At 69.3% G+C, this 56912-nt stretch carries 52 protein-coding genes (2 of these 52 running past the window's edge); 22 read left to right on the forward strand and 30 right to left on the reverse strand.

Annotated features, from left to right (window positions below):
• Window positions 1-3154, reverse strand: the 5' portion of a protein-coding gene (locus tag ACIHAX_RS32680; RefSeq protein WP_397281452.1) for a UvrD-helicase domain-containing protein. 236 nt of this gene lie to the left of the window's left edge; only the first 3154 of its 3390 coding nucleotides appear in the window; its start codon is at window positions 3152-3154; its stop codon lies off the left edge, out of view.
• A 196-nt stretch (window positions 3155-3350) separates the two neighbouring features.
• Complete coding sequence (recC, locus tag ACIHAX_RS32685) at window positions 3351-6719, reverse strand: exodeoxyribonuclease V subunit gamma (RefSeq protein WP_397281454.1); 3369 nt, start codon at window positions 6717-6719, stop codon at window positions 3351-3353.
• Window positions 6720-6976: 257 nt separating this feature from the next.
• Between recC and ACIHAX_RS32690 the strand changes: the two genes are divergently transcribed.
• Window positions 6977-7174, forward strand: a complete 198-nt coding sequence (locus tag ACIHAX_RS32690; protein ID WP_355070929.1) for a hypothetical protein — start codon at window positions 6977-6979, stop codon at window positions 7172-7174.
• A gap of 164 nt (window positions 7175-7338) precedes the next feature.
• Window positions 7339-8184 (forward strand): tat pathway signal sequence, encoded by an 846-nt coding sequence (locus tag ACIHAX_RS32695; RefSeq protein WP_355070927.1) that lies wholly within the window; start codon window positions 7339-7341, stop codon window positions 8182-8184.
• 12 nt (window positions 8185-8196) lie between these two features.
• On the opposite strand, the gene ACIHAX_RS32700 is transcribed toward ACIHAX_RS32695, so the two are convergent.
• Window positions 8197-9693: a cytochrome P450 gene (locus ACIHAX_RS32700; RefSeq protein ID WP_397281456.1), complete on the reverse strand. Its 1497-nt coding sequence runs from the start codon at window positions 9691-9693 to the stop codon at window positions 8197-8199.
• Between the two features lie 228 nt (window positions 9694-9921).
• Between ACIHAX_RS32700 and ACIHAX_RS32705 the strand changes: the two genes are divergently transcribed.
• A complete protein-coding gene (locus ACIHAX_RS32705; RefSeq protein ID WP_355070924.1) occupies window positions 9922-11355 on the forward strand; it encodes an NAD(P)/FAD-dependent oxidoreductase in 1434 nt (477 codons plus the stop codon).
• A 152-nt stretch (window positions 11356-11507) separates the two neighbouring features.
• Window positions 11508-12326 (forward strand): hypothetical protein, encoded by an 819-nt coding sequence (locus ACIHAX_RS32710; protein WP_364431131.1) that lies wholly within the window; start codon window positions 11508-11510, stop codon window positions 12324-12326.
• Window positions 12327-12446: 120 nt separating this feature from the next.
• On the opposite strand, the gene ACIHAX_RS32715 is transcribed toward ACIHAX_RS32710, so the two are convergent.
• The 4 genes from ACIHAX_RS32715 to ACIHAX_RS32730 are packed head-to-tail and all read right to left on the reverse strand — an operon-like array spanning window position 12447 to window position 14874.
• Window positions 12447-13127 carry an urease accessory protein UreD gene (locus ACIHAX_RS32715; RefSeq protein ID WP_397281459.1) on the reverse strand — a complete coding sequence of 227 codons (681 nt, stop codon included), beginning with the start codon at window positions 13125-13127 and terminating at the stop codon, window positions 12447-12449.
• A gap of 9 nt (window positions 13128-13136) precedes the next feature.
• Window positions 13137-13856 carry an urease accessory protein UreG gene (gene ureG, locus ACIHAX_RS32720; RefSeq protein WP_364431137.1) on the reverse strand — a complete coding sequence of 240 codons (720 nt, stop codon included), beginning with the start codon at window positions 13854-13856 and terminating at the stop codon, window positions 13137-13139.
• Between the two features lie 25 nt (window positions 13857-13881).
• Entirely contained in the window at window positions 13882-14547 is a 666-nt protein-coding gene (locus ACIHAX_RS32725; RefSeq protein ID WP_364431140.1) for an urease accessory UreF family protein, read from the reverse strand.
• A gap of 9 nt (window positions 14548-14556) precedes the next feature.
• Window positions 14557-14874 (reverse strand): hypothetical protein, encoded by a 318-nt coding sequence (locus ACIHAX_RS32730; protein ID WP_355070914.1) that lies wholly within the window; start codon window positions 14872-14874, stop codon window positions 14557-14559.
• A gap of 181 nt (window positions 14875-15055) precedes the next feature.
• Here ACIHAX_RS32730 and ACIHAX_RS32735 point away from each other — a divergent pair, with 181 nt between their 5' ends.
• Entirely contained in the window at window positions 15056-15784 is a 729-nt protein-coding gene (locus tag ACIHAX_RS32735; RefSeq protein WP_397281463.1) for a hypothetical protein, read from the forward strand.
• A gap of 15 nt (window positions 15785-15799) precedes the next feature.
• Here the strand turns inward: ACIHAX_RS32735 and ACIHAX_RS32740 are convergent, their stop codons facing one another.
• A complete protein-coding gene (locus ACIHAX_RS32740; RefSeq protein ID WP_355070910.1) occupies window positions 15800-17272 on the reverse strand; it encodes an MFS transporter in 1473 nt (490 codons plus the stop codon).
• A gap of 60 nt (window positions 17273-17332) precedes the next feature.
• Here ACIHAX_RS32740 and ACIHAX_RS32745 point away from each other — a divergent pair, with 60 nt between their 5' ends.
• Together ACIHAX_RS32745 and ACIHAX_RS32750 are read left to right on the forward strand one after the other, a co-directional pair.
• Complete coding sequence (locus ACIHAX_RS32745; RefSeq protein WP_364431151.1) at window positions 17333-18007, forward strand: helix-turn-helix domain-containing protein; 675 nt, start codon at window positions 17333-17335, stop codon at window positions 18005-18007.
• Between the two features lie 46 nt (window positions 18008-18053).
• Window positions 18054-19046 carry a zinc-binding dehydrogenase gene (locus ACIHAX_RS32750; protein WP_397281466.1) on the forward strand — a complete coding sequence of 331 codons (993 nt, stop codon included), beginning with the start codon at window positions 18054-18056 and terminating at the stop codon, window positions 19044-19046.
• Window position 19047: 1 nt separating this feature from the next.
• Here ACIHAX_RS32750 and ACIHAX_RS32755 read toward each other — a convergent pair whose 3' ends face one another.
• Complete coding sequence (locus ACIHAX_RS32755; RefSeq protein ID WP_397281468.1) at window positions 19048-19725, reverse strand: O-methyltransferase; 678 nt, start codon at window positions 19723-19725, stop codon at window positions 19048-19050.
• A gap of 116 nt (window positions 19726-19841) precedes the next feature.
• Here ACIHAX_RS32755 and ACIHAX_RS32760 point away from each other — a divergent pair, with 116 nt between their 5' ends.
• Window positions 19842-20684, forward strand: coding sequence for an SGNH/GDSL hydrolase family protein (locus ACIHAX_RS32760; protein ID WP_397281470.1), 843 nt, complete (start codon window positions 19842-19844; stop codon window positions 20682-20684).
• Window positions 20685-20751: 67 nt separating this feature from the next.
• Here ACIHAX_RS32760 and ACIHAX_RS32765 read toward each other — a convergent pair whose 3' ends face one another.
• Window positions 20752-22017 carry an SPFH domain-containing protein gene (locus tag ACIHAX_RS32765; protein ID WP_364431162.1) on the reverse strand — a complete coding sequence of 422 codons (1266 nt, stop codon included), beginning with the start codon at window positions 22015-22017 and terminating at the stop codon, window positions 20752-20754.
• The gene (locus tag ACIHAX_RS32770; protein WP_355070898.1) at window positions 22017-22448 is read right to left on the reverse strand and encodes an NfeD family protein; all 432 of its coding nucleotides are present in this window, start codon (window positions 22446-22448) and stop codon (window positions 22017-22019) included. Before ACIHAX_RS32770 ends, ACIHAX_RS32765 begins: the two co-directional genes overlap by 1 nt.
• Window positions 22449-22578: 130 nt before the next feature.
• Here ACIHAX_RS32770 and ACIHAX_RS32775 point away from each other — a divergent pair, with 130 nt between their 5' ends.
• From ACIHAX_RS32775 to ACIHAX_RS32785, 3 genes are all read left to right on the forward strand, one after another.
• Complete coding sequence (locus ACIHAX_RS32775; RefSeq protein ID WP_397281472.1) at window positions 22579-23403, forward strand: DUF3097 domain-containing protein; 825 nt, start codon at window positions 22579-22581, stop codon at window positions 23401-23403.
• A 157-nt stretch (window positions 23404-23560) separates the two neighbouring features.
• Entirely contained in the window at window positions 23561-24376 is an 816-nt protein-coding gene (locus ACIHAX_RS32780) for a hypothetical protein (RefSeq protein ID WP_355070895.1), read from the forward strand.
• A gap of 46 nt (window positions 24377-24422) precedes the next feature.
• A complete protein-coding gene (locus ACIHAX_RS32785) occupies window positions 24423-25154 on the forward strand; it encodes a serine protease (RefSeq protein WP_356961870.1) in 732 nt (243 codons plus the stop codon).
• A 19-nt stretch (window positions 25155-25173) separates the two neighbouring features.
• Here the strand turns inward: ACIHAX_RS32785 and ACIHAX_RS32790 are convergent, their stop codons facing one another.
• From ACIHAX_RS32790 to ACIHAX_RS32835, 10 genes are all read right to left on the reverse strand, one after another.
• Window positions 25174-25596 (reverse strand): hypothetical protein, encoded by a 423-nt coding sequence (locus ACIHAX_RS32790; RefSeq protein ID WP_355070891.1) that lies wholly within the window; start codon window positions 25594-25596, stop codon window positions 25174-25176.
• A 70-nt stretch (window positions 25597-25666) separates the two neighbouring features.
• Window positions 25667-26728 (reverse strand): ferrochelatase, encoded by a 1062-nt coding sequence (locus ACIHAX_RS32795; protein WP_364431172.1) that lies wholly within the window; start codon window positions 26726-26728, stop codon window positions 25667-25669.
• A 21-nt stretch (window positions 26729-26749) separates the two neighbouring features.
• Window positions 26750-27586: an NADH-dependent enoyl-ACP reductase InhA gene (gene inhA, locus ACIHAX_RS32800; protein ID WP_355070887.1), complete on the reverse strand. Its 837-nt coding sequence runs from the start codon at window positions 27584-27586 to the stop codon at window positions 26750-26752.
• Between the two features lie 80 nt (window positions 27587-27666).
• On the reverse strand, window positions 27667-28383 hold the full coding sequence (gene fabG1 / locus ACIHAX_RS32805; protein WP_356961866.1) for a 3-oxoacyl-ACP reductase FabG1: 717 nt from the start codon (window positions 28381-28383) through the stop codon (window positions 27667-27669).
• 225 nt (window positions 28384-28608) lie between these two features.
• Window positions 28609-28968: a peptidase inhibitor family I36 protein gene (locus tag ACIHAX_RS32810; protein ID WP_397281475.1), complete on the reverse strand. Its 360-nt coding sequence runs from the start codon at window positions 28966-28968 to the stop codon at window positions 28609-28611.
• A gap of 112 nt (window positions 28969-29080) precedes the next feature.
• Window positions 29081-30082, reverse strand: coding sequence for a VWA domain-containing protein (locus ACIHAX_RS32815; protein WP_355070881.1), 1002 nt, complete (start codon window positions 30080-30082; stop codon window positions 29081-29083).
• Window positions 30079-31038, reverse strand: a complete 960-nt coding sequence (locus ACIHAX_RS32820) for a DUF58 domain-containing protein (protein WP_355070879.1) — start codon at window positions 31036-31038, stop codon at window positions 30079-30081. The genes ACIHAX_RS32815 and ACIHAX_RS32820 overlap by 4 nt, the downstream gene beginning before the upstream one ends.
• 26 nt (window positions 31039-31064) lie before the next feature.
• Complete coding sequence (locus tag ACIHAX_RS32825; protein WP_355070877.1) at window positions 31065-32246, reverse strand: MoxR family ATPase; 1182 nt, start codon at window positions 32244-32246, stop codon at window positions 31065-31067.
• A gap of 134 nt (window positions 32247-32380) precedes the next feature.
• Window positions 32381-33799 carry an NlpC/P60 family protein gene (locus ACIHAX_RS32830; protein ID WP_356961863.1) on the reverse strand — a complete coding sequence of 473 codons (1419 nt, stop codon included), beginning with the start codon at window positions 33797-33799 and terminating at the stop codon, window positions 32381-32383.
• A gap of 462 nt (window positions 33800-34261) precedes the next feature.
• Window positions 34262-34852, reverse strand: a complete 591-nt coding sequence (locus tag ACIHAX_RS32835) for a DUF6676 family protein (protein ID WP_356961861.1) — start codon at window positions 34850-34852, stop codon at window positions 34262-34264.
• 286 nt (window positions 34853-35138) lie between these two features.
• Here ACIHAX_RS32835 and ACIHAX_RS32840 point away from each other — a divergent pair, with 286 nt between their 5' ends.
• Both ACIHAX_RS32840 and ACIHAX_RS32845 read left to right on the forward strand, forming a co-directional pair.
• On the forward strand, window positions 35139-37958 hold the full coding sequence (locus tag ACIHAX_RS32840) for an aconitate hydratase (protein WP_355070871.1): 2820 nt from the start codon (window positions 35139-35141) through the stop codon (window positions 37956-37958).
• A gap of 111 nt (window positions 37959-38069) precedes the next feature.
• A complete protein-coding gene (locus ACIHAX_RS32845) occupies window positions 38070-38636 on the forward strand; it encodes a TetR/AcrR family transcriptional regulator (RefSeq protein ID WP_039798681.1) in 567 nt (188 codons plus the stop codon).
• Window positions 38637-38642: 6 nt separating this feature from the next.
• Here the strand turns inward: ACIHAX_RS32845 and ACIHAX_RS32850 are convergent, their stop codons facing one another.
• Both ACIHAX_RS32850 and ACIHAX_RS32855 read right to left on the reverse strand, forming a co-directional pair.
• Window positions 38643-39437, reverse strand: coding sequence for a hypothetical protein (locus ACIHAX_RS32850; RefSeq protein WP_397281478.1), 795 nt, complete (start codon window positions 39435-39437; stop codon window positions 38643-38645).
• Between the two features lie 159 nt (window positions 39438-39596).
• Window positions 39597-40103, reverse strand: a complete 507-nt coding sequence (locus tag ACIHAX_RS32855; protein WP_356961859.1) for a MarR family transcriptional regulator — start codon at window positions 40101-40103, stop codon at window positions 39597-39599.
• Window positions 40104-40175: 72 nt separating this feature from the next.
• On the opposite strand from ACIHAX_RS32855, the gene ACIHAX_RS32860 reads away from it, so the two are divergent.
• The 3 genes from ACIHAX_RS32860 to ACIHAX_RS32870 all read left to right on the forward strand — a co-directional run bounded on the left by ACIHAX_RS32860 (window position 40176) and on the right by ACIHAX_RS32870 (window position 42491).
• Window positions 40176-40679: a cupin domain-containing protein gene (locus ACIHAX_RS32860; protein WP_397281480.1), complete on the forward strand. Its 504-nt coding sequence runs from the start codon at window positions 40176-40178 to the stop codon at window positions 40677-40679.
• Window positions 40680-41061: 382 nt separating this feature from the next.
• The gene (locus ACIHAX_RS32865) at window positions 41062-41517 is read left to right on the forward strand and encodes a hypothetical protein (protein ID WP_355070863.1); all 456 of its coding nucleotides are present in this window, start codon (window positions 41062-41064) and stop codon (window positions 41515-41517) included.
• A 44-nt stretch (window positions 41518-41561) separates the two neighbouring features.
• The gene (locus ACIHAX_RS32870) at window positions 41562-42491 is read left to right on the forward strand and encodes a hypothetical protein (protein WP_355070861.1); all 930 of its coding nucleotides are present in this window, start codon (window positions 41562-41564) and stop codon (window positions 42489-42491) included.
• Between the two features lie 338 nt (window positions 42492-42829).
• On the opposite strand, the gene ACIHAX_RS32875 is transcribed toward ACIHAX_RS32870, so the two are convergent.
• Both ACIHAX_RS32875 and ACIHAX_RS32880 read right to left on the reverse strand, forming a co-directional pair.
• Window positions 42830-43060 carry a helix-turn-helix domain-containing protein gene (locus ACIHAX_RS32875; RefSeq protein ID WP_355070859.1) on the reverse strand — a complete coding sequence of 77 codons (231 nt, stop codon included), beginning with the start codon at window positions 43058-43060 and terminating at the stop codon, window positions 42830-42832.
• An 81-nt stretch (window positions 43061-43141) separates the two neighbouring features.
• On the reverse strand, window positions 43142-44773 hold the full coding sequence (locus ACIHAX_RS32880; protein ID WP_356961853.1) for an ABC-F family ATP-binding cassette domain-containing protein: 1632 nt from the start codon (window positions 44771-44773) through the stop codon (window positions 43142-43144).
• 167 nt (window positions 44774-44940) lie between these two features.
• Here ACIHAX_RS32880 and ACIHAX_RS32885 point away from each other — a divergent pair, with 167 nt between their 5' ends.
• On the forward strand, window positions 44941-45705 hold the full coding sequence (locus ACIHAX_RS32885) for an SDR family oxidoreductase (protein WP_355070855.1): 765 nt from the start codon (window positions 44941-44943) through the stop codon (window positions 45703-45705).
• Window positions 45706-45727: 22 nt separating this feature from the next.
• Here the strand turns inward: ACIHAX_RS32885 and ACIHAX_RS32890 are convergent, their stop codons facing one another.
• Both ACIHAX_RS32890 and ACIHAX_RS32895 read right to left on the reverse strand, forming a co-directional pair.
• Window positions 45728-46501 (reverse strand): hypothetical protein, encoded by a 774-nt coding sequence (locus tag ACIHAX_RS32890; RefSeq protein ID WP_397281483.1) that lies wholly within the window; start codon window positions 46499-46501, stop codon window positions 45728-45730.
• Between the two features lie 106 nt (window positions 46502-46607).
• Window positions 46608-48818, reverse strand: coding sequence for an MMPL family transporter (locus ACIHAX_RS32895; RefSeq protein ID WP_397281485.1), 2211 nt, complete (start codon window positions 48816-48818; stop codon window positions 46608-46610).
• Between the two features lie 457 nt (window positions 48819-49275).
• On the opposite strand from ACIHAX_RS32895, the gene ACIHAX_RS32900 reads away from it, so the two are divergent.
• Window positions 49276-50388: a lycopene cyclase family protein gene (locus ACIHAX_RS32900; protein ID WP_364431199.1), complete on the forward strand. Its 1113-nt coding sequence runs from the start codon at window positions 49276-49278 to the stop codon at window positions 50386-50388.
• The gene (locus ACIHAX_RS32905) at window positions 50385-51350 is read left to right on the forward strand and encodes a Ku protein (RefSeq protein WP_364431202.1); all 966 of its coding nucleotides are present in this window, start codon (window positions 50385-50387) and stop codon (window positions 51348-51350) included. The genes ACIHAX_RS32900 and ACIHAX_RS32905 overlap by 4 nt, the downstream gene beginning before the upstream one ends.
• Before the next feature lie 33 nt (window positions 51351-51383).
• Here the strand turns inward: ACIHAX_RS32905 and ACIHAX_RS32910 are convergent, their stop codons facing one another.
• From ACIHAX_RS32910 to ACIHAX_RS32920, 3 genes are all read right to left on the reverse strand, one after another.
• A complete protein-coding gene (locus ACIHAX_RS32910) occupies window positions 51384-52067 on the reverse strand; it encodes a hypothetical protein (protein ID WP_355070846.1) in 684 nt (227 codons plus the stop codon).
• A gap of 19 nt (window positions 52068-52086) precedes the next feature.
• Window positions 52087-53418 carry an NAD(P)/FAD-dependent oxidoreductase gene (locus tag ACIHAX_RS32915; RefSeq protein WP_397281488.1) on the reverse strand — a complete coding sequence of 444 codons (1332 nt, stop codon included), beginning with the start codon at window positions 53416-53418 and terminating at the stop codon, window positions 52087-52089.
• A gap of 148 nt (window positions 53419-53566) precedes the next feature.
• Entirely contained in the window at window positions 53567-54433 is an 867-nt protein-coding gene (locus tag ACIHAX_RS32920) for a MetQ/NlpA family ABC transporter substrate-binding protein (RefSeq protein WP_397078284.1), read from the reverse strand.
• 130 nt (window positions 54434-54563) lie between these two features.
• Here ACIHAX_RS32920 and ACIHAX_RS32925 point away from each other — a divergent pair, with 130 nt between their 5' ends.
• The 3 genes in view from ACIHAX_RS32925 to ACIHAX_RS32935 are tightly spaced (at most 11 nt apart) and all read left to right on the forward strand, a layout consistent with a single transcriptional unit that may run on beyond the window.
• Window positions 54564-55436 carry a MetQ/NlpA family ABC transporter substrate-binding protein gene (locus ACIHAX_RS32925; protein ID WP_397281490.1) on the forward strand — a complete coding sequence of 291 codons (873 nt, stop codon included), beginning with the start codon at window positions 54564-54566 and terminating at the stop codon, window positions 55434-55436.
• Window positions 55433-56449, forward strand: coding sequence for a methionine ABC transporter ATP-binding protein (locus ACIHAX_RS32930; RefSeq protein WP_364431212.1), 1017 nt, complete (start codon window positions 55433-55435; stop codon window positions 56447-56449). Before ACIHAX_RS32925 ends, ACIHAX_RS32930 begins: the two co-directional genes overlap by 4 nt.
• An 11-nt stretch (window positions 56450-56460) precedes the next feature.
• Window positions 56461-56912, forward strand: partial view of a methionine ABC transporter permease gene (locus ACIHAX_RS32935; RefSeq protein WP_195042705.1) — the 5' portion only. 211 nt of this gene lie beyond the right edge of the window; only the first 452 of its 663 coding nucleotides appear in the window; it begins with the start codon at window positions 56461-56463; its stop codon lies off the right edge, out of view.

Raw genomic sequence — 56912 nt, forward strand, 5'->3', positions numbered from 1 at the left:
GCATCTCCGCGGCCATGCGGTCGCGGGTGTAGTGCGCGACGGTGAGATCACCCGTGCCGAGCCGGTTGGTCTTGTAGTCGACGACGACGAATCGAGGGTGCGCGTCGCCCGCGACGCGGAGCACGGCGTCGATGCTGCCGGTCAGGTAACCGCGCAGCGGTATGTCTTCGAGCGCCGCCAGCTGTTCGGCGTAGGGGAACAAGTCGTCGTCGACCGAAAGGTGCTCACGCAGCAACTCGGCGACGCGCCGCAGGGTCGCCGCGGTGGCGCCGACGCGGTCCCCGCCCGCCAATGGCAATTCGAACTCGAGTTCGCTGAGACGGTCGCCAGGGGCGATGCCGGCCAGGCAGCCACCCTCGAGCGGAGTACGCAGCACGGCCAGCAGCGCCGTCGCGAGCACTTCGGTATCCACTTCGGCCATCAGTTCGCCCACCGCCTCGCGGCACCGATCGCGCACCTCGGCCGCCAGATCCGGACCACCGGTGTCGATCCGCTCCAGGACGCCGTGCACCAAGGTGCCGAACTCCGCGCCGTAGGGCAGCGCGTTCATCAGCGACGCCGCGCCCGACGGTTCCGGCTCCGCCGCGCCGATGAGGGAGGCGCCCGCGGGCTCGTCGCCCGGCCCCGGCGCGCCCTCCGGTTCGCTGTCGGGTTCGGGCGCCGCCGGGCCGTGCGCGGAGGCGGTCAGCGCCGAGTACGAGGTGCGCCGCCACTGCTGGTCCAGCGCCCGGTCGAAGCGGGCCGCGGCCAGTGCGCCGGGCGCGGGCCCGGTGCGCGCTCGCCGGATCGCGACGCCGTCGGTCCCGGCCACCGCCGTCACCGAGATCGCCGCGCCCGCGTCCTGCGCCCACGTCGTAAGCATTTGCGCGGCAACGGTGTCCGCGGGTACCGCGGCTCGGGCGGCGACGGCCGCGCCACGATCGGCGCGGCCGAAGACCATGCGGTGCAACGGCGACGCCGCGGTGGTGATCGCGGGCGCCCACCACGCGACGATCTGGCACATGGCGCGGGTGAGCGCGACGTACAGCAGCCGGAGTTCCTCGCCCGCCTCCTCGGCTTCGCTGCGCGCCTTGCGTTCGGCGTATCCGGGAGCGTCCGCGCCGCCGACATCCAGCACGCGCGCACCGTCGTCGGCGTGGAACAGCAACGTCGCCGGATAGGGATTCTTCGCGCTGTCCCAGGCGAACGGCAGGTACACCACCGGGAATTCGAGTCCCTTGCTCGCGTGCACGGTGGCGATCTGGACGGCGGCGGCGTCCCGGTCGAGCCTGCGGCTGCGGTCGGCGACGGCGCCGGAGGCGGGGTCGCGCACGCGGTCGGCCAGCCACCGGGTCAGCGCGGTCAGCCCGAGTCCCTCGGTGAGCGCGACTTGGTCGAGCAATTGCGCGAGGTGCCGCAGGTCGGTGAGCTGCCGCTCCCCGTTCTCCACCGCGAGCAGCCGCGGCGCCAGGCGGGTTTCGGCGGCGATCTTCTCGAACACGGCCGCGAATCCCGCGCGGGTGAACAGCCGCGCCGCCTCACGCAGCTGAGCGCTCACCCGGCCGACCAGATCGGCTCCCTCGCTGTCGATCTCGGCCGCGGTCACACCGAACAGCGGTGTGCACGCGGCCAGCCGCACCCGGTCGCCGCGATGCGGCTGTTCCAGCGCCCGCAGCACCCACAGCCAGTCGGTGGCGCTGTCGGTCGCGAAGACGCTGATACCGCCCGCGAGCACGGAGGCGACGCCGACGCGGTCCAGCGCCGCACGCACCACATCGATCTGCGAGCGGGTCCGCACCAGTACCGCGATGTCGCCCGGCCCGATCGGCCTGCGCGCCGTGTCGACCGCCGCGATCGAATCGGCTTCGGACAGTACCGTCTCCGCTTTCCCATCCAGCTGCACACCGGATTCGAGCAGGCGCACGATATCGGCGGCGAGATCGTCGGCGACCTTGGCCCGCATGCGCCCGACGGCCGGGAAGCCGGATTTGTTCAGCGGTCCCGCGCCGGTGCGCGGTAGGCACCGGACCCGCAGCGGCGTGGTGAGTTCGGAAGGTCCGGACAACCGGGACCATGGTCTGGTCGGGGCGACCGGATAGACGCGGATCTCCTCGTGCCCCAGGGCCGCCGCGCCGTGCAGGTGATCCAGCGCGGCGAGCAGTCCGGCGTCGCTGCGCCAGTTCGTGGTGAGTTCTTTGCGGACGTCGGCGTGCGCCACCGCGTCCAGGTAGCTGAGCACCTCCGCGCCGCGGAAGGCGTAGATCGCCTGTTTGGGATCACCGACCAGCACCAACGTGGCATGCCCGTGGAACGATCTGCGCAAGATGTCCCATTGCAGCGGGTCGGTGTCCTGGAATTCGTCGACCAGGGCGACGCGGTAGCGCGCCCGGATGCGACGGCACGCGCGCGGGCCGTGCTCCGGGTCGGCGAGCACGTCGTACAGCAGTACCAGCAGGTCGTCGAAGTCGCGCAGCCCGGCCAGCCGCTTGCGGCGCTCGGTCTCCGCGCGTACGGCGCGGGCGAACGCCACCCGCTCGCCGGTCTCGCCGTCGGGCTGGAGCGCCGCATGCCGGTCCCGCACGGCGGCCAGCGCGAGCGTGCGGGCCTCCTTCACCGAGAACGGCGGTTGCCCGCGCGCGTAGCGGTTGAGATACAGATCCTCGACGACGGTGCCGACGAGATCGTCGACGGTCTCCACCAGCCTGGTGCCCGGGTCGTGTTCACCCGCGAGGCCGAGTTCGTCGAGCATGCGCTGGCAGAAGCTGTGCGTGGTGGCGATGGTGCCCGCGTCGAAATCCGACAGGGCGGTCAGCAACCGTCGCCGCCGCGACCGCACCTCGTCTTCGCCGGCCTGCGCGAGGTGCCGGACCAGTTCGTCGGCGTGCGCCCTGGCCGCGACCGGGTCGGTCAATCCCGCGGCGACGGCGACGAATCGGTCGCGGGTGCGTTCCCGCAGCTCCTGGGTCGCCGCGCGGCTGAAGGTCACCAGCAGCAGCTGGGACACCTCGACACCCGCCTCGGCGACATAGCGCACGGCGAGACCGACGATGGCGTGGGTCTTGCCGGTGCCCGCGCTGGCCTCCAGCACGGTCGTGCCGGTTGGCAGCGGTCCGTACGGTTCGAACGCGGCCGCATCGAAAGCGTTTGCCGGGAAGGAGGTTTCCTGCACGGTCATGCGCGCCTCCCTCTTGCGCGGCCGGTGGTCACACACTCGGCGGACGTCGCGCTCGTCCTGGTGACCGGCCACGTCACACGGACCCGAAACGACTGTCCGGGCTGACATTCTGCCGCGCCCCCGGCCGCCCACCGGTGACCGACACGCGCCGCGGCGGCGTATTCCGGTGTCACGTGCCGCGTCGGTTCGCGATCGGTCACGGCTGGCCCTGGCTTTCCGCGGCCAGCAACGGGGCCCACATCCGCCGGGCCAGCGCGCCGAAGCGGGTGCTCTCGCCGGGTTCGCCCGCCGCGGCGGGCGCGGCCATGAGGTCCTCGAGCCGGGGCGCCGGGCCCCAGACGTAGCGAAGGTGGCGGTCGGTGTGATCGCCGAAGGGCCCCGGACCGTTGGGGCCGCCGTTGAATTCGCGCTCCGCCGCCGCGATCGCGTCGTCGGTGCTCGCGCCGCGGAAACGCCGTTCGGCGTAGACCGCGGTGGCGGCGGGCGCGACGGGCAGCGGTTCGGTCAGGCCCTCGTCGCGCAGCGCGACGAGCCTGCGCAGGATCTCCCCGGCCGCGGGCGCGTCGGGTGCGGTGAGCTCGCAGCGCCAGGTCGGACGGCCGAATTGGCCGCGGCCGGTGCTCACCGCCCGCCAGGAACGGTCCTCGGTGACGGTCAGCGCCAGCAGCGAAACCCACGCTCCGATCCGGTGTTTGGGGGCCAGCCGGGAGAAGGTGGTGCGGACCAGGGTGTCGCCGCGCACCTCGGGCACGGTGCCGGTGAGCCGCCGCCCGTTGCCCAGGTCGACCGCGATGTCCACCGCGCGCGGCGGGCCCGCGTAGTCCGCTTGCGCGGCGCGCACCAACCGGTCCACGGTGTGCTCCACCTCGTCGAGCACGGCGGCGCCGAATCCGAACGGCGGCAGCGTGCCGCGCCGCCACTCCGCCGCCCGCAGCCCGGCCGGATCCGCGCCGGTCAGGCGGGCCGCGAGCAGGCGTTCGCCCAGCTCCCACTTGGCCAGGCCGTCCAGCTCGATGGGCAGCCGGTCGGCGATGTCCTCGTCGTGCTCGGGAACCCGCAGACCGAGCCGCTGCCACAGGAAAGCGCGCACCGGGTGCTCCACGAAGGAGATCAGATCGGCCAGCGCGACATCCGCCGTTTGCGCGGCGGGCAGCGGCGCGGCCAAGAACCCCGGACGCGGCAGCGCGGGTCCATCAGCCGCGTGCGCGCCGGCCAGGGCCACCGTGTCGAAACTGAACGGCTGCTCGGCCCGGAAATTCCGGCGATCGAAGGATTGCAGCGGATGCCGCGTCACCACCGAGCGCATCGCCGCGGCGCCGACGTGGGCCCGCAGCGCGTCCAGCAGTTCGGCGACCGGAACGGCGGGCGGCCGGTGCGCCCCGCTGACCGGGTCGGCGCCGGTGTGGAACACCAGCAGCGTGTCCCGCGCCGCGAGCACGGCGTCCAGCAGCAGCTGCCGGTCCTCGCTGCGCGGATCGCGTTCGCCCAACAAGGGTTCGCGGGCCAGCACGTCGTCTCCGTCCGCGGCGCTCGCGCGCGGGAACATCTCGTCGTCCAGGCCGAGCAGCGCCACCACCCGGTGCGGCACCGACCGCATGGGCACCATCGTGCAGACGGTCAGTTCGCCGGTGCGGAAGTTGGCCCGCGTGGGGCGCGCCGCCAGCCGCGAACGCAGCAGCACACCGACGTCGGCCAGCCGCAACGACACCTCGCCCGCGTGGTCGGTGGCGGCGGCGAGTTCCTGCCTGGCCTCGGTACGCACCCAGGCCTGCGCGTCCGGCACGTCGGTCAGCAGATCCAGCGCGCGGCCGAGCGCGGCCGCCCATTCGTGCGCGGGACGGGGGCCGCGCAGGTCGCGCAGGCACACCGCGAGCCGGTCGACGAACTCCGCGAAGCGTCCGGCCAGATCGACGTCGTTGCTGTCCACGTCGTCCAAGGGCAGCGCGAGATCGAGCCAATCGTCGGAGGTCTCGCCAGCGGTGACCCCGAGCAGGATCCGGTCCACCGCGCTGTTCAGCGTGTTCTGCGCGAAATCGGCGAGCCCGAACGCTTGGCGCTGACGCTGCCCGATGCCCCACCTCGCCCCGGACTCGGCCGCCCACTCGCGCAATCGCTCGATGTCGTCGTCATCGAACCCGCAACGGCGCCTGACCGTCTCGGCGGCGGCGAGATCGAGCACCTGGGTCACCGTCACGCGGCCGTCGGCCAGCTCGAGCAGCACTGCGATGACCGCGAGCAGCGGATTGGTCACCCCGCGTCCCCGGTCGGCCAGGCGCACCCGCAAGCGGTGCGCCGGATGCTCCGAATCGCTCTGCGTCTCCGGCGATCCCGGCGCGCGCTGCCCGAATGCCGCGCGCACCAGCGGCGCGTACGCCTCCACCTCCGGGCACATGATCAGCACGTCACGCGGCTCCAGCGTCTCGTCGGCCGCGAACAGCCCGAGCAGGCTTTCCCGCAGGACCTCCACCTGCCGTGCGGGGCCGTGACAAGCGTGCACCTGTACGGTGCCGTCGGCGCCGACCTGCCCCGCCGCCGGTGGCCACTGGTCGTCCCGGATACCCCGTTGTAGTGCACGCAGCAATGTCATGGACGAATCATGCTGTGCCGCAACGTCATCGAGTTCGCTGATCGGATGATAGGTGTCGGTTCCGGTGACGGCGGACGCGGCCAACCGCTGCTGCAACTCCCGGACGTCGCGCCCCAGTCCCGCCAGCAGCGGATGGGTGACCGCCGTGGCGCTGCGGTCCTCGGCGCGCGTGCGGGCAGGGGGCAGCTCGCTCAGGGTCGACCAGAGGACCGGACTCGGATGCACGAGCCACAGGTGCACGTCGCGGCCGGCGGCCAGCGCCGACAGCACGGCCAACTGGTCGCCGGCCAACCGGGTCACGCCGAACAGCGACAATCGCGGCGGCAGCGCGACCAGATCCGGACGCGCACGCAACCGGGCACAGGCGGCGTCGAGCCGCTCGGCCGGGCTCGGCGCCCCGATCTCGGCGCGCAGCCCGCGCCAGAGCATCGGCTGCCAGAGCAGGTCGTCGGGTACCGGAGCGCCCGCGCCATCGGTGTCGAGGCCCGCCGCCCACTCGGTGATCAGCGCTGGACGCTGAGCGGCGTAACTGTCGAACAGCGCGGCGACCTGGGCCGCGGTCGCGTAACGCCGTCCGGCGCGGTGCTCGCCGCCCGTGGCGTCTCCTGCGCCGAGATGCCTGGCGGGCACCGCGCACCAGGGCTCGGACAGCGAGGCGTCGATCACCCGCAGCAGCGTCCACACCGCCCGCTCCTGCGCCCACGGATCCTCCGCCTGCGCCACCCCGCTCGCCGCGGCCAGCGCCTCCACGACCAGCGCGGAAGGCGAGGGGAAGGCGATGTTGGCGCACACACCGTCGGCCGCTCCGCCCGCGCCGAGCACTCCCGAGAGCGTCTGCGTCAGCCAGCGCTCCACGCCTTTCGCCGGCACCGCAACCACCTCGGCCGCGAACGGGTCTTCCTGCGGCGACGCCAGCACCCCGGCGAGCGCACGGGCGAGGACGTCGGCGCGCTCGGCACGGTGGATGTGCAGCGGCATCTGCGCCCTCTCGATCGGTGGTGTCCGGCTGCCCGGCCTCGGACTTCGTGCACGTTTATACGCCCAGCGACCGACGCGCAATCGCACCGCCCCATCCGGAGTCCAGTGAAATAGACCACACCAGAACGGATTACTCCGACGTGTCACGCGGGCGCCGCCGCGGCGATGTGCGACAGTGCTGCACCGGGGAGGAGAGCTTGCACCGGGGCGGAACGAGAGAGCTGCACCGAAAGGCTGGTTCGCGTTCTATGGATGCGATGGTGATTCCCCTGCTTCCGAAAGGCGGATTCACGGTCCGCCGGATCGGTGACCGCTGGGACCTGATCAACTCGCGCCACTACGGTCGCACCGTAGTCCTGCATTCCTGGCCGAGGGACCGGCACACCGAGGCCTTCGAGCACTGCTACCGGCTCAACGGACGCACCGTCGAGGAACTGCGCGCCGCCTTCCGCTGACGTGTCCGGCCGGCGGTGACGATCGAATTCCACTGCGGCGCAAGCAGCCGGAACGGGCGCTAGCACACCCTGGATCCGAGCTCAAGACGTGCGTCCGGACCCGCGATGTGCGATCGTCATCCCTCGTGCGTTATCCGTCCCCCGCCACCCGAACCGTTCCCCGCGTGGCCGCTTCCGCCTGTGTCCTCGCCGCAGCGGCGATCATCGCTCCGAGCCTGCCCGCCGCGCTCCCGACCGCGGGCGCGGTGCCACTCGCGCACACGCAGGGCTGCCTGCCCGGCTTCGACTGCGATCTGAGCAGCCGCATCGCGAAGGCCGACGCCTACCTCAACAACCGTCCCGGTGTCACCGGCTACGTCCTGCGCGACCGGGTGTCCGGCGGGGTCTACGCCAACGCCAACGCCGAGAACGCGGTCTGGACCGCTTCCACGATCAAGCTCGCGATCGCCGCGGACCTGCTCAACCGGGCGCGGGTCGGCGCCATCAACCTGACTCCCGAGGACCGCGGTCTGATGGAGGGCATGCTCGCGACCTCGAACGACGGCGCCGCCGACCTGCTCTGGACCAAGTACTCGGGCATCGACCGGATGGCGTTCAACAACGCCTTCCGCGCCAACGGGATGACTTCGCTGGTTCCCCAGCCGACCAATACCGCGCTGTTCCCGGACTGGTCGTTCCAGAAGTGCACCGCCGCCGACCTCGACCGCCTGATGGACAACGTCCTCAACCGCATGCACCCCGACGACCGCAACTACCTCGTCGACCGGATGCGCGCGGTGGACTCCAACCAGCACTGGGGCGTGTGGGGCGCGGGCGCGAGCATGCGTCCCGGACTGAAGAACGGCTGGTCGGCCGAACAGGGCGGCTGGGTGGTCAACTCGGTCGGCTTCGCGGGACCGGGCGAGCGCTACACCCTGGCCATCATGAGTTCGCTGGGTGACGCGGGCGGCTACACCGAAGGCGCCGAGACCGACACCAAGCTCGCGGAGATCCTGCTCGCGGGCCGCTGACCGGCCGGCCGCTCAGGCGGCCGCGCGCCTGCGCAACGTCATCGGCGCACCGTCCCTGGGGAAGGGAATCGTGGTGAATCCCCAGGGCATGCGGTATTTCTCGGGGATCCGCCACTCGTATGCACGCACCAGGGCGGCGGTCACCGTCTTCACCTCGAACGTGCCGAAGTGCATCCCGATGCACTTGTGCGCGCCTGCTCCGAACGGCATCCACGCGAGGCGGTGCGACTTGTCCTCGCGCCGCTGTTCGCCGAATCGCTCCGGATCGAAGCGTTCGGGGTGGGTCCACAGTTCGGGCAGCAAGTGATTCACCTGGTAGGCGAGGTCCACCGGGGCGCCGGCCGGAATGTAGTGGCCTGCGATCTCGGTGTCACGCACGGCGCGGCGCGACAGTCCAGGAACCGGCGGCATCAGCCGTAGGCTTTCCCGGACCACCAGATCCAGATCGTGCAGCGCCTCCAGGTCCGCGATGGCGGGCGGCCCGTCGCCGAGGCGCGCGTCCATGTCGAGCACCTCGGCGCGCACCCGCTGCTGCCACTCCGGGTGCTTGCCCAGGTAGTACGCGACGGCGGTGGCGGTCGTCGTCGTGGTGTCGTGCGCCGCCATGATCAGGAAGATCATGTGGTTCACCACGTCGGCGTCACCGAAGACGCCGCCGTCCTCGCTGCGCGCGTGGCACAACCCGGAGAAGAAGTCCGCCGTCTCGACGCGGCGCTTCTCCGGCAGCATCGCGGTGAAGTAGTCCTCGAGCACTCTCCTGCCGCGCAGCCCGGCCCGCCAGTTGCCGCCCGGCACCGAATGCCGGATGATCGCCAGCCCCGCGTGCGTGCAGTCGACGAACGCGTTGATGAGCTGGCCGCGCCGCGGGCCGACATCGACTGCCATGAACGTCTCGCCGGCGATCTCGAGGGTCAGCTCCTTGATCGCCGGATACAGCCGCACCGTGCGTTCGGCGTCGCGCCCTACCGGCACCCAGCGTGCGATGTACTCCCGCGCCACCGGCGTCAGCGCCGCCAGGTGTGCTTCCAGCCGGTCCCTGGTGAACGCCTGCTGCATGATCTTGCGGTGGAATTTGTGCTCGTCGAATTCCAGCAGCAGCAAGCCGCGCCGGAAGAACGGGCCGATGAAGTAGTCCCAGCCCTGGCCGAAGTCACGGCGCCGGTGCCCGAGTACTTCGTCGAGTGCGTCCGGTCCCGCGACCAGCACCCGGTCGACACCGAGCGATGTGTTCAGCGAGACGGGTCCGTACCTGCGGTAACGCTCCATCATCTCGGCCGGGCCCCAGCGCATGTAGTGCAACGCCCGGCCCAGGTAGGGCAGCCCGGCATCGCCGCGCACCGCGACGGTGTCGCTGCCCCGCGGCGGGGTGGCCAGCACTTGGCGCCGTTCCGGCAACAATCCCAGCGCCCGATCGATCAGATGGCCGTGCGGTACCTCGATCAGCGCGATGTTCTCCGAATCGGCCCGCACGCTGGGCTTCCGGCCGATCGCACGGTCACCGGCGACCATGGCAATCCTCCCTGAGCGACAGTTACCATCGTAGGCTCTCGACCTCGCCCACTCGGCCGGTTCGGTCGCGACGATCCTCCCCGCCCCGGCCCGGCGGCAGTGAGATATCGCACCGCAACACGCCAGGAACGGACATCTCGTCGTGACGGTGCCCGACTCGACGGCTACGGTTTAGCTGTCAGGAACCCCCGCCGGGGACGACCCCCAGGTCCATCGAGGAGCAGGACGATGAGCACTCAGACTGTCGAGAACGGCCGGCACCGGGTGGTGGTGATCGGCTCGGGCTTCGGCGGCCTGTTCGGCACCAAGCACCTCAAGCGCGCCGACGTCGACATCACGCTGATCTCGAAGACCTCGACCCACCTGTTCCAGCCGCTGCTCTACCAGGTCGCCACCGGCATCCTCTCGGTCGGCGAGATCGCGCCCGCCACGCGGCTGGTGCTGCGCAAGCAGAAGAACGCGCAGGTGCTGCTCGGCGAGGTCACCGACATCGACCTGACCGCCAAGACGGTCACCTCGCGCCTGCTCGACCAGGACACCGTCACCCCGTTCGACAGCCTGATCGTCGCGACCGGCGCGCAGCAGTCCTACTTCGGCAACGACCGGTTCGCCACCTACGCGCCGGGCATGAAGACGATCGATGACGCGCTCGAGCTACGTGGCCGGATCCTCGGCGCATTCGAGCAGGCCGAGCTCGCGACCACCCAGGAGGAGCGCGACCGGCTGCTGACCTTCGTCATCGTCGGCGCGGGCCCGACCGGCGTCGAGCTGGCCGGACAGATCGCCGAACTGTCCGACCGCACGCTGGAGGGCACCTTCCACAACATCGATCCGCGCGACGCGCGGGTGGTGCTGATCGAGGGCGCGGGCGCGGTGCTCGGCCCGATGGGCCCGAAGCTGGGCGGCAAGGCCGAGCGGCGCCTGGAGAAGATGGGCGTGGAGATCCAGCTCAACGCCATGGTGATCGATGTCGACGCGTTCGGCGTCACGGTGAAGGACTCCGACGGCACGATCCGCCGCATCGAGTCGGCGTGCAAGGTGTGGTCGGCGGGCGTGCAGGCCAGCCCGCTGGGCAAGCTGATCGCCGACCAGTCCGACGGCACGGAGGTCGACCGTGCGGGCCGGGTCGTGGTCGAGCCGGACCTCACCGTCAAGGGCCACCCGAACGTCTTCGTGGTCGGCGATCTGATGTCGGTGCCGAACGTGCCGGGGCAGGCGCAGGGCGCGATCCAGGGCGCGACTTACGCCGCCCGGCAGATCACCGCGGGGCTGAAAGGCCAGACGCCGCAGGAGCGCAAGCCGTTCAAGTACTTCAACAAGGGCAGCATGGCCACGATCTCGCGATTCAGCGCCGTCTGCCAGGTGGGGAAGCTGGAGTTCGGCGGGTTCATCGCGTGGCTGGCCTGGCTGGCGCTGCACCTGTACTACCTGGTCGGCTACCGCAGCCGGATCATCACCGTCATCCAGTGGTTCGTCACCTTCCTCGGCCGCAGCCGCGGACAGATGGCGGCCACCGAGCAGTGGGTGTTCGCACGATTGGCCTTGGAGGCGATCAGCAACGGCGACGACGAGGACGCCGAACAACTGGCCGCCGCTCTCGGCGCTTCCACCAACAGCCGGGTCGCGGTGGACAAGGCGCATACCGACGCGAAAGCCGGCTGATCCCGCCGTAATAGCGCGTTCGACCAATCCAGGTCACCGGCAGATCCGAATGTGGGGCGTCGACGTCTCCTTCGGATGAAAGGTGATCTATGGGCACAGGCAAGCACCGAGCACCCAAACCGCACCGGGCGAAGTTGGGTCCTCTCGTCGCCATGGGAACGGTTCCTCTCGTTCTCGCGCTGGTGGGAACCGGCACCGCGAACGCGGCACCCGATCGGCCCGTTCCGGTGACCCGGACGGATCCCACCGATCAGCCGGCCCAGTGGCCCGCGGCCGAGGCGCCGAACGTGCGCCCGTACGAAGGTGTGCGGATTCCGGACGACACGCTGAGTTCGTTGCAGTGGGCGCGTCCGTTGCCGAATCCGAAGTATCTGGCCCCGCTGGAAGGGCTGCACGGCCCCGTTCCCGTCGCGCCGGTGCCGCCGATCGCGCCGCCGCCGCACAAGCTCCGCTTCGGAGACGTGCAGGTCGACGCACCGGATTGGCTCTACCGGGAGCAGGCGATCCAGCTCAACGACGGCGCCGCGATGGCCGAGGCGAATATCGCGACGTACCTCGACTCGATCGGGATGGAACGCACGAGGTCCGATCGGGTGGCGGGCCAGACCGTGGGCGCCGCCGCCATCGGCGCCGCGGCGGGCGCCGCGTTCGCGAGTCCGTTCGCGCTGTTCGGAGCGGCCGTCGGCGGAGGTCTCGCCCTGGCCATCGGTCTGCCGTTCGCGCCGATCGGTCTCGCCGCGGGCCCGATCGGGGCCGCTTACGGCGCGGCCCTGATGGCCGCCCCGTTGGCTGCCATCGGTGCGGGGATCGGCGCGGGACTCGGTGCGGTGCACGCGCTGAGCGCACCTCCCCGGGCGCAGGGCGCGCCGGAGGCGGTCGATCCGGCCCCGGAGAACACCGCCCCGGCTTCGGAAGCCACCGACACAGCTCCGGAGGCCGGAGACACGGCCCCGGAGACGGCCAACGGCTGATCGGATGGGGCTTCCGAGGAGCGAGCCGGAAAGGTGGGAACCCGACGACGCTGTCGGGCTCCCACCCTTTCTATCTCCAGCTCTCAGCCGGATTACACCTGTGTCGAACGAAACGATTGATCAGCGCCGCGGCTCGGCATGCTCCACCCCGGAGACGCCCAACAGCGCCCCGGTGCGGGTGAACAAACTGCCACCCGCCGCCAGCGGCAGCCGAGTCTGCGTCAAACCCGTTGTCGCCGCGACACATTCGCCCGGATAGACGAGTTCGCTCTCCAGGGCGCGAGGCGCGGACAGCGCGTCATCGGCCGCTGTGTCCGCGCCCAGCGCCAGCCGGTGGCGCAGCAGAGGCGTGTCGTCGACATCGGCGATCAGGTCACCGCGCCATATGCCGCCGTCCTCGCCCGCGCGGCCGATCTGGACGCGTTCGCGCATTCGCAGCCGGGCTCCGGAATCCAGCCGGATCGTGGTGACGGTGTGGTGCCGCGCACCGCCCGCGACGATCATCGGTTCGGGATCGAAATCCAATACTCCCCCACTACCGACCTCGAGCTGCCAGCGTCCGCACGATTGCGGCGTCGCCGCGCCCGGCAGTGCCAGTGTCGCCGCGACCGAGCGGACCACCAGTTCGGCACCCGGCGCGACCACGATCACGATGTCGAGTTCGTCGCCGCCCAGCGGCGTGGCGGCGGTGCCGATCAGATGGACCGCACGCGGTCCGGTGCGGCGGGCCGACAACCCGCCGCTGGCATGAATCTCCGGAAGCGTCCCTGGGCGAGCGACGAGGCGTAGCTGCGTGCGCACCGGCGACACTCAGTGCGCGGCGGCGGATTCGCCGGCGCCCGCCCGGTCCTGCTCGGCGACCGCGCGCAATTGCTCGCGTACCCAGGCCAGCACCGGCGTCGCCGCGGGATCCTCGGTGAGCGAGACGAGCACTGTCGGCCGGTCCGCACGCACCCGCGCCGCATCACGCTCCATCACACCGAGGTCCGCGCCGACCAACGGCGCCAGATCGGTTTTGTTGACCACAAGCAGATCCGAGAACGTCACGCCGGGACCGCCTTTGCGCGGCACTTTGTCGCCACCCGCCACGTCCACCACGAAGATCTGCACGTCGATCAGGCCGGAGGAGAACGTCGCGGTCAGATTGTCGCCGCCGGATTCCACCAGGATGAGGTCCAGCGGCGGATTGGCGGCGACCAGATCGTCGATCGCGTCGAGATTGGCGGTGATGTCGTCGCGAATGGCGGTGTGCGGGCAGCCGCCGGTCTGCACGGCGGTGATCCGCTCGTCCGGCAGGACCGCGTGCCTGCGCAGGAAGTCGGCGTCCTCGGTGGTGTAGATGTCGTTGGTCAGTACCGCCAGCGACAGCTCGTCGCGCAACTGCCTGCACAGCGCGGCCACCAGTGCGGTCTTGCCCGAACCGACCGGGCCGCCGATGCCGATGCGCAGCGCCTCCCCGGGCGTGCGGGCCCGTTTCGGCCGCTCGTGCCCGTGGTCGTGCGGCTCACCGTCGATCAGATGCGGGGGCATGGGGCGGTCTCCTTCTTCCGGGGCGTCAACTCGCGAACAGGGGCATGTCCCGCTGCCGATGCCGCTCGGCGAGCACGTCCTGCAGCGGGTCCGACATCGCGGCGAGACCGGTCACGGCCTCGGCGGCGACGCGATCGCACAGGTCGGCCAGCCGGACCGTGCACGCGGCGATCGCGGCGGGGTCCAGGGCCAGCAGACGCTGGGCCGCGGTGGCGGCGCCGGTGAGGGTCGTGTAGACGACCACACCGGCGATCTCCCGGGGCGGCACCGCGGCGGCCGCGCCGACCATTCCGAAGACCGTGGACAGATGCGGTGTCGTGGCGAGCGGCGACCAATCGTGCCGGGGCCACAGCTGTTTCGCCAGGCGCAACAGACCGCGGCCCTGGGCACGGGACGCGGCCCGCGCCGCGGGTGCGGGCGTGCGCGCGTCGGCTTCCGCTTCGGCCCGCGCCGGATCCAGTTCGCCCGCGCAGACCGCCGCGGCCAGCGACGCGGTGACCAGCCCCGAGGTCCGGATGCGGCGGCGCAGATACAGCTCGACCGTCACGACGTCGCGAACCAAGCCGGACGCGACGGCTTCTTCCACACCGCCGGAGTGCACGTGGCCGCCGATCGGCAACCGTGAGTCGGCGAGCGCGAGCACCATCGTGAGACCGGACGCGGCCGGACCGATCGCAGCGGGTTCGCGCATCCGTCGATCCTATGTCCCGGCGTGTCGGATGGATGTCCCGGTCGTTTCGCGGAGGTTCCGGTCCGCGCCGGACATGTCCCGCACGAGCCGTGGCAGGTCTTGGCGGGCGAGGTAGGCGGCGATGCTCAGCTCACCCTCGGCGCGCAGGACCGGGAAATCGCTGTAGAGGTCGAGGGTGGGCGCGTCGCCTAGGGTCATCGTCCAGTGTGCCGAGCTGAGCCAGCAGTGCCCGCCGATCGCGATGGTGGACTGGGTGGCCAGCGTCGCGCGCGGTGCGGCGAGTCCGTGCGCCCTGGCGCGAGCGGCGGCGATGAATTCCTCCCTCATGACGCACCGGCTCGTCGTGGGCGTGACCACTCACGAGCGGTATTCGACTCGCGGGAGGCGCGCCGGTGCGCGACTCGAGCATTTCTACTCACGCACCTGGCGGCGATCATGTGTTCGAATGTTGCGGGCGCACAGAATTCTTCACCAGGGCTACGCCCGGTGCATCTACCGAGGGGGCGAGGTGTCGACGCCGGACACGCGAGTATCTGCCGCACAGTGGATCGCGCGCGCGATCGCGATCGTGGTGCTGGTTCCGATCCGTCTGCTGTGGGAGGGCGTTCTGCTTCTGTGCCGCGCCACGGCGGCGGCGCTCGGGTACATCGCGCGACATCTGCTGGTCCCGGCGGCCGAGCTGATCCGGCACTGGGTGCTGCGGCCCGCGTGGATCGTCGTGAAGGATTTCCTGTGGGGCTGGGTGGTGCAGCATCTGCTGTGGGGCTCGGTGCTCACGCCGCTGCTGTCGCTCCTGCTGGAACACCTGTTGCGACCACTGCGGCGTGCGGTGGAGGTCTTCCTGTGGCGCAAAGTGATTCGTCCCGCTGGGGCCTGGTTGCTGCGCTGGGTCGTGTATCCGATCGCGTATGCCATCGCCTGGGTCTGCCACCAGACCGTCAAGTGGCTGATCGTCTGGCCCCTGTCGCAATTGTGGCGTTGGGTGCTGCACCCGCTCTGGAAAGCGGTGCGCGTGACCGCGCGCTACGGGTGGCGTGTGGCCACGCTCATCGTGGGTGTGCTCGTGGTGCTGCCGTGCCGCGCGCTGTACCGCTACGTGCTGCGCCCGGTGTTCGCCGCCTTCGCCGTCGTCTGGCTCGCTGTGGTGGTGCGCCCGGTCCGCTGGGTGCACGGCACGATCGTCCGGCCGATGAACCGCTGGGCGGCCGAGATCATGACTTCCGTCTTCGGCCACTGATCCCGGCCGCACAACTCAGCGCGAACGTGGGGCGGCGAAGCGGGCGATCAGCGCCATCGCCGTGAGCACCGTCGCGCCGACGGCCACCGCGACGTGCATGCCGTCGACGAAGGATCCGCGCGCCGCCTCGATCAGCGCCGCGTTCCCGCCGGCCTGCTGGATGGTCTCGCCGAGCGTCGCCGCGTAGTCGCCCCCGGACCGGAAGATGAGCGCCGCGAGCGAACCGAGCAGCGCGAGACCCAGCGCGTTGCCGAGTTCGAAGCTGGTTTCCGAGATACCTACCGCCGACCCGGCCCGCTCCGGCGGCACCGAGGACACCGAGACCTCCGACACCAGCGTGAAGGCCAGACCGTAGCCGATTCCGGCGATCGTGGAACCGGCGAGGTACCAGCCGAGTCCGTCGTGCGCGCCGACACCGAGCAGCATCAGGTTGCCCGCCGCGGAGGCGAGCAAGGCGAACACGAAGGTCGCGCGGGCGCCGAAGCGATGCCCAACCCGGGCGCCGCCCACCGAGCAGACGAAGACCGCGATCGCCATGGGGATGCCGAGCAGCGCCGCCGCCAGCGGCGTGCGCCCGGTCACCGATTGCAGATAGACGCTGGTCAGATAGCTGAGGCCGGCCAGCGACATCATGCCGGTCAGGCTGGCGCCGATCGCCACCGAGAACTGGGGCCTGGCGAACAGCCGCAGATCGAGCAGGGGCTCACGCAGCTGTCGCTGCCTGCGCACGAAAACGGTCAGGATCACCGCGCCGACCAGCGCGACGACGATCGCTTGCGCATCGATGCCCTTGGTGGCGGCGTGTTTGATCCCGTACACCACCGGCAGGATGCCGCCGATCGACAGGACGACACTCGGCAGATCCAGCGGTCCCCGCACTCCCGCCCGATGCTCCGGCAGCACGAACGGGCCGAACGCGAGCAGGACCAGCAGCACCGGGATGTTGATGAGGAACACCGAACCCCACCAGAACTGGTGCAGCAGCACGCCACCGATGATCGGTCCGACAGCAGAGCCGCCCGCGAAGAACGCCGTCCAGACGCCGATCGCGGCCGCTCGCTCCCGCGCGTCCGGGAACAGGCTCGAGATCAGCGCCAGGCTGGACGGCAGCAACGTCGCGCCGCCGATGCCCATCAGCGCCCGCGCGGCGATCAGCACGCCCGCGCTGGGCGCGAACGCCGCGATCACCGACGCGATGCCGAAGACCACGGCGCCGGTCAGCAAGATGTTGCGCCGCCCGATCCGGTCGCCGAGATTGCCCATGGTGATCAGCAGGCCCGCGATCAGGAAGCCGTAGATGTCCAGAATCCACAGTTGCTGGTCCGCGGACGGATCCAGATCGAGGGTCAGTGTCGGCAGCGCGAGGAACAGCACCGAGATGTCCATCGAAACCAGCAGCACCGGCAGCAGCAGGACCGCCAAGCCCAGCCACGCCCGCCGCGAGCCCGTCGTGGCCGGCTCGGTCCGGACCGGCTGCACGTCTGTCATCACCGAACATCCTCTCCATGACGCGTACGTCGTACGCATGATCCCGGGTACAGTGTACGCATGCTGCACCGCGCCGCCATCATCGACACCGCGATCGAGCTCGCCGACACCGAAGGCTTGGACGCGCTGTCCATGCGGCGCATCGCCGATCGGCTCGGGGTGGGAGCCATGTCGCTGTATCGCCACGTCGCGAACAAAGACGAACTGCTCGCGCTGATGACCGACGAAGTGGCCCGGCGCAACCCGTACCCCTCCCCCGAGGGACAGCGGTGGACCTGGCGCGACCGGGTCCGCATCGCCGCCGAGGTCGACTGGGCCCTGTACCGGCAACATCCGTGGGTGCTGCTCACCTTCGCCACTCCGCGCTACAGCTTCGGGCCGCAGAGCTTGGCCTGCCTGGCCTGGTTGGTCGACGGGTTCCTGGAACTCGGCGTGTCCACCCGCGAGGCGACCGGCATGTCCTTCACCGTCTGGAACTACATCTCCGGCGCGACGCTGCCCGAGATCAGCGCCGAGCTGATGGCGCGCAAAGGCATGGATCCCGCGGGCGACAACGGGCTGCGGACGCTGCTGCACGGCACAGCAGAGGGACCGGTCCCCTCCGCGTTGGCCGATCTCGCCGGCAGCGGTGTACGCGATCTGACCCAGGAGGAGCTGCTCTACGACGGGCTCGACGCGCTCTGCGACGGCTTCCAGGCCAGGGCGGCCCGGCGCGACCGGTTGACCTCAACCTAACTTGATGCTGGAGGCTGACCGGCGACGCCAACGAACAGGAGCCACCGTGCACGCCATCCGCCTCCACGCTTTCGGCCCGGCCGAGAACCTGCGCTACGAAATCGTTCCCGATCCGGTGCCTGGCCCCGGCGAAGTCCGCATCGCGGTGGCGGCGGCCGGTGTGCACCTGGTCGATACCGCCCTGCGCAAGGGCGAGCCCGGGCCGTTTCCCTTGCCGCAGTTGCCGACCATCCCCGGGCGCGAAGTCGCGGGCACCGTGGACCGCGTGGGCGCCGATGTGGATGCGGGCCTGCTGGGCGCGCAGGTGGTGGCCCATCTCGGCCCGGTGCCCGGCGGTTACGCCGAATTCGCCGTGACGGACGCGGCCCGGCTGCACGAGATTCCGGCGAACCTCGATGCGGCGGAGGCGGTGGCGATGATCGGCACCGGGCGAACGACCATGGGCATCCTGCAGTTCACGGAACTGAAGCCCGGCAGTGTCGTCCTGGTGACGGCCGCGGCGGGCGGCATCGGCACGCTGCTGGTGCAATTCGCGAAGAATGCCGGAGCCACGGTGATCGGGTTGGCCGGTGGCCCCGCGAAGGTCGATCAGGTGCGACACAATGGCGCCGACCTGGCGGTCGACTATCTGTTGCCGGATTGGCCGGACCGGGTCCGCGTTCGAATCGGCGACCGCGGGGCGCACGTGCTGTTCGACTCGGTGGGCGGCGCGGTCGCCCGCGCCGGAATCGATCTGCTCGCACCGGGCGGCCAACATCTAATCTATGGCTGGTCCGGCACATCGAACAACGAAGGGCCGGTCCGGCTCTCCGCCGCAGAACTCACCGAACGGGGTATCACCTCCGAGACGGTGATCGGTCCGCCGATGCTGGCGCGCGCGGGCGGCGATCTGCGCGTCCTGGAGAACCTCGCCATGGCCGAGGCGATCGCCGGACGGCTGCGACCCGGCATCCAGCGCTTCGCGCTCGCCGACGCGGCCGTCGCGCACCGCGCGCTGGAAACGCGCGGGACGACCGGCAAAGTGGTGCTGGAGCCCTGACTCACTCCACGTTGTCGCCGTTCACCACGGCATAGGCGAAGCCGTCCCAGCCCTTCGCACCGACGGTCTGCACCACGGTCGCGTCCAGGCTCGGTTCGGCGGTGAGCAATTCGACGAGTTCGCGACTGGCCTGCGCGTTCGGGTCCTCGGACCGCTCGTCGGCGATCGTGCCGCCGCGCACGACGTTGTCGACGATGATCACCGAGCCCGGCCGGGCCAGCCGCAGCGCCCACAGTACGTAATTCGCGTTGTTCACCTTGTCGGCGTCGATGAAGACCAAGTCGAACGGTTCCGGATCCTCCTGCGTGAGCACGGGCAGGCTGTCCAGCGCGGCGCCGACCCGGATCTCCACTCGGTCGCCGACGCCAGCACGGTCCAGATTCGCCCGCGCCACCTCGGCGTGCCGGGCGGCGAACTCGAGCGTGACCACCCGCCCCTTGGGGCCGACCGCGCGGGCCAGCCAGATCGTGCTGTATCCGCCGAGCGTGCCGATCTCCAGCACGCGTCGCGCGCCGACCGTCCTGGCCAGCAGATGGAGAAACTTCCCCTGCGGCGGTGACACGTCGATCGCGGGCAGGCCGGCCGCCTTGTTCGCCTCCAGCGCCGCGTCGGAATCGGGATCCGCCACCAGTGTCTCCACCAGGTAGCTGTCCACATCGGCCCATCCAGATGTCGTCATACCTCGCAGTCTGCCACCCGATTCCACCCGCGGGCACGCCTCCGGCGAGTAGCGTTCGGCACGGAGAGACGTACATGTTTCGTGAGCGCGCCGACGAATGGACGGACAGAAACGACATGACGAATCTTGCGCGGGCCACAGCGGTCACCGCCTGTCTGATCGCCCTGGGCGCCGCCTCCCCCGCCGCGGCCGATCCCATCGGCGGGGCCGAATACGTCGCCGTGGGCGATTCCGGGGCGGCCACCACGGGCGTGCGGAACTTCGACATCTCGGCCCCGTTCCGATGCCTTCGCTCGACCGCGAACACACCGCAACTGGTCGCCCGGGACTTGGGCCTGCGGATCGACGACCGCACCTGCAACTCCGCCCTCATCGCGGACCTCACCGCCCCGCAGCAGCCGGGCATTCCGCCCCAGTTCGATCCGCTCGGCCCCGCCACCAGGTTGGTCACCGTGCACATCGGCGCCAACGACGCGTTGATGGCCGAACACATCGTCGCCTGCCACGTCTACGGCCTCTCCGGGGCCGGTACCTGCGCCGGTCCGGACTGGGACGTCGACATCGATGCGATCGCGGCGCCTTACGCGGCCGCATTGCAACAGATCTCGGCCCGGGCGCCGCACGCGCTGATCGTCGTCGACGGCTGGCCGCGCTACGTGCGCGACGGCGGCTGCCCGGCGCTGGTCGGTCTCCGCCCGTCCGACGCCGCGCCCATCCAAGCCGCCTTCGATCATCTCAATTCCGTGGTGTCCCGCGTCGCCACCGCGCACGGCGCGATCTACGTGGACACCAGCGCCGCATCGGAGGGCCGCGACGCGTGCGCGCCCGTCGGCGTCCGCTGGATGGAGCCCGTCCTCGCCACCGAGACGCTGCTGCCCTACCACCTCAACCCGCAGGGCATGCGCGGCATCGCCGATGTCGTCGTCCCGGCGATCCGCGCCGCCGGGCTGCCCGGCTGAGTAATCCGGCCGCACCGACGCGACGGCCCCGAACTCGGGCGGAGTCCGGGGCGGCGCCGACGCGATGTTATTTCGTGAAGTTCTCCGGCGGCTGCCAAGGACGGCCGTGCGGGTCGTCCGGGCGCTGGGCCGGAGGTTGCTGCGGCGGCTGCTGCTGAGCCGGGAAAGCCTCCTGCGGAGGGATGACCGGCTGGTGCGGCGAAGGTTCGAACGCCGGCGGGGGCGGTGTCGGGGTCAGCCCCTCGACCGGGGTCCGCGCCGTGGCCTCGGCGGCGCGCACGGCGCGCTCGATGGTCGGGTCGGGCGCGGTGTCGAACCAGTCCGCGACATCGGAGTCGTCCTCGGGCTTTGCTTCCGCGCCGTCGGAGGCGGGCGGCTCGTACCGGAACACACCGTCCTCGCCCTGCGTGCCGAAGCTCTTCGCGAACCCCTCCAGCGCCTTGCCGAAATCGCTCGGCACCAGCCACACCTTGTTGGCGTCACCGCGCGCGACCATGGGCAGCGTCTGCATGTACTGGTAGGCAAGCAATTCCGGCGTCGGCTTGCCGGATTTGATGGCGGCGAAGACCTTTTCGATGGCCTTGGCCTGGCCTTGCGCCTGCAGGTAGGAGGCGGCGCGCTCACCTTGTGCCCGCAGGATACGGCTCTGCCGTTCGCCTTCGGCCGACAGGATCGCCGACTGCTTGGCGCCCTCGGCGGACAGGATCTGCGCCTGCTTCGAGCCCTCGGCCGTCTTGATCTGCGATTCGCGCTGTCCCTCCGCGGTGAGGATCATGGCGCGCTTCTCGCGATCGGCCTTCATCTGCTTCTCCATCGACTCCTGAATCGACGGCGGCGGATCGATGCTCTTCAGCTCGACCCGCGCGACGCGCAGTCCCCAGCGCCCGGTCGCCTCGTCCAGCACGCCGCGCAGCTGGCCGTTGATCGAGTCGCGTGAGGTGAGAGTCTGTTCGAGCGTCATGCCGCCGACGACGTTACGCAGTGTGGTGACGGTCAACTGCTCGACAGCGGCGATGTAGTTGCTGATCTCGTACACCGCCGCCTGCGGGCTGGTCACCTGGAAATAGACCACCGTGTCGATGTGCAGGGTGAGGTTGTCCTCGGTGATCACCGGCTGCGGCGGGAACGACACCACCCGCTCCCGCAGATCCACCTTGGCGCGGACGCGGTCGGCGAACGGCACGAGGAACGTGAGTTGGCCGGAAACCGTCCGCGAATACCGCCCGAGCCGCTCGATCACCGCGGCCTCGGCCTGCGGCACCAGCGCGATCGACTTGAAGACCACCACCACGACCAGCAAGATGAGGACGGCGGCAACGATCAGTACAGCCATCAAGGCCCCTTCCAGACGACGGCGGTCGCGCCGTCGATCTTCATGACATAAACGGTCGTACCCGGTTCATAGACTTCGGTCGTGTCCATCGGCCGCGCGGTCCACACCTCGCCATTCAGTTTCACCTGGCCGGAGTGCGCCGCCACCTGCTCGAGCACCAGAGCGGTCTTGCCCGGCAGGGCGTCCACGTTCGTCGGCGTGGGCGGAGGAGTTCCGTAGCGACGCCGGATGATCGGGCGCACACCGAGCAGCAGCACCGCCGAGATCACCGCGAAGACGACGGCGTCGGCCACGACGGAGGTATCCGCCGCCGCGCTGACACCCGCGGTGCCCAGCGCGGCGACACCGAGCATCAGCAAGGTGAGGTCGCCGGTGAGCATCTCCGCCGCCGCGAGCAGAATGCCCGCGACCAGCCAAAAAATTGCGGCCACACGACCACTGTAGTGCGCGGATCATGATCTCGGGCGCATCATCGACGAGTACTCCCGATGAATTCCACGCGTGGACGCGCGGTGCCCCTGGTCCGCCGAAAGCCACAGCGGCGGTGCTAGCTTCAGGCAGGTGAGCGGGCGTGACAGGTATGGCGACATCTTCTCCGGGCATCCTCGATCGAAGAAAAGGGCGGTGCCGACGGTCACCGCGGAACGCGACCTGGTGGTCGAGGATGCCGCCACCGGATTCTGCGGCGCGGTGGTCGGATTCGATCGCAGCTACGACGGCGAGTTCGTGAAGCTGGAGGACGCTCGCGGCACGGTGCGCCTGTTCGCGCTGCGCGAGGCGGCGTTCCTCATCGACGGCGAGCCGGTGACGCTGGTGCGGCCGCGGGCCGCCGCGCCGCAGACGCCGAACCGCTCGGCCTCCGGCTCCACCAGGGCGGAGGGCCTGCGCGCCCGGGTCGCCCGTGGCAGCCGGATCTGGGTGGAGGGCGTGCACGACGCCGCGCTGGTCGAGCGGGTGTGGGGCCACGATCTGCGCGTCGAGGGCGTCGTCGTCGAGCAGTTGGAAGGCTTGGACAATCTTGCCGCTCGGCTGGCGGACTTCCGGCCGGGCCCGGGCAGGCGGGTCGGCGTGCTGGTCGACCACCTGGTGACCGGATCGAAGGAGACCCAGCTGACCACCGGGCTCGGGCCACATGTCCTGGTGACCGGGCACCCGTTCGTCGACGTCTGGCAAGCCGTGCGCCCGGCCACCCTCGGCATCGCGGAGTGGCCGCGGGTGCCGCGCGACGAGGACTGGAAGACCGGCGTCTGCCGACGCCTGCGCTGGGGCTCCCCGCAGGACGGCTGGCGGAAGGTGTACGAGGCGGTGTCCTCCTTCCGCGACCTGGAGACGCCACTCATCGGCGCGGTCGAGCGACTCATAGATTTCGTCACCGAGCCGGACTAGCGACGGCGGAGGATGAGCGCCCCGCTCCGATGCCGGACGGTATCCGCACGGACTCGCTCGGCGCGGGCAGCGCGGCGCCCGCGGTTTCCGTGCTGCTCACCAATGCCCTTGCGTATGGATGCCCACCGGTAGCGCCCACCCTTTATGCTCGATAATTATGTGCTCTCCAAGTGCGACGCTGACGGTGTGGGCGAGCTCCTGGCTGGCCGGCTGCAGTGCGCCCGACGACGTTTTGGCCGCCTTGCACGCGTGGGCGCCGAAGCACACCATCGCGGCTGGTGATCCGCTCACCGGCGGCCGCACCGACCTACCCTGGTCCGCCCACGGCAACCTGCCGGGGAGCGGAGTCATGGCACTGCTCAAGGTGATTCGCGAGACGATGGCGCAACCCGGCGCGCAACTGCGGTTGGTGCTCCCGGTCCCAGGAGACATCCGCGGCGTCCCCGCGGGCACGGCGTTCGCCGCCGACGCGATCGAGGCGGGCGAGGGCATGCTGATCGGCGTACCCGGCACCGAGGGCACCGGCCTCATCCCGCGCTGGGCCGAGGACGACACGCTGCAATGGACCGTCTACAGTGCGCCCATCCCCTCGGCGCCCGGCCCCGACATGTCCCTCGGCGAAGCCGAATACGCGATGCGCGAAGCGGTTCGCGATGCCGCCGACGCGCTGATGAAGCTGCACACCACATCGCTGGGCGCGCCCGACTCCGATCCCCGCGAGCTCATCGAAGCCGAACTGGCCGACTATTCGCGGCACGACTATCCCGAGTCGATTTCATTGCGCGCCAGGCGCATTCTCGACACCGCCGATCATGTCGCGGCCATCCTCACGGTGGCGCAGCGGGAGCCCGCTTCCGCACCCACCTCCGCCAGCGCGATCGGTGCGCAGGAATCGCTGCTGCGGCCGCTGTGGGACGCGATCCGCGCCGCGCGCCTGGTCGCCGTGCACGCCTCCGCGCGCGGAAGCCGCTGACATCATGCCGGGGCGGTGTGAGATGCGTTTTTCCCATCGTTGCCGCATGGCCGCCGTCACCATCGCGACTGTTCTGTTCGGTCTCACTCTGCACGCCCCGGCCTCGGCGATCGTGGGCGGCGCCGACGCGACGACATCGGAGTATCCGTGGCTGGCGGCCATCGGCACGCCGTTGTTACTCACCCGCGCCTCCGGGCAGTTCTGCGGCGGCGCGCTCGTCGCACCGGACCAGGTGATCACGACGGCGCACTGTGTGGCCCTGGCACAGACGCTGACCCAAACGCTCACCGTCACCTTCGGCCGTGACGACCTTCGCGGAAGCGACGGAAAAACCGTGCATGTCAAGAACATTCGCATGCATCCGGGTTTCCTGGCAACCGTTCTGGACATGACGACCGCGTATCGCAACGACGTGGCGATCCTCACCCTGGACGAGCCGCAGCCCGGTCCGACGATCACCGTCGCCCCACCCACTTCGGGCAACGCGACCATCCTGGGCTGGGGCGCGACCTCCGAAACCGACGAGACCAACACCCGGTTGCGCGCGGCGAACGTCCCACTGGCCGCCGATGGTGAGTGCGCCACCGCCTATGGTCCGGCCTTCGATCCGTACACCATGCTCTGCGCGGGCACTCCCACCGCGGACACCGCCCAGTACGACAGCGGCGGCCCGATTCTCGTCGACGGGCGACTTGCCGGTCTCACATCCTGGGGCGTAGGCGCGGCCCGCCCTGGCTTCCCCACTGTCTACACCCGCCTGACCAGCCCGGGCTTCTGAGTCACAGGCACGGCGAGTTTCACTGCTGCGGCGGGTACGGCGGCTGCTGCGGCGGGTACTGGTGCTGCGGCGGATATTGCTGATACTGCTGTTGCCCCTGCGGCGGATAGGGCTGTTGGTACTGCGGCGCCGGATACTGAGGTTGTCCCTGCAAATTCTGCTGCGGAAGATACTGCTGGGGGTACTGCTGCTGCGGATATTGCTGGGGCTGGTTCGATTGATTCGACTTGTTCCGCTTGCTCAGCCAGATCACGAGCCCGATGACCACGGCGACGACCCCGATGCACAGCAGCAGACCTCCGATCGAGAAACCACCGCCGCCACCGCTGCGACCACGGCGCCTGGCCTCGGTGACGTCGAGCGCCACGGTCCATACGTTCGTGTCGGACCAGGCGTGCGGATCGAGCACGGCGGCATTGGTCAGCATGTCGGCATAGGTCATCTAGAGGTACCCCCCAGAAAGTCGGATTCGGCGATCGGTCGCAGGCGATGCTATCCGCGACCGCTCCTCCTCAATTCCCAGCAGTGGGACGGCGCGTGACCGCACAGCAGCCGACGGCGCACGGCGCGCCGTCGCGCGTGCAGCCGTAGCCGGGCACCGCGCCGAGCCGCCGGGGTTCGGCTCCGCGCAACTGCTCGGACACCAGTTCGACGACCAGCTTCGCGAAACGCGGATCGCTTCCCGGCGTCGCGGCCCGCGCGAAGCCCATACCGAGTTCGGCGGCTTTCCGCGCGGCCTCGTTGTCCAGATCCCAGATGACTTCGAGATGGTCGGAGACGAAGCCCACCGGACAGACGACCACGGCCTCGACCCCCTTGGCCGCGAGATCGTCCAGGTGGTCGACGATGTCCGGTTCCAGCCACGGCACCTGCGGCGGACCCGAACGCGACTGCCAGACGAGGTCGTAATCGGTGAAACCGGTTGCCGCGGCGCACAATCGGGCCGCGTCGGCGACCTGACGACTGTACAGCCGACCGCCGTCGGCAGGCGGACCCGCGGCGGCATCGGCCGACACCGGAATGGAATGCGCGGTGAACACCAGCCTTGCCGCGGCGCGCTGCCCGGCCGGGAGCCGATCGCGCGCCGCGCGAATGGCATCGGCGAACGTCTCGATCAACAGCGGGTGATCGAAGTACTGACGCAGCTTCAGCAGTTCCGGCGCGCCCGCACCGAAAGCCGCACGCGCCCGGGCGATGTCCTCGTGGTACTGCAGGCATCCGGAGTAGCCGCCCCACGCCGAAGTCGGGAAGACCAGTGCGGCGCCGACACCGTCGGCGGCCATCCGCCCGACGGTGTCCTCCACCATGGGATGCCAGTTCCGGTTACCGAAGTACACCGGCAGCTCGATACCCGCGGCGGCCAGTTCGGCCTCGACCGCCGTGATGATGTCGCGATTGAGCGCGTTGATCGGCGAGACACCGCCGAAGTGCAGATAGTGCTCGGCGACCGCTTCCAGGCGCTCACGCGGCACTCCCCTGCCCCGGGTGACGTTCTCCAGGAACGGCATCACGTCTTCGGGACGCTCCGGACCGCCGAAGGACAGCAGCAGCAGCGCGTCGGCGGTTCGAACCACGGTGTCTCCCATCCGATCGGCTCAGTTGATCGCCATGTTCTCCGGGAACCAGGTGTTGTGGCTGGCTCCGCCGTCGACGTAGATGATCGAACCGGTGGTGCCAGGCAGCCAGTCCGACAGCAGCGCCACGATCGACTTCGCCACCACCGTGGGGTCGTCGACGTCCCAGCCGATCGGCGAGGCGCCGTCCCAGTAGACGTTGAGCTGATTGAGCTTGGCGGCGTCGTCGGTCGCGGTGCCCGCGATCGCCTTGGCGGCCAGCGTCTTGATCGGCCCCGCGGCGATGAGGTTGGACCGGATCTTCTTCGCCGCGCCCACCTCGCGGGCGACATACCGGTTCACCGACTCCAGCGCGGCCTTCGCCACGCCCATCCAGTTGTAGAACGGCATCGCGGTGCGCGGATCGAAGTCCATGCCGACGATCGAGCCGCCCTCGTTCATCACCGGCAACACCGCGCGCGACAGCGACGCGTAGCTCCACGCCGAGATCTCGAACGCCTTGGCGGCATCCGGGCCCGGGCCGTCGAGGAACGGCCGAGCCTCCGGCCCCATGAGGGTGCGTGGCGCGAACGCGATCGAGTGCAGCACCCCGTCGATCCCCTGCGGAGCCAGTTCCCGCAGCTTGTCGGCCAGGCCTGCGAGATCCTCTTCGCTGGTCACGTCGAGCCCGATGGCCGGCGGGACCTCCTGGGGCAGGCGTTTGGCGATCCGGTCGATCAGCCGCAGCCGCTCCGGGATGCCGGTGATGAGCACCTTCGCGCCCTGCTCCTGCGCGACGGCCGCCGCGTGGAACGCGATCGACGAGTCGGTGATGATGCCCGTGACCAGGATGGTCTTGCCTTCGAGCAGTCCGCCCATGAGTTCTCGGTTCTCCTGAAATTCGAATGTGGGGTTGGCTGCGGGCGGCCTGGACCGGCCGCGCTACGCGTTCGGTGTGGTCAGTGGCCCATGCCCATGCCGCCGTCGACCGGGATGACGGCGCCGGAGACGTAGGCGGAGTCCTCGGAAGCCAGGAAGCTGACCACGGCCGCGATGTCCTCCGGCTGGCCGAGCCGCTGCAAGGGGATGAACTTCTTGGCCATGTCGCGCACGTCCTCGGGCAGGTCGGCGGTCATGTCGGTCTCGATGAAACCCGGGGCGACGACATTCGCGGTGATCGAGCGCGAGCCGAGCTCGCGGGTGATCGAGCGGGCCAGACCGATCACACCGGCCTTGGAGGAGGCGTAGTTGATCTGACCGGCTTGGCCGCTCATGCCGACCACCGAGCCGAGGAAGATCATCCGGCCCCAGCGCGCGCGCAGCATGGCGCGGTTCGCGCGCTTGGCGCACCGGAACGCACCGGTCAGATTGGCGTCGAGCACCCGGGTGAACTGCTCCTCGTTCATCCGCATGAGCAGCGTGTCGTCGGTGATGCCCGCGTTGGCCACCAGCACCTCGACCGGACCCTGGTGCGCCTCCACCTCGGCGAAGGCGCCGTCCACCGATTCGCTGTCGGTCACATCGCATTTCACACCGAACAGGCCGTCCGGCACCCCCGAGCCACGATGCGTGACGGCCACCTTGTGACCGTCGGCAAGCAGACGCTGCGCGACCGCGAGTCCGATGCCGCGGTTTCCGCCGGTCACCAGGACCGACCGGGATGTGATGTTCGACATGGGGTTCAACCTACCTGGTCGAATCGGCAGGCAACGACCGGGCCGCCACGTTCGTCCGACCGCCATCCGAGCCCGGCCGCGTTCGTGAAACGCCACAATGACAGCGCGAAACGAAGCCCGATCACGCGGACCGGCCGGTGGTGTGCAGGACACCACCGGCCGGTCGGCATTCGATCGATGCGCCGCCTTTCACTCACCTTCGGCGAGCGACGCGAGAGGCGCTGCTCAGCAGCTGGGGCACCAAGTCACGGACAGCGCGTCGAACCCCAGATCCTCCACCTGCTTACCCGGCCCCACGTAAAGGTACGGTTGTCCGCCGCCACAGTTGGAACCGGAGCTGAACAGCAACTCGACGTTCGTGTTGTTGATCACCGATCTGGTGCTCGGATCTCCCGCGGGTCCGCAGTAGTTCCGGAAGTTCTTGGTGTTGAGCGTGACCACCTTCGCCGTACCGGAAAAGCCGACACCGGAGTACTGACACAGACTGCCGGTTGGACAGCCTGCCGCTGAAGCTTCCGGAAGCGGAGCCACGACAAAGGCCAGCGCGGCGAACGCGATTGCGGTGACGATTGCAGAAATTCGCATGATTCCTCCCCAAATGGAGGGCGGCACTCCCTTACCGCCCGTCCTGGGCACGGTAACACACTTTCCCGGCTATGGCCCGTGTAATCGCCTGCGCGCCTTGCTGTTCGCAGCGCTAAGGCAAACGCTGGCGATACACCAGACCGATGACCACTCCCGCCGCGACGACCACCAGTCCGAGCAGCAGCCACGGACGACTGGCGTCGCCTCTGGTCAGCTCGTACCCGATCTGTTGCTCCAAGGTGTCGTACACCTTGGTCAACTCCTGCAACGACGACGCGGTGTAGAACTCCCCGCTGGACAGTCGCGCTATCTCGCGCATGGCGTCGTCGTCCACCTCGACGCGTACCTGGTCCTTGCTGCCGTCCTCCCGGGGGATCTCGACGACGCCCCAGCGAGTGCCGAAGGAAATGGTCGAGATGGGGACGTTCTTGCTCTTGGCGAGCCGGGCGGCGACGTACTCGTGCCGGGGGTTGTCGACGTCCTTGAAATCCGGAACGGTCTGCTTACCGTCCGACATCAGCACGATCCTGGCAGGCGGTGGCTCCTGGGCGCCGCCGAGCACCGTGGCGAGCGTCTCGATCGCCTGCAGCGCGGTGAGAATGCCTTCACCGGTAGCGGTGCGCTCGGCCAACCGCACATTGTCGATCGCGGCTTTGACCGATTCGTGGTTCGTCGTTGGCGAGACCATCACCGAAGCGGTGCCCGCGAAGGTGACGAAGCCGATGTTCACGCCCTCGGGCAGTCCGTCGACGAACTCCTTGCCCGCCTTCTTGGCGACCTGGATGCGGCTCGGGGCGACGTCGGTCGCCTCCATCGACAGCGACACGTCCATCACCAGCATGACGGTCGCGCGGTTGCGCGGCACCTTCTTGACCGCGGTCGGTCCGGCCGCGGCGACGGTGAGGAACACCAGGCCGACCAGCAGCAGCGCGACGGCCACATGCCGGAACGCGCTCGGCCGCGACGGAGCGACCTTCTCCAGCAGCGCCATGTTGGTGAACTTCAACATGTGCTTGCGCCGGTTGCGCTGCACCAGGACGTAGCCGAGCGCGATCAGCGCGATGACGACGAGGAATCCCAGCCAGATCTGTGCGGTGAAATGCGAAATACTCACTGGCGTGGCACCCGCCCGGTCGGGGCGCCGAAGCTGTGGCGCCGGGTGGACACGAACCGGACCACGTCGGCGATCCAGTCCCGATCGGTTCGCAAGGTGAGCACCGGAGCGCCACAGCTGCGCAGGGCCTGTTCGACCTGCTGCCGGTGGCGCTGCGCGGCAGCCGCGAAATCGGCGCGCAGCGTGGAGGTCACGCTGAACTCGCGGGTGCGCCCGGTCTCCGGGTCGTGCAGTACGACGTCGCCCATGTCGGGCAGGGAGAGGTCGCGCGGGTCGAGCACCTCGACCGCGAGCAGATCGTGCCTGGCCGAGATCGCGCGCAGCGAGCGCTGCCAATCGATGTCACCCAGGAAATCGCTGATGATCACCGCGAGTCCACGTTTGCGCTGCGGACGGCGCAGCGATTCGATGCCGCCGCGCAGGTCGCCGCGCACGCCGTCGCGCGCGTGCGGTGTGGTCGCGATGCCGCGCAGCAGCGACTGGGCGTGGACGCGCCCGCCGCGCGCCGGGATGCGGGTCAACCGTTCGCCGGTGGCGACAACCGCACCGATCCGGTTGCCGCCGCCACTGGTCAGATGGGTGATTGCGGCCGCGGCGGCGATGGCGAGATCACGCTTCTGGCAGGCGGCGGTGCCGAAGTCGAGGCTGGCCGACAGATCGACCACCATCCAGGTCTCCAGCTCCCGGTCGGCGATCATCTGCCGCACGTGCGGATGAGTGGTGCGGGCGGTGACCGACCAATCCATCTGGCGCACGTCGTCGCCCGGTTGGTAGGCGCGCGCCTCACCCGGCTCGGAGCCGGGACCGGGGATGAGACCGAGGTGATCGCCGTGCAGCACGCCGTCGAGCCTGCGGCGCACGGTGAGTTCGAGGGTCTTGAGCGCGACCGTGAGCCTGGGGTCGGTCAACTCCCCCGCGTGGAAGGACGGCGGTGCGTGGGACGGCGACGTCGGCACTGGCGCGACCCGATCCGATGCCGAGGTCACTTCGGCGGAACGGTGCCCGCGGGCTGCGACTGCTGCCCGTTGGGCGGCTGGGGCACGGCCTGCTGCGGCGACGGCGGCTGGGGAACCTGCTGCGGGGCGCCCTGCGGCGGCGCGGCGGGCACGCCGGGCGCGACGGCCTGCGGGGCGACCTGTGGCAGGCCGACGGTCTGCAGAACGCGCTTGATGACGTCCTCCGGGCTGATCTCGTCGGCGAGCGCGTCGTAGGACAGCACCAGGCGATGGCGCAACACGTCCGGGATCACTTCGACGACGTCCTGCGGCACCACGTAATCGCGGCCGCGGATGAGCGCGACGGCGCGGGCCGCGGCGATGATGCCGAGGCTGGCGCGCGGCGACGCGCCGTAGGAGATCCAGCTGGCCACGTCCTGCATGCCGAAATCGGCCGGTTTGCGGGTCGCCGCGATCACCCGGACCACGTAGTCGACCAGGGCGTGGTGCACGAAGGTGTTGGCCGCGACCTTCTGCAGACGGATCAAGTCCTCCGGCTCCAGGATCCGGCTCGCCTCCGGCGGGGTGACGCCCATCCGGTAGATGATCTCGCGCTCCTCCTCCACGGAGGGGTAGTCGACGACGACCTTGAACAAGAAGCGGTCGCGCTGCGCTTCGGGCAGCGGGTACACGCCCTCGCTCTCGATCGGGTTCTGCGTCGCCATGACCAGGAACGGGTCGGGCATCGGGTAGGTCTTGCCGCCGATCGACACGTGCCGCTCGGCCATCACCTCGAGCAGCGCCGACTGCACCTTGGCGGGCGCGCGGTTGATCTCGTCGGCGAGCACGAAGTTGGCGACGACCGGGCCGAGTTCGGTGTCGAACTCTTCGCGGCCCTGCCGGTAGATGCGAGTACCGATGAGGTCGGTGGGCACCAGGTCGGGCGTGAACTGCACGCGGGCGAACGAGCCGCCGACCACCCTGGCGAAGGTCTCCACGGCGAGGGTCTTCGCGATGCCGGGAACACCTTCGAGCAGAACGTGACCACGTGCGAGCACGCCCACGAGCAGTCGTTCGACCAGGCGATCCTGGCCCACGATCACCCGCTTGACCTCGTAGATCGCCTTCTCCAGGGTCTGGACGTCACGCTCGAGGGTGCTGGGCGTCGAGACCGGCGCATCCTTCGCCGAGTTCGCTCCGCTCACACCGTCCGTCGAAGTCACCAACATCCCCGCTTTCGCCTTGGTCCTGTGCGTGCTGCCACAACTATTCCAGGTAATCACCGCCTGTGCCGCAACCGGACCCGACAGAATGGGAATTTCCGCGGTCCTCCGGCCGGGCGGGGCACCCGGAATGTCCGATATCAGGAGACGACGCGCACCGCGAACGGCATGATGCCGCCCTCGCGGACCGGGGACACCTTCACCACGTCGCCGGATTCCGGCGCCTCCACCATCTTCCCGTCGCCGAGATACAGCGCCACGTGCTGGCTGCCGTTCGGCCCCCAGAACAGCATGTCGCCGCGCTCGCGATCGCCGACCGGCACTCGGGTGCCCGCGTTGTATTGGTAGCCGCTGTAGTGCGGCAGTGAGACCCCCACGCCCGCGAACGCGTAGACCATCAACCCCGAGCAATCGAAGCCGACCTTCTCGAAGTCCCCGTAACTGTCGGCGACGCCGCCGTCCCGGATGCCGCGGGTCGGCCCGTCCTCGTCGCCGCCTCCCCAGGCGTAGGTGACGCCGAGTTGTGACATGGCGCGATCGACCACGATCTCGATCGCCGCGGAGCCTTCGACCGGTGGCGACTTCGGTCGTGGCGCGCTCCGCCGCGGTGGCGGCGCGTCCTCCAGCTGAGTGTGCGGGCGTTTTCCGGTGCCGAGTTCGGCGGCGCGATCGCGAGCGGCCTGGTCGGCGGCCGCGCGCGCGGCGGCCGCCGCCGCGGCGGCACGCACCGCCGCTTCCTCCACCTTGCGCATGGCGTCCCAGGCCAGGTACGCGTCACGCTGGTCCTGCAGGCCGGCCACGTTCTGCCGCGCTTGATCCAGCCTGCCCTGCGCGTCCTGGCGCCGCCGCAGCAGGTCGTCGCGCTGGGCGGTCTGCCGGTCGAGTTCGGCCTTCGCCGCGGCGACCGCGTTCTCGGCGTCGGCCCTGCGCGCGGCGGCGACGGCGGCGGCCGTGTCGGCGTCCGATTTCGCCCGCCGCGCGGTGGAGTTCTTGTTGCCTTGATCGATCTGCGCGCGCCGCAGGCCGTCCAGCACCTGCTGACGATTCTTGGAGACCAGCTCGAGGAGCTGGGCCCGGTCCAGTGCGACCGCGGGGGTGGCCGCGGCGAGGTAGGTGACCATCGAGCCGGAGCCCGGATTGGTATAGGCCTGGGTGGCGAACTGATCGAAGTTGCGTCGCGCCTGGCCCACCTTGGCCGCGGCATCGGCGAGGTCGAGCTGGGTGTCCACCACCACGACGGCGGCCGCGTCGGCGGCATCGCGCGCGGTCTGCAGGTCCACCAGCGCTCGGTTGACGTCCTCCCGGCGCTGCGCGACGGCGTCGTCGAGTTGCCCCAGTTGCTGATCGACCACGGCGACCTGGTTGATCAGGGTGCCGACCTCGGCGACACCGGCGTCCACCTGCGCGCCCGCCTGGGCGATTTCGCCGTCGCTGGGATTTGGCGGAGGAGGTGGCACAGCAGCGACAGGTCCAGTCGTGACCACTACAACGACCGCAATCAGCAACCCCACAGCGACCGATAGTCGGCGCCGGTTGGTGAGCCCGCCGTTGTTGCGCATCACACCTCCAAGGACCGGATTCCGGCAATCCTCGAGGGCATCAGGCGAACCAGGATGCACTGTGGTCGACAGATGGCCTCTGGGAACACTTATTCCCCATCAGGGACCATTCGAACCGTACGACACTTACGTCACCGACAAAACGGCATCGACCTTGTTGCCGCCCACATCTTCTTCATTGCTAGAAATTTGCTGTACTGCGCGCCACGCTTTCTCCGAACACAACAGACCAACCGTTCGGAAAATTAGCTACATGGATGCTGACGGCCCGATTTCGCCCCATATCGGACACAGCTCGGCTTCGCATCGAGCGAAGGCGGTGTCAGCGACGCACGCCTGCGACGCGCAGAGGTACCGCGCCTGCGGCCGAGTGGCGATGGACAACCGCGCCGTTACCAGGCGCGGGTTACCACCAGAATGTCGAATCCGCCGCAGCCGGCTTCGCAGAAAAGCGCCGCGACCTCAGATGGCGCGCGCGTCGGACGACTCGCCGTCCGGTGTCCGCCGGGCGCTCGCCACACGCTCCGGACCGTCGGCCGCCGCCCGCCGGACCTTGACCCAGTACAGTCCGGCGATGACCGCCACCGTTCCACCCAGCAGTGCGCAGGTGATGGCGGTCCAGGACATCGACTCCGGCGTCTCCAAGCGGGCGGTGAAGATGCTCGCGGCTTCTCCGCTCTTACCCTGCGTGCCCTTGGCGGCGTCCTCGGCCCACTCCAGCCGCACACGGCTGATCGTGTCGCTGTAGGTGCCCACCCAGTCGTCGCTGAGAACGACCACGGTGCCGTGCTGCGTCTTACCCACCTCGGTGGCCAAGTCCCGTAGGCTCGAATCGTGTCCTGGATTGCCGGGGACGACCACGATGCTCAGCGGGATTCCTTGCGATCGCGCCTCCGCGGCGATGGCGGCCAGTTCCTTCTTGTCCTTACCGGTCAGTGTCGCGACGTGATCGTCGGCCAGATCGGCGTTGAGCGAGCGCACGGTGTCGGCGGTGACATTCGGCGGCAATTCGGCGGCCATAGGGGTGAAAACCGAGTTGTGCGGGGCGGTCATCTTCCATCCGGTCTGTCGAGCCGCATCGGCAACCGAAGCGACGGGCATCCAACACTGCAGGGCGAGCAAGATCCCCCTTGCTGGCTCGAAAGCACAGTACGCGACGGAGTGTCGCATCTCGCGCGCGCGGCACGCCGAACCGCCCCCTGGTGTTTCACAGGACAAGCGTACTGTTAAGGTCGTAGGCGCGAGGAACCAGCGCCGGAGCGGCGCCGGAGCACCTCCGAAGACTCGGCCGCCGGCACAGCCCCGCCGGTGGCCACCCGCACAGACGAGTGGAGCTGACGTGACGACAAGTATCGATACTTTCGGCGCCAAGGGCACCCTCGAGGTGGGAAGCAACTCCTACGAGATCTTCCGCCTCTCCGCCGTGCCCGGCACCGAGAAACTCCCGTACGCACTGAAGGTCCTCGCGGAGAATCTCCTCCGCACCGAGGACGGCGCCAACATCACCGCCGATCACATCCGCGCCATCGCGAGCTGGGATCCCACGGCGCAGCCGAACACCGAGATCCAGTTCACGCCCGCCCGCGTCATCATGCAGGACTTCACCGGCGTGCCGTGCATCGTGGACCTGGCCACCATGCGCGAGGCCGTGGCCACCCTGGGCGGCGACCCGGACAAGGTGAACCCCCTCGCCCCCGCCGAGATGGTCATCGACCACTCCGTCATCATCGACGTCTTCGGCCGCGCCGACGCCTTCGAGCGCAACGTCGACATCGAATACCAGCGCAACGGCGAGCGCTACCAGTTCCTGCGCTGGGGCCAGACCGCGTTCGACGACTTCAAGGTCGTCCCGCCGAGCACCGGCATCGTGCACCAGGTCAACATCGAGCACCTGGCCCGCGTCGTCATGGTCCGCAACGGCCAGGCCTACCCCGACACCTGTGTCGGCACCGACTCGCACACCACCATGGTCAACGGCCTCGGCGTCCTCGGTTGGGGCGTCGGCGGCATCGAGGCCGAGGCGGCCATGCTCGGCCAGCCCGTCTCGATGCTGATCCCGCGCGTCGTCGGCTTCAAGCTGACCGGTGAGATCCAGCCGGGCGTGACCGCCACCGACGTCGTGCTCACCGTCACCGACATGCTGCGCAAGCACGGCGTGGTCGGCAAGTTCGTCGAGTTCTACGGCAAGGGCGTGGCCGAGGTGCCGCTGGCCAACCGCGCCACCCTGGGCAACATGAGCCCCGAATTCGGTTCCACCGCCGCGATTTTCCCGATCGACGACGTGACCGTCGACTACCTGCGCCTGACCGGCCGCTCCGACGAGCAGGTCGCGCTGGTCGAGGCGTACGCCAAGGAGCAGGGCCTCTGGCACGATGCCGACTCCGAGCCCGCCTACTCCGAATACCTCGAACTGGATCTGAGCACCGTGGTGCCGTCCATCGCGGGCCCGAAGCGCCCGCAGGACCGGATCCTGCTGTCGGAGTCGAAGATCGCGTTCCGCAAGGACATCCACAACTACACCAACGACGCGGAGAGCGGCCCCGCCGCCGACACCCCGCACAGCAAGCTGGACGAGGCCGTCGAGGAGTCCTTCCCCGCGAGCGACCCGGCCGTGCTGTCCTTCGCCGACGACGGCGCCGAGTCGCTGGTGTCGGCCGCCAACGGCGCCGAGGGCCGTCCGTCCAAGCCGGTGACGGTGCGCAGCGAGGAGTACGGCGACTTCGTGCTCGACCACGGCGCCGTCGTGGTCGCCTCGATCACCTCCTGCACCAACACCTCCAACCCGTCGGTCATGCTCGGCGCGGCCCTGCTGGCCCGCAACGCGGTGGAGAAGGGCTTGGCCCGCAAGCCGTGGGTGAAGACGTCCATGGCTCCGGGTTCGCAGGTGGTCAACGGCTACTACGAGAAGGCGGGCCTGTGGCCGTACCTGGACAAGCTGGGCTTCAACCTGGTCGCGTTCGGTTGCGCCACCTGCATCGGCAACACCGGCCCGCTGCCGGAGGAGATCTCCAAGGCGGTCAACGACAACGACCTCACCGTCACCGCGGTGCTGTCGGGCAACCGTAACTTCGAAGGCCGCATCTCCCCCGACGTGAAGATGAACTACCTGGCCTCTCCGCCGCTGGTCATCGCCTACGCGCTCGCGGGAACCATGGACTTCGACTTCGAGAACGACCCGCTGGGCAAGGACACCGAAGGCAACGACGTCTTCCTGAAGGACATCTGGCCTTCGCCGCAGGAGATCCAGGACACCATCGACCGGGTCATCAGCCGCGACATGTTCCTCGAGGACTACAAGGACGTGTTCCGGGGTGACGAGCGCTGGCGCAGCCTGCCCACCCCGGAGGGCAAGACCTTCGAGTGGGACGCCGAGTCGACCTACGTGCGCAAGCCTCCGTACTTCGAAGGCATGCCGCAGACCCCGGAGCCGGTCACCGACATCAAGGGCGCCCGGGTGCTCGCGCTGCTCGGCGACTCGGTCACCACCGACCACATCTCCCCGGCGGGCAACATCAAGCCCGGCACCCCGGCCGCGCAGTACCTGGAGGCCAACGGCGTCGAGCGCAAGGACTACAACTCCTACGGCTCGCGGCGCGGCAACCACGAGGTGATGATCCGCGGCACCTTCGCCAACATCCGGCTGCGCAACCAGCTCCTCGACGACGTCTCGGGTGGCTACACCCGCGACTTCACCCAGGAGGGCGGCCCGCAGGCGTTCATCTACGACGCCTCGCAGAACTACCAGGCCGCGGGCGTCCCGCTGGTCGTGCTCGGCGGCAAGGAATACGGTTCGGGCTCCTCGCGCGACTGGGCCGCCAAGGGCACCAGCCTGCTGGGTGTGAAGGCCGTCATCACCGAGTCGTTCGAGCGCATCCACCGCTCCAACCTCATCGGCATGGGCGTCATCCCGCTGCAGTTCCCGGCGGGCGAGTCGGCCGCGTCGCTGAAGCTGGACGGCACCGAGACCTTCGACATCGAGGGCATCACCCAGCTCAACGAGGGTGCCACCCCGAAGACCCTGAAGGTCACGGCCACCAAGGAGAACGGTGACAAGATCACCTTCGACGCGGTGGTCCGCATCGACACCCCCGGCGAGGCCGACTACTACCGCAACGGCGGGATCCTGCAGTACGTGCTGCGCAACATGATTCGTGCCTGATCGCGCCACCTTCGCTGGCGCGTGTTCGCGCCACTGAAGTCTCGTGTCGGACAACCCCCGCGTCGGTCTACCGCCGACGCGGGGGTCCGTGTTTCCCCGCTGGAGGATTCCGTGCCCAAGGTCAGTGACGATCACCTCGCCGCCCGGCGCAGCCAGATCCTCGACGGAGCACGCCGCTGCTTCGCCGAGTACGGCTACGACGGCGCCACCGTGCGCCGCCTCGAGGAAGAGATCGGGCTGTCCAGGGGAGCCATTTTCCACCACTTCCGGGACAAGGACGCGCTGTTCCTCGCCCTCGCCCAGGAAGACGCCGAACGCATGGCCGATGTCGCGGCCAATCAGGGCATCGTGCAGGTGATGCGCGACATGCTCGCCCACCCCGAGCAGTTCAACTGGCTCGGAACGCGTTTGGAGATCGCCCGCAGGCTGCGCACCGATCCCGAATTCCGGGCGGGCTGGACCCAGCGTTCGGCCGAACTCACCGCCGCCACCTTGGCCCGCCTGGAACGTCGTAAGGCCGCGGGCGCGCTGCGCGACGACGTGCCCACCGACGTGCTGCTCGGCTACCTCGACCTCGTCCTCGACGGTTTGATCGCCCGGATCGCCTCCGGCCACACCAACGAGAACCTTTCCGCCGTATTGGATCTGGTCGAGGCGTCGGTCCGACGCAAGCAGTGAGAGCGGCTAGTACGCCGCGTTGAGGTACTCCGCGGCGTGCGTGGTCCACAGCACGTTCGTCCCCGGCATGTTCCGTCCGGAATAGAGCACGTGCTGACCGTCGGGCCACGGGGTCAGATAGCCGATGACGCCGCGTACGGCCGTCGTGTAGCGCTCGAGGTTCGCGATCGGGTCGCGCAGCAGGACTTCGAGCAGTTCGGCGAAGATCAGCGGCGCGACGTTGCCGATCCGAGCGCCCTCCACGAACGAGAACGGCGAGATACCCACGTCGATGACGCGCAACGGCGAATCCGCTGGCGACGCGGTGATGATGTCGCCGGGATTCGCGTACTCGCGAACGTCGATCGACGCGGGCCACGCGCCGCGCTGCCCGTGCAGGCCGAACGTATTCGCCGGGCAGAGGTTTCCGACCGACTGCCCGGCCCGGCGCAGCGGGTTGGCGATGTTCACCACGAAGGCGATCTCCAGCGGCGTTCCGTCGGTGTTCTTGTACTTCCCGGACCGCACGCCCTCCAGGATCCGGCTGGCGCAGATGCCGCCGAGCGAATAACTCAGCAGGCCGCAGACGTTCGGCGAGTCCTGGATCGCCCGCACGCCGGCGGCGATGCCGAGCCGTACCGACGTCTCCAGCGAAGGACCCCAGACCTCCGGCACGGGGCCGACGGAAGCGGGCCAATCCGGTTCGAAGCAGCTGAACTTCCCGGTGTCGAGTAGTTTCACGACGTCGTGCAGCATGCCCGCGGGCGTTCCGTCGGAGTTGCGCGGCTCCCCGGTGCCGCGGAGAGTGATGATGTCGATCATCGTGGCCTCCTTGCCAACCGCACCGACCCCTTCGGTACGGAATCTCAAGGTAGAGCAGGGACGCCCACTCGGCACGAGTATCGGGCTACCTCATCGCGGCACGAGTTCGCCCAAGTAGAGCGCGATTCGGCGGATCGAAGGGTGCGTGAGCTACCGCGGCTACGCGTCCGGTTCCATGCTGCTGAGCAGGATTCGCGCGAGCCGGTCCAGTTCCCGTCGCTCCCCCGCGGTGAGCACGGACAGCATCCGCGTCTCGTTCGCGGTGTGCTCGGTGACCACGGTGTCGACCAATTCCCGTCCTGCCTCGGTGAGGCCGACGCGCACCGCCCTGCGGTCCCGCACGTCCGCGACGCGCCGCACCAGTCCCGCCGACTCCAGCCGGTCCAGCCGTCCGGTCATGCCCGCCCTGGACAACATCAGCGTGTCGGCGAGCACCGACGGGCTGAGTTCGAACGGCGCGCCCGAACGACGGAGCGCGGCGAGTACGTCGAATTCGCCGCGCTGCAGGCCGTGCTTGCCGAATACCGCCTCGATCTCACGCTGCGCCACCACCAACAGCCTGCCCAGACGTCCGGCCACGGCCATCGCCTCGAGATCCAGGTCGGGTCGTTCCCGCTGCCACTGCGCCACGATCGCGTCCACGGCGTCCGTTTTCCGCTCGGTCATGGACAGGATCTTATTCGGCACGATATAGTTCGGTAGCGAATTATCAATCACCGAACTAATTTGGAGGCTCCGATGGCCATTCCCACGCCACGCAAGGACGTCGCGATCCGTCAGCCGCAGGATGCGGAGACCCTCCGTACCACGTCGGTCACCATGCGCCTGCTGATCGACGCCGAGGAGGCGGGCGGCGGGCTGAGCACACTCGAGGTCGACATGGACCGTGGAGCGGACGGCGCGGCGCCGCACTATCACACGCTTTCCGACGAACTGTTCTATGTCGCGGACGGCGAACTGCAACTGCTCGCAGGTGACCGCATCGTCACCGTCGGTGCGGGTGGTTCGATCGTGGTCCCGAAATTCATGCCGCACGCCTTCGGCGCCGCACCGGACAGTACGGCACGGATCCTCATCGCGCTCACGCCCGGCGTGCAGCGCTTCGAGTACTTCCGGCTGCTGGAACGAATCGCCGCGGGCGAATCCCCGATGACCGATCTCGCCGCCGCTCAGGACGAGTTCGACAACCACTTCGTCGACGCCCCCGCTTGGTGGGCGGAGCGCAACGCGAACCGGAAGTGAAGTCGGCGCCCTTCCGGATCCGCCCGCGGACAATCAATTCGGAGCGAGTCGAGCACGGCGCGGCGCGGGAGGAAATACGATGCCGCACAGCAGCCGTCGTCGCGGGCCACCTGCGCCCAGCAGGACGAGAGTACAGATGCACAGCCGCCAATATCGGGCTATGAGCAGCATCCGCGCCTCACGGGAGATTAGCTTCTCGATTGCTATCTCAGCATTTCCAGGCTACCGGAAAACTTTCGGTACTCGGGCGTTATGAATCGGAATTCGGTTTGCCATAGGCCGGGAAATCTCGCGATCCGAGCCGATAACGCCGCTCATCGCGATATGATCGCTCACACGCTTGGGGGTCGTGGCAAATCACGAGCAGATCGGAGAAACGGCTATGACCGACGCAATCCACCTTCCCGGGACGACGCCGAGGGGTGACCGCGTTCCTCCGCTCCAGGGTCTGCTGGTCGCGGAATCGGACCGGCAGATCAGCGTGCGCGTCGCCGAGGGAACGTGGACCTTCAGTCGGTCCGATGTCCTGCGCGTGGTCGATTCCGCGGCGCCCCACGCCGATCAGGACGGGCGCCCGGTGCTGGTGGACATTCGCGCTGGCGCCACCGCCGATTTCACCCGCAGGCTGCGGATCGACCTGGTCGATCGGCCGATGACCATCCCGGAGTCACCGTCGGAGGCGCTCGGCGACGAGCAGTTGCGCCGGCTCACCGAAACCTGGGCCGACCGGCTGCAACTCGTCGACTGCCCGGGTGCGAGCGGTGCGACGTTCACCTACTGCCAGACCAAGTCGATGAACGGCAGCGACGACGGCATCAACTGCGACAGCCTCGACTGAGCGGCAGGCGGATGGCCGCACGCCGGCGCGGTTCGGTCCTGATCGTGTCCGAATCCGATGATCTACACGCCACCGCGATGGCGGCGACGCTGCGAGAACACCACGGGCTCGGCCCGATCCACCTCGACCTGCGCGATTTCCCCCAGGAGTCCGGTAGCTTCCGGCTGGACCGACTCGGCACCACACGCTCGCTGTCGCACCTGATCGGCCTCGACGACGTGCGGTCGGTGTGGTGGCGGCGACCGCATCCCGCGCGGGTGCCCGCGGGTGTCCGCGCCTCGGACAACGAGTTTCGCCAGGCCGAGTGCGACGGATTCATTCAAGGGCTGCTCTGGTCCATCCCCGCTCACTGGGTCAACGACCCCGGCGCCGACCGCACCGCGGCACGCAAGATCGTCCAGCTGGAGACGGCGCTGCGGGCCGGGTTCGCGGTGCCGGAGACGTTGATCACCAACGATCCGGACGAGGCGCGCAGCTTCGTCGAATCCCGGCCCGGTCCGGTCGTTTACAAGCGCACCGGCACCAGCCGGGCGGAGTTCGCCGAGACCAGGATCATCTCCAGGGACGATTTCGGCAGGCTGGCCGCGATCCGTTCGGCGCCGACCACCTTCCAGGACTACGTCGACGCCAGCTGCGATCTGCGCGTGGTGTGGGTGGACGGGGTCGAATGGACCGTGCGCATCGACTCCCAAGCGGGCGTCGGCAAGGTCGACTCCCGCTTGGACACATCGGTCGATTTCGCGCACGATCACCTGCCCGCCTCGGTGAGCAAGTCACTGGCCACGCTGATGGGCGCACTCGGATTGTCCTTCGGGGTGCTCGACATTCGGCTCGGCCGTGACGGCGAGTACTACTTCCTGGAGGTCAACCCGCAGGGCCAGTTCGCCTACCTGGAGATCAAGACCGGGCTGCCGATCTTTCGCAGCTTGGCCAACCTGCTGGTGGACGGTGACGGCATGGTGGAGGGCTACTGAACCCGGTCACAGGTCCGGCGGCACGATCGAGACCGGAAACGCCACGGTATGCGGCAACGGCGGCCCCGCATTCGCCGCGCAGCGGCGCTCCACCGGACGACAGCAGCCGAAGCCCGTCGCTGGACGGGGTCCCGCGCGACGACCAACGGCGCGAGCGCCGCTGAATTGCATTGCGGCTCCACTCGATCGCCGACATGCGCCCGAGGACCTGGCATCGACGCCGCCGTGCAGCTCGGCGAGGTAGACATCCAGTTCGGGGGCGTCGACGTCGATCCGGTTGGGGGCTCCGCCCGTGGCGGCCGCGTAGCCGTCCGGCGGCAAAGCACGCCGTTGCGGCGCTATGGGCTCTTGCGGCGATTGGCTCCACCCCGGCTGCGGAGCTGCACATGCGACTCCACGAGGACGTTGTGGATGAAACCGTAGGAGCGGCCGGTGGACCGCGCCAGTGACCGGATGCTCGCACCGGCCTCGTACTGTTTCTTCAACTGGGTTTGTAGGCGATCGCGTGACTTGCCGGTGACGCGTGTGCCCTTACCCAATGTGGCCTTGCTCTGTGGCCTGTCGCTCATGGCTTCCTCCGAGTCGCCGAGCAGCGTCTTTCCAGGCTAAGCACTCAGCAGGCCGTGATCAACGGGTACCTGTGATGAATCTCACGCGAGCTGAATAAGTTCCAGATATTCGGCCGACCAATGGTCTTCTGTCCCGTCCGGGAGCAGGATCACACGTTCCGGAGACAATGCCTCCGCTGCACCCGGGTCGTGGGTCACGAGCACCACCGCGCCCGCATAGGTGCGCAAGGCGTCGAGAACCTGTTCCCGCGACACCGGGTCGAGATTGTTCGTCGGCTCGTCCAGCAGCAACACGTTCGCCGCCGAGGAGACCAGTCCGGCCAGCGCGAGACGGGTCTTCTCACCGCCCGAGAGCGTGCCCGCGGGCTGGTCGAGCTGCGGGCCGGAGAACATGAACGCGCCGAGCAGGCCGCGCAGCTCCTGCTCACCGGCGTCCGGCGCGGCGTGGCGGATGTTCTCCCACACGGTGGCGTTGTCGTCCAGGGTGTCGTGCTCCTGGGCGAAGTAACCGACCTTCAGACCGTGCCCCGGCACCAGACCACCCGCCGTAGGCTGCTCGACTCCGGCGAGCAGGCGCAGCAGCGTCGTCTTTCCCGCGCCGTTGAGCCCCAGCACCACCACCCTGCTACCGCGGTCGATCGCGAGGTCGACGCCGGTGAAGATCTCCAGCGAGCCGTAGACCTTGGTCAGGTTCTCCGCCATCAGCGGCGTCTTGCCGCAGGCGGCGGGCTCGGGGAACTTGATCCTGGCGACCTTGTCGGCGACGCGCACGTCGTCGAGTTCGGCCAGCAGGCGATCGGCGCGCTTGGCCATGTTCTGTGCCGCAGTCGCTTTCGTGGCCTTGGCGCCGAGCTTGGCCGCCTGGGCGCGCAGCGCGCTCGCCTTCTTCTCGGCGTTCGCGCGTTCCCGCCGCCTGCGCTGCTCGTCGGTGGCGCGCGCGTCCAGGTACTTCTTCCAGCCCATGTTGTAGACGTCGGCCTCGCCGCGCACCGCGTCCAGGAACCACACCTTGTTCACCACGTCGGCGAGCAGGTCCACGTCGTGACTGATGACGATCAGGCCGCCGTCGTGGTTCTGCAGGAAACCACGCAGCCAGGTGATCGAGTCGGCGTCGAGATGGTTGGTCGGCTCGTCCAGCAGCAAGATGGTGTCCGACCGCCCGCCGCTGCCGTCGGAGGCGGCGAACAGGATGCGCGCCAATTCGATTCGGCGCCGCTGTCCGCCGGACAAGGTGCGCAGCGGCTGACCGAGCACGCGGTCGGGCAGACCCAGGCTGTGGCAGATGCGCGCCGCCTCGCTCTCGGCGACGTAACCGCCCAGCGCCGAGAAGCGTTCCTCGAGCCGGCCGTACTTGCGGACCGCCTTCTCCCGCTCTTTGTCGTCGGCGACCTCGGCCATCAGCGCCTGTTGCTTCTCCATCTCCCGGATCAGCGTGTCCAGGCCGCGCGCGGACAGCACCCGGTCGCGGGCCAGCACGTCCAGGTTGCCTTCGCGCGGATCCTGCGGCAGATAACCGATATCGCTGGAGCGCAGGATCTTGCCCGCGTACGGCTCCCCCTCGCCTGCCAGGATGCGCAGCGTGGTGGTCTTCCCCGCGCCGTTGCGCCCGACCAACCCGATCCGGTCGCCCGCCTGCACCCGAAGCGCCGGTCCGGGAGCGGACAGCAGGGTGCGGACTCCGGCCCGGACCTCCAGGTCGGTCGCGGTGATCACAAACTTCTCCTAGCGGATCGTGGTGCTGGACGCGTGCTCGATTGTGCGACCCGACGCGCACAAGAACCACCGATTTTACCCGGGGCGCAGGGTGCGCCCGCATACCAGCACCCCGCATGTGACGGCGATAACGGCCCCCGCGGTGGCCTGCGCTACCGTGCGATGCCATGAGTACCGATCTATTGGGCAAGAGCGCTCTGGTCACGGGGGCCAGCCGTGGCATCGGCAAGGCGGTCGCGGCGGAGTTGCTCGCCCGCGGCGCGAACGTGCTGATCACCGCGCGGAAGAAGGATCCACTGGAGGAAGCCGCCGCGGAGCTGCGCGAACTGGGGCACCAGGGTCAGGTCGTCGCTCTGGCGGGCAACTCGGGCGTCGCCGAGGATCGATCCGCCGCGGTCGAGCGCGCGGTCACGGAGTTCGGTTCGCTGGACGTCCTGATCAACAACACCGGCATCAACCCGGTCTTCGGCTCGCTGATGGACGCCGACCTCGATGCCGTGCGCAAGATCTTCGACGTGAACGTGGTCGCGGCCCTGGGCTACATCCAGGAGGCGTACAAGGCGTGGATGCGCGACCACGGCGGCGCCGTGGTCAACGTGGCCAGCGTCGCTGGCATCCGCTCGACCGGCGTGATCGCCGCCTACGGCGCGTCCAAGTCCGCGCTGATCCATCTCACCGGTGAGCTCGCCTGGCAGCTGGGGCCGAAGATCCGGGTGAACGCGGTCGCGCCGGGCGTGATCAAGACGAAGTTCGCCGACGCGCTGTACTCGACCGACGAGGAGCGCGCCGCGAGCGTGTACCCGATGAAGCGGCTGGGCAGCCCGGAGGACGTGGCGCGCTTGATCGGATTCCTGGTCTCCGACGAGGCGGCGTGGATCACCGGCGAGACGGTCCGGGTGGACGGCGGGCTGCTCTCCACGGGCGGAATCTGATCGCGAACGGGAGCCGCCCGCGCTAGCGGAACGCCAATGCGCCGATGGTGTCGGCGTGCCGGTAGCGCAGGTACTTCTCGACGGCCGTGGCGTCGACCGCGCCGGTGGCCGTCGCCAGCGTCACCACCACGAATTCCTTCTCGCTGCCGTCCTTCCACTTGCCGGTGGCGTAGCCCTTCAGGTAACTGCCCGGACGCAGCGCGAGGTCGGCGTCGGTGAACCGGCCCTTCGCCGCGGCGGCCCGGCCCTCGTCGGCCATGCCGAGCACGAACTGCGTGAGCATCAGCGCGCCGCCCTCGGCGCGGTACACCAGCTCCGCCGCGTAGACGCAGCCCAGACCGGTGAGTTTGCCCGCCGCCTCGATGGGGTGGCAGTCGGCGTGGTCGCGGCCGTCGACCCACTCGGCGTGCAGTTCGACGCGATCGAACCGGAAGTCCCAGTCCTTCGCGAACTCCGTGTAACTCAACCGGGCCGCCGAAGGGCGCGCACCGCGCGACGACGGGCTCGCCGGCCGCGTGCTGGTACCCCCGCCCGCGCGGGTGGTCGCTTCGGCGGAGGCGACCGCGGCTTGCGGGTGCCCTTCCTCGCGCGGCGCCAGCGCCACTCCGATGCCGACCGCGACCAGCACGGCGACGACGCCGATCACCAGCGCGACGATCACGCCCGTTCGGGACTCGGGCGGCGGCGGCAGGGGCGGCGCTTCCCACGCCGGCATCGGGTACGCGCTCGGCGGGGACATGCTTCCCCAGTCCGGCGCGTACCGCGCGTCCTCCGGTTTCCCGGACGGATAGGTCATCGCGGTCGCCCTCCCACATCTCCCGGCAGCCGTCCCACCCCGCGTGGGCCTCCCCGAGCCGCCCGAGCGACCCTACCCGATCGAGCCTGCCCCGATCGCCCCGAAATCAGAGCCGAACGGGCTGGAGCCAGTCCTCGCGCCCCGCGGTCGCCGGAGCGGCAGGAGCCTCCTCGATTCCGAACCGCTCGTGCAGTCGGCGCAGCGGGCCGGGCGCATACCAGTTCCAGTGGCCGAGCAACTCCATCGCCGCGGGCAACAGGAAGCCGCGCACCAGCGTCGCGTCTACCAGCACGGCGAGTGGAAGCCCGATGCCGAACGCCTTCATGAAGGTGATGTCCGAGGCGAGGAAGCCGAGGAAGACCAGCGAGATCAGGACGGCGGCGGCCGTGACGATCCTGCCGATCCGCTCCAGTCCGGACGTGACGGCCAGCGCGTTGGACCTGGTGCGCAGGTACTCCTCGCGGATGCGGGCCAACAGGAACACCTGGTAGTCCATGGCGAGACCGAACGCGACGCCGAACAGCATCACCGGGACGGTCGGCGGGAGGTCGCCGGTGACGGTGAAGCCGAGCAACCCGGACAGGTGCCCGTCCTGGAAGATCCAGACCAGCGCGCCGAAGGTCGCGGTGAGGCTCAGGAAGCTGAGCACGACGGCCAGCAGCGGCAGCACGGCGCTTCCGGTGAGCAGGAACAGGACCACCACCATGATCAGCACGACGAAGGCCAGCGCGTACGGCAGCGCCGAGACGACCGAGCCGATCGCGTCCGTGTTGGCCGCCGCCACGCCGCCGACCAGCACCGGCGAGGCGGCGGGCGTCGCGCGCACGTCGGCGGCGATCCGATCCAGCACCGTGGGATCGGTGGTGTCCGGGACCACCGTCAGATAGGCGGCGTTCTCGGCGCGGAAGCGGTCGGCGGCCGCGGTTGGCGCGACGAGCAGACCGCCGTGGCTGTAACTGCCGGTGACGGTGTCGACCCGGCGGACGTCCTCGATCTCCGACAGCTCACGAGCGTAGGCGTCCAAGCCTGCGGCGCTGTAAGCGCTTTCGGGCAGCACTACGAACAGCCCGTTCTGCTCGGTGGCGGCGAAGTCGCGCTGGATGGTCTCGGTGACCTGGCGGTTGTTCATCGACTCCGGCAGCGACCGTTCGTCGGGGAAGCCGAGATTCACTCCGAGGAACGGCGCGCCCAGCACGAGCAGCAGGGCGGTGACCCCGAGGCCGATGGGCACCGGCCGCATCATCACGAACCGCGCCAAGCGGTGCCAGGCGCCCTCGCCGGGTGCGGGACGGGCCGCGCGCAGGAACCACCACAACTGACCGTTGTCGATCTTGGTGCCGAGCAGGAACAGGATCGCGGGCAGCACGGTCAGCGACACCGTCGCGGCGATCACCGCCACGGCCAGGCCCGCGTAGCCCATCGACCGCACGGCCAGCAGCGGGAAGAACAACAGGCCCGACAGCGCGACGGCGACGGTGACGGCCGAGAACGCGACGGTCCGGCCCGCCGAGCGCATGGTGGCGGCCACCGCGGCGGCGGGCTGCTGACCGGCGACCAGTTCGTCGCGGTAGCGGCTGATGATCAGCAGGCTGTAGTCGATCGCCAAGCCGAGGCCGAGCAGGGTGGCGACGTTGGTCGCGGTGGCCGCCAGATCGGTGACGCTCGCGATCAGCCACAGCGCGCCCATGGTGATCATCACCGTGATCATCGCGATCACCAGCGGCAGGCTGGCCGCGACCAAGCCGCCGAACACCAGCAGCAGGGCGATCAGCGTGACCGGGAATGCGATGGATTCGCCCAGCACGACGTCTTTCTCGCTCTGCTGCACCGTCTCGTGCAGCAGCATGGCGTAGCCGCCGACGCGCACCTCGAGCGGGCCGTGGGTGCCGCCGAATCGGTCGGCGAGATCGCCCACCCGCTTGTCGACGTCGGCCTCCTCACCGAGGATGCTGGCCACGATCAAGCCCTTGGTTCCGTCGGTGCTGCGCAGCGCGGGCGATTTGTCGGTCCAGTACGACGCGACGCCCGCGACGCCGGACTCCGACTTCAGCTCGGTGACCAGATTCGTCGCAGCGGTGGCCGCGGCGTCGTCGTCCACCGACCGGCGAGTCTGCACCAGCAGCACGAAATTCGGGGTGGCCTCGCCGAAGGTGTCGCGCAGCACCGCGGTCGCCCGGCTCGATTCGCTGTCGGGGTCGATGTACCCGCCGCCCTGCACTTTGTCGAACAGCGTCGCGCTCAGCGTGCCCATCGCCAGTGCGAGCACCACGAACACGGCCAGGATCCACCGGCTGCGCCGCCTGGTCAGCTCGAACACTCCGTCTACCCCTAACTCGTTCCGGTCGTGCCGCTTTCGCGCTCGGACTCCAGCGGTCGCCGGTCGGCAACCTGCCCGGCGTGCCATCCGCGGCACGCCGGTGCGCCGACACCTGACACTCGGCACCGGAGCCGGATGCGTACGCCAGCGCCCCGGCATCCTAGCAACGCGGGACAAAGTGCGGTGAGCCCGAACACATTCCGTCGGTGCGCCCGGTCCGGCCACCTGCCTGCACGCTCCGGCATGGGAAGGCAACCGAGCCAGGCCGGACGCATTTCCGCACGCGGGGCGGGCGATCCGGAATCCGCGACAGCTTTCGCGAAACGTTCACTTCGCGAGTCCGGACCTCCGCGCCGGAACGTGTTCGACGCCGTGGCTGCGCGACGCTCCAGCGAGCAGATGAGAGGCTCGAACCCATGCATCGCAACACGCTCCAGCGGATCCGGACGAGCCCGGCATGAAGCCGGACGTGGTCGTCTGCGGGCTCGGCCCGGCCGGACGCGCCCTCGCGCACCGGGCAGTGGAGCGCGGACTCACGGTCACCGTGGTCGATCCCGCGCCGGAGCGCCGGTGGACGGCCACCTACGCGGTGTGGGCCGACGAACTGCCTGATTGGCTGTCGCCTCGGGTCGTCGCGGCGACGGTACCCCGGCCGATGGCCTGGGGAACGCGCGCTCACCGATTGGACCGCCCGTACGTGGTGCTCGATACCGCCCGGCTGCAAAGGTCGCTGCACCTGGCCGACGCGAGCGTGGTCTCCGAGCGCGCGATCGATGTCGGCCCCGAGCGCGTGACCTTGGCCTCCGGCGCGACGATCACCGGCGGCCGGGTGGTCGACGCGCGCGGACTCGCCCGCTCGCCCGCCCGGGCTGAGCAGACGGCCTACGGCGTCATCGTGGACGCCCGGCGCTGCGCCGGGCTCGAACCGCTGTTCATGGACTGGCGTCCGGACAACGGCGCCGCCCCCGAGGCGCCGCGTTCGTTCCTCTACGCCGTTCCGCTGGACGACGAGCGGGTGCTGCTCGAGGAAACTTGCCTGGCCGGCCGCCCGGCCTTGACCGGTGCGCAACTGCGCACACGCTTGTGGGCGCGCCTCCGCGCCAGAGACGTCCCGCTCACCGGTGACGAACCCGTGGAGCACGTCCGTTTTCCGGTGCAAGGAGGCCGTCCCGGGTCGAGCAGGTTCGGGGCCGCGGGCGGGTTCCTGCATCCGGCGACCGGGTACAGCGTCGGCGCCGCGCTGTCCGCTGCCGACGCGGTGGCCGCGGGCCGGGACGTATGGCCGGCCGCGGCGCGCGTCGTCCACCGGTTGCGCGGCGCCGGGCTGCGCGCGCTGCTGGCGTTGCCGCCCGATGATCTCCCGCTGTTCTTCGACACGTTCTTCGCGCTTCCCCCGGACGCGCAACGCGCGTATCTGTCCGGCCGCACCGACCTCGCCGGCACGGTCGCGGCGATGAGCGCACTGTTCGCCGCGCTCCCGGGACGGCTGCGTCGGCGTGTCGCGACCGCGACACTCGGAGTTCCGGTTCCCTCGCGCGGTCGGTGGGCTTCGGCCATGATGGGGGTATGAGATCGATCTGGAAGGGCTCGATCGCATTCGGGCTGGTGAACGTTCCGGTGAAGGTGTACACCGCCACCGAGGACCACGACATCCGGTTCCATCAGGTGCACGCCAAGGATGGAGGCCGGATCAAATACGACCGCGTCTGCAGCGTGTGCGGCCAATCCGTCCAGTACACCGAGATCGACAAGGCCTACGAGTCGCCGGACGGCGACAAGGTGGTGCTCAGCGACGAGGACTTCGCGAAATTGCCGGTAGCGGAGAAGCACGAGATACCGGTGCTGCAGTTCGTGCCGTCGGACCAGATCGATCCGATCCTGTTCGAGAAGAGCTACTACCTGGAACCGGACTCCAGCACGCCGAAGGCCTACGTCCTGCTGGCCAGGACGCTGGAGCAGATCGAACGCACCGCCCTGGTGTACTTCACGTTGCGGCAGAAGACCCGGCTTGCCGCGCTGCGTGTACGGGAGGGCATTCTGGTGGTCCAGACGCTGCTGTGGCCCGACGAGGTCCGCTCCGTGGAGTTCGAATCCCTCGACGGTGTCGCCGAGCCCAGGCCGCAGGAGATCAAGATGGCCGAGACGCTCGTCGAGGCCATGTCCGACGACTTCGATCCGGAGCAGTTCACCGACGAGTACCAGATCGAGCTCAAACGCCTGCTCGACGAGGCGATCGCCAGCGGAACCGGCAAGGTGCCCGAACAGCCGGAGCTCGCGCCGAGCGGGATGGACGCCGAGGTGGTCGATCTGGTCGCCGCGTTGCAGCGCAGCCTGGAGGCCAGCGGGCGCAGGACGGCGGGCGGCGACGGGGCCGAGCCGAAGAAGACCGCGAAGAAGGCCGCGGCCAAGAGCACCGAAAAGAGCGGAGCAGCCAAGAGCACGGCGTCCAAGAGCGGCGCGTCCAAGAGCGCGGCGAAGAAGACGCCTGCGAAGAAGGCGGCCAAAAAGGCTCCGGCTCGCAAGGGCGCCTGATCTTCCTACGGCGGGGCCGCCACCACCGCCGAATCAGTCTTGTGCCGCGCGCTGCCTGCCCTCTTCGAAGAACTCCAGCAGGGCCGCGACCGTGTTCACCGCGGTGCGGGGCCGGAGCGCGCCGAACGGCGCGTTCCAGAAGTCGCCGGTTCGCGGGGTCCACGGCCCGATGTAGGCGTAGGGCCCGGGATGAGCGTCGTCTCCCGGCGAAACCCCGTAGTTCACCTCGTCGACCGTGCTCGACAGATCGAAATGCTCCGGCCACAGCACCGGTGTCACGCCGGACGCCAGGCACCGCAACGCCTTGTCCCCCAGCGCGAACCAGTCCTCGATCAACCCCGCCGCCGAGGGATCCACTTCGATCGCCGAATCGGTATCCACGCCGGTGGTGTCCGCGTACACCCCTTCCGGCGGCCCGGGTTCGAAACCCGCGGCCTCGGCGACCTCCCGATACGTCCCCTTCAGCCGCACCCGCCCTTCCGGCCACACCAGTTCCTCCCCGACCACCGAAACCGGCCAACGCACACCGGCGAAACCCCGGTGCACGACTGCCAACCGAATGGTGCCGAATTCTCGGTACTGCGGCCCGGCGATCAGCAACTCCGCGACCGCGTGCAGCCCGACGCGCGATCGCCGATACGTCATCTCGTCCACCACCGAATCATCTCCGCTGCCGCCGCCCCACCGCACGGGTTCGGCACGGAAGCGGCCGGTCACCTCCGCGCTGTCACGAAGCTCACCCTGATTTCGCGGAAATCCCCTCGCTGGCGCCGAAGCTGGCTTCCTCGTGACTGACCAGCCCCAGCAGGGCGAGGGGGCGGGGAGTGACCGCGATGGTCAGGTAGGAGACCGTGATCGCCCAGCGGTTGACCGCTCGCGGCACGGCGAACGTGTGGTAAGCGCGGGTCACCGCCTTGGCGGGCAGGCCGGACAGGCGGATGCCCATCGGGTTGGCGACCGCGAAGCGCGGCCCGAGGTCGACGACCAGACCCAGGTCGCGGTGCTTGTAGTCGGCGGCCGTGCCGATGCCCAGGCTCGCCGCGACGTTCCTGGCCAGCGTCTTGCCCTGTCGCGTGGCGTGCTGCGCGGTGGGCGGAGTGATCCGGCCCGGCTTGGTGAGGTCTGGCACCGCCGCCGCGTCGCCGCCCGCGAAGACGTCCGGGTGGCCGGGCACGTTCAGTTTCGCGTCGACGACCAAGCGGCCCTTCTCCAGCGGCAGGCCGAGCGTGCCGAGCACCGGTGCGCCGGTCACACCCGTCACCCAGGCCACCGTGCGGGTGGGCACCACCGTGCCGTCGGTGAGCACGACCGAGTTCTCGTCGAGTTTCGTCAGCGAGGTCTCCAGCCGGATCTCGATGCCACGTTTGCGCAGCACCTTCAGCACCTTGTCACTGAGCCGCTCGCCGACCTCGGGCATCACCCTCGGCGCCGTGTCGAGCAGAAGGAAACGCACTTCGGCGGGGTCGAACCCACGGCGCGCGGCGTAGGCGTCGGCGAGGGCGCGCAACTGCGCCACGAGCTCGGTGCCCGCGTAGGACGCCCCCACGACCACCACCGTGCGGCGCGCCCGCCGCACCTCGGGGTCTTCCTCGTCGTCGGCGAGTTCGAGCTGGCGCAGCAGCTGCTCGCGCAGGTACAGCGCCTCGGCGACGGTCTTGAGCCCGCGCGCGTGCTCGGCCAGACCCGGTATGTCGAACAGGCGGGTGACCGACCCGGGCGTGAGCACCAGCCGATCCCACGACAGCTGCCGCGGCGGATGATGCTCGTCTTCCACCGTGAGCGTCTTGTTCCGCAGATCGACCGACCTGGCGTTCGCCACCACCAACCGGACCCGCGGCAGCGAATCCGCCAGTGAGATGGCGACGAACCGAGGGTCGATCAGACCACCGGCCACGTCCGGCAGCAGCGGCGTATAGAGCATGTAGTCGTTGGGCGTGACGAGCACGATTTCGATGTCGTGGTTCGCCTTGGCCACGATGCGGCAGAGCTTCTGGGCGCAGGTGAACCCCGCGAACCCGCTCCCGACGATCACGACCCGCTGCGGGCTCGCAGTGTTCCCATCCGGCACGGAGACCTCCTCGGTGTCAGCTCCCCGACGCGATTCCCGCTCAGGCACATCCGAAACCGCGCTACCGGTCGCCCGTGGCTCCGCCGACCGGCCCATCGGCAGGACCGATTCGTGGTTCGGCAGGCCGAGCGGGCGCGGGGCAGGTTCCCTACCTCCGGAACCGAGCTTCCAGTTCGGCGAGCGTCGCCTGGAGATCGGCCGGGCTGTTGGTTTTGAAGATGCCCTGGTACCCGGTTTCCGCGCGGACCGCGGCCTCGACCTCTGGGTCGTGATAGAGCTGCGCGAGTTTCAGCAGCGTCGGGTTGTCCTTGTCGGCGGCACGGGCGGCGAAGACGTTGATGTACTGCTTCAGTTCCGGACGCTCGGGGTCGTCGGTGTAGATCACCTCGTTGGATGTCAGTCCGGCGGGGCGGGCGAAGGTGTCGTCGACGAACGCGGCGTCCACGCTGCCGAGCGACTGGGCGGTCAGGGTCGGATCGATGGGCGTGAGCTTCACCCGGGAGGCGACCGGGTCGACGTCCTCGATTTTGGAGTCCCAGCTCGCGCCGCCCTTCAGCACGATGAGCCCGGCCGCGGCGAGGCCGAGCAGGGGCCGCACCTGGTTCGCCGGGTTGTTGCTCAAGGTGATCTCGCCGCCCTTCGGAATGTCGGCCACCGACTTGTGCTTGCGCGAGTACAGCGTCAGCGGGAAGATCTCGGTCGCGCCGATCGGCACCAGCGTGTCGTTGTTGCGGACGTTGTAATTGGCCAGGTACCGCACGTGCTGGAACTTGTTCAGATCGATGCGCCCCTGCGCCAGGGCCGGATTCGGCTGGTTGTAGTCGGTGAAATTGGTGAACTCCACCGTGATGCCCTGCTCCGCCGCCTTCTTGCGGTAGACCTCCCAGTGCGGCAGCGACAGATCGTTGACCCCGATGTGGACCGCGTCGGATCGGTCTTCACCACCGCAGCCGACCGCGGCGACGGCCAATACGGACACGAGCGGGATCAGCAACAGCCGGAGACGCGAGCGCATTATCAGCAAATTAGACGCTCGTTCAGTTCATGCGGAGGGTTTCGCTCACCACAATCGAAACCGTTGTCGCCCGCTGCGCCCCGTCGCTTGGATTACCGGGTCATATCGCGACGAGCAATCGGGAGCACGAGTGAAATTCCATCGGGTACTGGCGATCCCGGTCCTGGTAGCGACCGCGGCCTTGACCCTGACCGGCTGCGGCGGTGACGACGCTTCCTCGGACAAGGTAGTGCGCATCGGCACCACCGACAAGGATCACTCCTGGGACGTCTTCGAGCAGCGCGCCAAAGACAAGGGCATCACGCTGCGGATCACCAACTTCTCCGACTACAAGCAACCGAATCTCGCGCTGTCGCAGAAACAGATCGACATCAATCTCTTCCAGCATCTGCAATTCCTGGGCGCCTACAACGTCGCGAACAACGACACCCTGACGCCGATCGGTTCCACCTACATCGTGCCGCTGGGTCTCTACTCGAAGAAGCACAAGTCGCCGGCCGACATTCCGCAGGGCGCGGAGATCGCGATCCCGAACGACCCCACCAATCAGGCACGGGCGCTGTTCGTGCTGCAAGCCGCCGGGCTGGTGAAACTGTCGTCCGACACCAAGGCGCCGACCCCTGCCGACATCGACAAGGGCGCGTCCAAAGTGCGCGTCACCCCCGTCGACGCCGCGCAGACCGCGCTGTCGCTGGCCTCGGTCGACGGATCGATCATCAACAACACCTTCCTGGAACGTTCCGGCATCGATCCGCATTCGGCGCTGTACAAGGACGACCCGAAGAATCCCGCCGCGGAGCCGTACATCAACGCGCTGGTCACCCGCGCCGAGGACAAGAACAATCCGGTCTATCTGCAGCTCGCCGAGCTGTGGCACGACCCGGAGGTGCAGAAGGCGCACGACGAGGTGACCAAGGGCACCGCCGTCGAGGTGCGGCGCAGCGGCCAGGAACTCGAGCAGATCCTGCAGCGGGTGCAGCAGACCATCCGCGACGGCAAGTGAGCGACACGGCCGTTCCCGCCGTCGAGTTCCGTTCGGTCACCAAGGTTTTCGGCAAGGGCGCGCAGCGCAATGTAGCGCTCGACAACATCGACCTGCGCATCGAGCAAGGCGAGATCTTCGGCGTGATCGGGTATTCCGGCGCGGGCAAGAGCACGCTGGTGCGGCTGATCAACGCGCTGGAGAAACCGACGAGCGGCACGGTCGAGATCTCCGGCACACCCATCACCGGCGTGCCGGAGCGCCAAGTGCGGCGGCTGCGGCGCGACATCGGAATGGTGTTCCAGCAATTCAATCTCTTCCGCTCCCGCACGGCCGCGGGAAACGTCGAATATCCGCTGAAGGTGGCGGGCTGGAAGCGCGCCGAACGCAAGGCGCGGGTAGCCGAACTGCTGGAGTTCGTCGGCTTGTCCGACAAGGCACGCAGTTACCCTGATCAGCTGTCGGGCGGCCAGAAGCAGCGGGTGGGCATCGCCAGAGCGCTGGCCACGTCGCCGTCCTTGCTGCTGGCCGACGAGTCCACCTCGGCACTGGACCCGGAGACGACCGGTGAGGTGCTGCGGCTGCTGCGCAAGATCAATCGCGAACTGGGCGTCACCATCGTGGTCATCACCCACGAGATGGACGTCATCCGCGCGGTGGCCGACCGGGTCGCGGTGCTCGCCGAAGGACGCATCGTGGAACTCGCCGACACCTTCGAGGTGTTCGCCACGCCGCAGGCGGCCCCCACGCGCTCCTTCGTCGAGACCGTCCTGCACAACCGCCCCTCCGAGAAGGAACTGCGCCGCCTCGCCGGTCGCCATGGGGGCCGTTTGGTCACCGTCGACGTGGACGACGAGCGTGGCATCGGCGCGGCGCTGGCCGCCGCGGCGCACGCCGAGGTCAGGTTCGAGGTGGTCTACGGCGGGGTGAGCAGCCTGCAGGAGAAGACCTTCGGCAGTCTCACCCTGGCGCTGCACGGCCCCGACGACGCCGTCGACAAGGTGGTCGCCGAACTCGAGCGCCGGTCGGCCTGAAAGGAGTTGCCATGCATACCGATTGGGACAAACTCCGGCCGGTGCTGAACGAAGCGATCGGCACCACGCTCTATCTGGTGGCGCTCACGTTCGTGGTCGGCGGCTTCATCGGGTTGCTGCTCGGCACCGCGCTCTACACCACCCGCAAGGGCGGTTTGCTGGCGAACGCGCCGATCAACCTGCTGCTCAACGTGCTCGTCAACGTGGTGCGCCCGATCCCGTTCATCATCCTGCTCGCCGCGCTCGGCCCGGTGACGCTGGAGGTGGTGGGTACCACGATCGGCACCGAGGCGGCGGCCTTCGTCATGATCGTCGCGGCGTCGTTCGGCATCGCGCGCATCGTGGAACAGAACCTGGTGACGGTCGATCCCGGCGTGATCGAGGCGGCGCGCGCGGTGGGCGCGGGACCGCTGCGCATCATCCTGACGCTGCTGATCCCCGAGGCGCTCGGGCCGCTCATCCT

The organism is Nocardia sp. NPDC051929, from assembly GCF_044548645.1.
GTDB classification, from domain to species: Bacteria; Actinomycetota; Actinomycetes; order Mycobacteriales; family Mycobacteriaceae; genus Nocardia; species Nocardia sichangensis.

Bases quoted from the DNA above. Each gene is read 5' to 3' on its own strand.
- inhA (WP_355070887.1), bottom strand. From the start codon at position 27,586: ATGGGCGGACTGCTCGAAGGCAAGACCATCCTGGTCACGGGCATCATC.
- ureG (WP_364431137.1), bottom strand. From the start codon at position 13,856: ATGCCCCCGCATCTGATCGACGGTGAGCCGCACGACCACGGGCACGAG.
- ACIHAX_RS32730 (WP_355070914.1), bottom strand. From the start codon at position 14,874: ATGAGGGAGGAATTCATCGCCGCCGCTCGCGCCAGGGCGCACGGACTC.
- ACIHAX_RS32900 (WP_364431199.1), top strand. From the start codon at position 49,276: ATGAAGCCGGACGTGGTCGTCTGCGGGCTCGGCCCGGCCGGACGCGCC.
- ACIHAX_RS32745 (WP_364431151.1), top strand. From the start codon at position 17,333: ATGCTGCACCGCGCCGCCATCATCGACACCGCGATCGAGCTCGCCGAC.
- ACIHAX_RS32690 (WP_355070929.1), top strand. From the start codon at position 6,977: ATGGTGATTCCCCTGCTTCCGAAAGGCGGATTCACGGTCCGCCGGATC.
- ACIHAX_RS32835 (WP_356961861.1), bottom strand. From the start codon at position 34,852: ATGACCGCCCCGCACAACTCGGTTTTCACCCCTATGGCCGCCGAATTG.
- ACIHAX_RS32920 (WP_397078284.1), bottom strand. From the start codon at position 54,433: ATGCGCTCGCGTCTCCGGCTGTTGCTGATCCCGCTCGTGTCCGTATTG.
- ACIHAX_RS32860 (WP_397281480.1), top strand. From the start codon at position 40,176: ATGGCCATTCCCACGCCACGCAAGGACGTCGCGATCCGTCAGCCGCAG.
- ACIHAX_RS32865 (WP_355070863.1), top strand. From the start codon at position 41,062: ATGACCGACGCAATCCACCTTCCCGGGACGACGCCGAGGGGTGACCGC.
- ACIHAX_RS32700 (WP_397281456.1), bottom strand. From the start codon at position 9,693: ATGGTCGCCGGTGACCGTGCGATCGGCCGGAAGCCCAGCGTGCGGGCC.
- ACIHAX_RS32725 (WP_364431140.1), bottom strand. From the start codon at position 14,547: ATGCGCGAACCCGCTGCGATCGGTCCGGCCGCGTCCGGTCTCACGATG.
- ACIHAX_RS32850 (WP_397281478.1), bottom strand. From the start codon at position 39,437: ATGATCGACATCATCACTCTCCGCGGCACCGGGGAGCCGCGCAACTCC.
- ACIHAX_RS32790 (WP_355070891.1), bottom strand. From the start codon at position 25,596: ATGACCTATGCCGACATGCTGACCAATGCCGCCGTGCTCGATCCGCAC.
- ACIHAX_RS32890 (WP_397281483.1), bottom strand. From the start codon at position 46,501: ATGACCTATCCGTCCGGGAAACCGGAGGACGCGCGGTACGCGCCGGAC.
- ACIHAX_RS32755 (WP_397281468.1), bottom strand. From the start codon at position 19,725: ATGACGACATCTGGATGGGCCGATGTGGACAGCTACCTGGTGGAGACA.
- ACIHAX_RS32825 (WP_355070877.1), bottom strand. From the start codon at position 32,246: ATGTTGGTGACTTCGACGGACGGTGTGAGCGGAGCGAACTCGGCGAAG.
- ACIHAX_RS32765 (WP_364431162.1), bottom strand. From the start codon at position 22,017: ATGGCTGTACTGATCGTTGCCGCCGTCCTCATCTTGCTGGTCGTGGTG.
- ACIHAX_RS32705 (WP_355070924.1), top strand. From the start codon at position 9,922: ATGAGCACTCAGACTGTCGAGAACGGCCGGCACCGGGTGGTGGTGATC.
- ACIHAX_RS32905 (WP_364431202.1), top strand. From the start codon at position 50,385: ATGAGATCGATCTGGAAGGGCTCGATCGCATTCGGGCTGGTGAACGTT.
- ACIHAX_RS32710 (WP_364431131.1), top strand. From the start codon at position 11,508: ATGGGAACGGTTCCTCTCGTTCTCGCGCTGGTGGGAACCGGCACCGCG.
- ACIHAX_RS32780 (WP_355070895.1), top strand. From the start codon at position 23,561: ATGTGCTCTCCAAGTGCGACGCTGACGGTGTGGGCGAGCTCCTGGCTG.
- recC (WP_397281454.1), bottom strand. From the start codon at position 6,719: ATGCCGCTGCACATCCACCGTGCCGAGCGCGCCGACGTCCTCGCCCGT.
- ACIHAX_RS32740 (WP_355070910.1), bottom strand. From the start codon at position 17,272: ATGACAGACGTGCAGCCGGTCCGGACCGAGCCGGCCACGACGGGCTCG.
- ACIHAX_RS32875 (WP_355070859.1), bottom strand. From the start codon at position 43,060: ATGAGCGACAGGCCACAGAGCAAGGCCACATTGGGTAAGGGCACACGC.
- ACIHAX_RS32855 (WP_356961859.1), bottom strand. From the start codon at position 40,103: ATGACCGAGCGGAAAACGGACGCCGTGGACGCGATCGTGGCGCAGTGG.
- ACIHAX_RS32885 (WP_355070855.1), top strand. From the start codon at position 44,941: ATGAGTACCGATCTATTGGGCAAGAGCGCTCTGGTCACGGGGGCCAGC.
- ACIHAX_RS32785 (WP_356961870.1), top strand. From the start codon at position 24,423: ATGGCCGCCGTCACCATCGCGACTGTTCTGTTCGGTCTCACTCTGCAC.
- fabG1 (WP_356961866.1), bottom strand. From the start codon at position 28,383: ATGTCGAACATCACATCCCGGTCGGTCCTGGTGACCGGCGGAAACCGC.
- ACIHAX_RS32830 (WP_356961863.1), bottom strand. From the start codon at position 33,799: ATGCGCAACAACGGCGGGCTCACCAACCGGCGCCGACTATCGGTCGCT.
- ACIHAX_RS32810 (WP_397281475.1), bottom strand. From the start codon at position 28,968: ATGCGAATTTCTGCAATCGTCACCGCAATCGCGTTCGCCGCGCTGGCC.
- ACIHAX_RS32760 (WP_397281470.1), top strand. From the start codon at position 19,842: ATGACGAATCTTGCGCGGGCCACAGCGGTCACCGCCTGTCTGATCGCC.